51 protein-coding genes and 2 pseudogenes (2 of these 53 cut by a window edge) are annotated in these 57,671 nt (G+C 69.4%); 20 read left to right on the forward strand and 33 right to left on the reverse strand.

Annotation, left to right across the window (positions count from 1 at the left end; all coding sequences use genetic code 11):
* On the forward strand, positions 1-1,086 hold the 3' portion of the coding sequence (locus CKW28_RS01270; RefSeq protein WP_003924440.1) for an acetyl-CoA C-acetyltransferase. 216 nt of this gene lie to the left of the window's left edge; only the last 1,086 of its 1,302 coding nucleotides appear in the window; its start codon lies beyond the left edge, outside the window; the stop codon is at positions 1,084-1,086.
* A 386-nt stretch (positions 1,087-1,472) separates the two neighbouring features.
* On the opposite strand, the gene CKW28_RS01275 is transcribed toward CKW28_RS01270, so the two are convergent.
* Positions 1,473-2,729: a YkvI family membrane protein gene (locus CKW28_RS01275; RefSeq protein WP_003924439.1), complete on the reverse strand. Its 1,257-nt coding sequence runs from the start codon at positions 2,727-2,729 to the stop codon at positions 1,473-1,475.
* Positions 2,730-2,792: 63 nt separating this feature from the next.
* Between CKW28_RS01275 and CKW28_RS01280 the strand changes: the two genes are divergently transcribed.
* Positions 2,793-3,734 (forward strand): TIGR03564 family F420-dependent LLM class oxidoreductase, encoded by a 942-nt coding sequence (locus CKW28_RS01280; RefSeq protein WP_003924438.1) that lies wholly within the window; start codon positions 2,793-2,795, stop codon positions 3,732-3,734.
* Positions 3,735-3,856: 122 nt separating this feature from the next.
* Here CKW28_RS01280 and CKW28_RS01285 read toward each other — a convergent pair whose 3' ends face one another.
* The 6 genes from CKW28_RS01285 to CKW28_RS01310 all read right to left on the reverse strand — a co-directional run bounded on the left by CKW28_RS01285 (position 3,857) and on the right by CKW28_RS01310 (position 10,626).
* On the reverse strand, positions 3,857-5,692 hold the full coding sequence (locus CKW28_RS01285; RefSeq protein ID WP_003924437.1) for an acyl-CoA dehydrogenase: 1,836 nt from the start codon (positions 5,690-5,692) through the stop codon (positions 3,857-3,859).
* 534 nt (positions 5,693-6,226) lie between these two features.
* Entirely contained in the window at positions 6,227-6,388 is a 162-nt protein-coding gene (locus tag CKW28_RS23840) for a hypothetical protein (RefSeq protein ID WP_003924436.1), read from the reverse strand.
* A gap of 303 nt (positions 6,389-6,691) precedes the next feature.
* Positions 6,692-7,444, reverse strand: coding sequence for a succinate dehydrogenase/fumarate reductase iron-sulfur subunit (locus CKW28_RS01295; RefSeq protein WP_003924435.1), 753 nt, complete (start codon positions 7,442-7,444; stop codon positions 6,692-6,694).
* Positions 7,444-9,360: a fumarate reductase/succinate dehydrogenase flavoprotein subunit gene (locus tag CKW28_RS01300; protein WP_003924434.1), complete on the reverse strand. Its 1,917-nt coding sequence runs from the start codon at positions 9,358-9,360 to the stop codon at positions 7,444-7,446. Before CKW28_RS01300 ends, CKW28_RS01295 begins: the two co-directional genes overlap by 1 nt.
* Before the next feature lie 70 nt (positions 9,361-9,430).
* Entirely contained in the window at positions 9,431-10,252 is an 822-nt protein-coding gene (sdhC, locus tag CKW28_RS01305; RefSeq protein ID WP_040546229.1) for a succinate dehydrogenase subunit SdhC, read from the reverse strand.
* Between the two features lie 83 nt (positions 10,253-10,335).
* A complete protein-coding gene (locus tag CKW28_RS01310) occupies positions 10,336-10,626 on the reverse strand; it encodes an Rv0250c family protein (RefSeq protein WP_040546228.1) in 291 nt (96 codons plus the stop codon).
* Between the two features lie 111 nt (positions 10,627-10,737).
* On the opposite strand from CKW28_RS01310, the gene CKW28_RS01315 reads away from it, so the two are divergent.
* A complete protein-coding gene (locus CKW28_RS01315; RefSeq protein WP_003924431.1) occupies positions 10,738-11,499 on the forward strand; it encodes an isocitrate lyase/PEP mutase family protein in 762 nt (253 codons plus the stop codon).
* A gap of 60 nt (positions 11,500-11,559) precedes the next feature.
* Here the strand turns inward: CKW28_RS01315 and CKW28_RS01320 are convergent, their stop codons facing one another.
* On the reverse strand, positions 11,560-12,027 hold the full coding sequence (locus CKW28_RS01320; protein WP_003924430.1) for an Hsp20/alpha crystallin family protein: 468 nt from the start codon (positions 12,025-12,027) through the stop codon (positions 11,560-11,562).
* Positions 12,028-12,216: 189 nt separating this feature from the next.
* On the reverse strand, positions 12,217-13,602 hold the full coding sequence (locus CKW28_RS01325) for a WS/DGAT/MGAT family O-acyltransferase (protein ID WP_003924429.1): 1,386 nt from the start codon (positions 13,600-13,602) through the stop codon (positions 12,217-12,219).
* A 176-nt stretch (positions 13,603-13,778) separates the two neighbouring features.
* Here CKW28_RS01325 and fdxA point away from each other — a divergent pair, with 176 nt between their 5' ends.
* Positions 13,779-14,126 (forward strand): ferredoxin, encoded by a 348-nt coding sequence (fdxA, locus tag CKW28_RS01330; RefSeq protein ID WP_003924428.1) that lies wholly within the window; start codon positions 13,779-13,781, stop codon positions 14,124-14,126.
* Between the two features lie 35 nt (positions 14,127-14,161).
* Here the strand turns inward: fdxA and CKW28_RS01335 are convergent, their stop codons facing one another.
* The 4 genes from CKW28_RS01335 to CKW28_RS01350 form a co-directional block, all read right to left on the reverse strand.
* Entirely contained in the window at positions 14,162-14,746 is a 585-nt protein-coding gene (locus CKW28_RS01335; RefSeq protein ID WP_064774587.1) for a GNAT family N-acetyltransferase, read from the reverse strand.
* 10 nt (positions 14,747-14,756) lie between these two features.
* Positions 14,757-15,683: a 5-oxoprolinase/urea amidolyase family protein gene (locus CKW28_RS01340; RefSeq protein WP_003924426.1), complete on the reverse strand. Its 927-nt coding sequence runs from the start codon at positions 15,681-15,683 to the stop codon at positions 14,757-14,759.
* Complete coding sequence (locus tag CKW28_RS01345) at positions 15,680-16,348, reverse strand: 5-oxoprolinase subunit B family protein (protein ID WP_040546227.1); 669 nt, start codon at positions 16,346-16,348, stop codon at positions 15,680-15,682. Before CKW28_RS01345 ends, CKW28_RS01340 begins: the two co-directional genes overlap by 4 nt.
* 74 nt (positions 16,349-16,422) lie before the next feature.
* Positions 16,423-17,142, reverse strand: coding sequence for a queuosine precursor transporter (locus CKW28_RS01350; RefSeq protein ID WP_003924424.1), 720 nt, complete (start codon positions 17,140-17,142; stop codon positions 16,423-16,425).
* Positions 17,143-17,262: 120 nt separating this feature from the next.
* On the opposite strand from CKW28_RS01350, the gene CKW28_RS01355 reads away from it, so the two are divergent.
* Positions 17,263-18,768, forward strand: coding sequence for an MFS transporter (locus CKW28_RS01355; RefSeq protein ID WP_003924423.1), 1,506 nt, complete (start codon positions 17,263-17,265; stop codon positions 18,766-18,768).
* 13 nt (positions 18,769-18,781) lie between these two features.
* Positions 18,782-19,360 carry a TetR/AcrR family transcriptional regulator gene (locus tag CKW28_RS01360; RefSeq protein WP_003924422.1) on the forward strand — a complete coding sequence of 193 codons (579 nt, stop codon included), beginning with the start codon at positions 18,782-18,784 and terminating at the stop codon, positions 19,358-19,360.
* A gap of 50 nt (positions 19,361-19,410) precedes the next feature.
* Here CKW28_RS01360 and CKW28_RS01365 read toward each other — a convergent pair.
* Both CKW28_RS01365 and CKW28_RS01370 read right to left on the reverse strand, forming a co-directional pair.
* Positions 19,411-20,264, reverse strand: a pseudogene (locus CKW28_RS01365) (YeiH family protein).
* Positions 20,265-20,283: 19 nt separating this feature from the next.
* The gene (locus CKW28_RS01370; protein ID WP_003924421.1) at positions 20,284-21,495 is read right to left on the reverse strand and encodes an alkane 1-monooxygenase; all 1,212 of its coding nucleotides are present in this window, start codon (positions 21,493-21,495) and stop codon (positions 20,284-20,286) included.
* A 232-nt stretch (positions 21,496-21,727) separates the two neighbouring features.
* On the opposite strand from CKW28_RS01370, the gene CKW28_RS01375 reads away from it, so the two are divergent.
* The gene (locus tag CKW28_RS01375) at positions 21,728-23,434 is read left to right on the forward strand and encodes a GMC oxidoreductase (protein ID WP_235653878.1); all 1,707 of its coding nucleotides are present in this window, start codon (positions 21,728-21,730) and stop codon (positions 23,432-23,434) included.
* A 3-nt stretch (positions 23,435-23,437) separates the two neighbouring features.
* On the opposite strand, the gene CKW28_RS01380 is transcribed toward CKW28_RS01375, so the two are convergent.
* Positions 23,438-24,235 carry an SDR family oxidoreductase gene (locus CKW28_RS01380; protein ID WP_003924419.1) on the reverse strand — a complete coding sequence of 266 codons (798 nt, stop codon included), beginning with the start codon at positions 24,233-24,235 and terminating at the stop codon, positions 23,438-23,440.
* 73 nt (positions 24,236-24,308) lie between these two features.
* On the opposite strand from CKW28_RS01380, the gene CKW28_RS01385 reads away from it, so the two are divergent.
* Positions 24,309-24,812 carry a hypothetical protein gene (locus CKW28_RS01385; protein ID WP_003924418.1) on the forward strand — a complete coding sequence of 168 codons (504 nt, stop codon included), beginning with the start codon at positions 24,309-24,311 and terminating at the stop codon, positions 24,810-24,812.
* Positions 24,813-24,821: 9 nt separating this feature from the next.
* On the opposite strand, the gene CKW28_RS01390 is transcribed toward CKW28_RS01385, so the two are convergent.
* Positions 24,822-25,550 carry a DUF899 family protein gene (locus CKW28_RS01390; RefSeq protein ID WP_003924417.1) on the reverse strand — a complete coding sequence of 243 codons (729 nt, stop codon included), beginning with the start codon at positions 25,548-25,550 and terminating at the stop codon, positions 24,822-24,824.
* A gap of 92 nt (positions 25,551-25,642) precedes the next feature.
* Between CKW28_RS01390 and CKW28_RS01395 the strand changes: the two genes are divergently transcribed.
* A complete protein-coding gene (locus tag CKW28_RS01395) occupies positions 25,643-26,446 on the forward strand; it encodes an SDR family NAD(P)-dependent oxidoreductase (protein ID WP_003924416.1) in 804 nt (267 codons plus the stop codon).
* Positions 26,447-26,531: 85 nt separating this feature from the next.
* Positions 26,532-27,389 carry an SDR family oxidoreductase gene (locus tag CKW28_RS01400; RefSeq protein ID WP_003924415.1) on the forward strand — a complete coding sequence of 286 codons (858 nt, stop codon included), beginning with the start codon at positions 26,532-26,534 and terminating at the stop codon, positions 27,387-27,389.
* Here the strand turns inward: CKW28_RS01400 and ftsH are convergent.
* Complete coding sequence (gene ftsH, locus CKW28_RS01405) at positions 27,340-29,364, reverse strand: ATP-dependent zinc metalloprotease FtsH (protein WP_003924414.1); 2,025 nt, start codon at positions 29,362-29,364, stop codon at positions 27,340-27,342. The genes CKW28_RS01400 and ftsH overlap by 50 nt on opposite strands.
* Before the next feature lie 205 nt (positions 29,365-29,569).
* Here ftsH and CKW28_RS01410 point away from each other — a divergent pair, with 205 nt between their 5' ends.
* Positions 29,570-30,502: a helix-turn-helix transcriptional regulator gene (locus tag CKW28_RS01410; protein ID WP_234785055.1), complete on the forward strand. Its 933-nt coding sequence runs from the start codon at positions 29,570-29,572 to the stop codon at positions 30,500-30,502.
* 23 nt (positions 30,503-30,525) lie between these two features.
* On the opposite strand, the gene CKW28_RS01415 is transcribed toward CKW28_RS01410, so the two are convergent.
* The 3 genes from CKW28_RS01415 to CKW28_RS01425 all read right to left on the reverse strand — a co-directional run bounded on the left by CKW28_RS01415 (position 30,526) and on the right by CKW28_RS01425 (position 33,561).
* A complete protein-coding gene (locus CKW28_RS01415; protein WP_003924412.1) occupies positions 30,526-30,966 on the reverse strand; it encodes an STAS domain-containing protein in 441 nt (146 codons plus the stop codon).
* Positions 30,967-31,174: 208 nt separating this feature from the next.
* Complete coding sequence (locus CKW28_RS01420) at positions 31,175-32,116, reverse strand: carbon-nitrogen hydrolase family protein (protein WP_003924411.1); 942 nt, start codon at positions 32,114-32,116, stop codon at positions 31,175-31,177.
* Positions 32,117-32,148: 32 nt separating this feature from the next.
* Entirely contained in the window at positions 32,149-33,561 is a 1,413-nt protein-coding gene (locus tag CKW28_RS01425) for an NCS2 family permease (RefSeq protein WP_003924410.1), read from the reverse strand.
* A gap of 144 nt (positions 33,562-33,705) precedes the next feature.
* Between CKW28_RS01425 and CKW28_RS01430 the strand changes: the two genes are divergently transcribed.
* Complete coding sequence (locus CKW28_RS01430; RefSeq protein WP_003924409.1) at positions 33,706-34,620, forward strand: mycobacterial-type methylenetetrahydrofolate reductase; 915 nt, start codon at positions 33,706-33,708, stop codon at positions 34,618-34,620.
* A gap of 245 nt (positions 34,621-34,865) precedes the next feature.
* Here the strand turns inward: CKW28_RS01430 and CKW28_RS01435 are convergent, their stop codons facing one another.
* The 6 genes from CKW28_RS01435 to CKW28_RS01460 all read right to left on the reverse strand — a co-directional run bounded on the left by CKW28_RS01435 (position 34,866) and on the right by CKW28_RS01460 (position 41,195).
* Positions 34,866-35,933: a zinc-binding dehydrogenase gene (locus tag CKW28_RS01435; RefSeq protein ID WP_003924408.1), complete on the reverse strand. Its 1,068-nt coding sequence runs from the start codon at positions 35,931-35,933 to the stop codon at positions 34,866-34,868.
* Positions 35,909-37,486 (reverse strand): phosphonate ABC transporter, permease protein PhnE, encoded by a 1,578-nt coding sequence (gene phnE, locus CKW28_RS01440; protein WP_003924407.1) that lies wholly within the window; start codon positions 37,484-37,486, stop codon positions 35,909-35,911. Before phnE ends, CKW28_RS01435 begins: the two co-directional genes overlap by 25 nt.
* On the reverse strand, positions 37,483-38,292 hold the full coding sequence (phnC, locus tag CKW28_RS01445) for a phosphonate ABC transporter ATP-binding protein (protein ID WP_003924406.1): 810 nt from the start codon (positions 38,290-38,292) through the stop codon (positions 37,483-37,485). Before phnC ends, phnE begins: the two co-directional genes overlap by 4 nt.
* Complete coding sequence (locus tag CKW28_RS01450) at positions 38,289-39,272, reverse strand: phosphate/phosphite/phosphonate ABC transporter substrate-binding protein (RefSeq protein ID WP_003924405.1); 984 nt, start codon at positions 39,270-39,272, stop codon at positions 38,289-38,291. Before CKW28_RS01450 ends, phnC begins: the two co-directional genes overlap by 4 nt.
* Before the next feature lie 38 nt (positions 39,273-39,310).
* Positions 39,311-39,976 (reverse strand): phosphonatase-like hydrolase, encoded by a 666-nt coding sequence (locus tag CKW28_RS01455; protein WP_040546225.1) that lies wholly within the window; start codon positions 39,974-39,976, stop codon positions 39,311-39,313.
* A gap of 103 nt (positions 39,977-40,079) precedes the next feature.
* Positions 40,080-41,195, reverse strand: a complete 1,116-nt coding sequence (locus tag CKW28_RS01460) for a TIGR03364 family FAD-dependent oxidoreductase (RefSeq protein WP_110844382.1) — start codon at positions 41,193-41,195, stop codon at positions 40,080-40,082.
* Positions 41,196-41,330: 135 nt separating this feature from the next.
* Here CKW28_RS01460 and CKW28_RS01465 point away from each other — a divergent pair, with 135 nt between their 5' ends.
* Positions 41,331-41,765 (forward strand): HD family phosphohydrolase, encoded by a 435-nt coding sequence (locus CKW28_RS01465; protein ID WP_308210473.1) that lies wholly within the window; start codon positions 41,331-41,333, stop codon positions 41,763-41,765.
* Positions 41,766-41,776: 11 nt separating this feature from the next.
* Here the strand turns inward: CKW28_RS01465 and CKW28_RS01470 are convergent, their stop codons facing one another.
* Positions 41,777-43,009, reverse strand: a complete 1,233-nt coding sequence (locus CKW28_RS01470) for a DNA polymerase domain-containing protein (protein WP_003924401.1) — start codon at positions 43,007-43,009, stop codon at positions 41,777-41,779.
* A gap of 64 nt (positions 43,010-43,073) precedes the next feature.
* On the opposite strand from CKW28_RS01470, the gene fadD2 reads away from it, so the two are divergent.
* Positions 43,074-44,768 carry a long-chain-fatty-acid--CoA ligase FadD2 gene (gene fadD2, locus CKW28_RS01475; RefSeq protein WP_003924400.1) on the forward strand — a complete coding sequence of 565 codons (1,695 nt, stop codon included), beginning with the start codon at positions 43,074-43,076 and terminating at the stop codon, positions 44,766-44,768.
* A 25-nt stretch (positions 44,769-44,793) separates the two neighbouring features.
* On the opposite strand, the gene CKW28_RS01480 is transcribed toward fadD2, so the two are convergent.
* The 4 genes from CKW28_RS01480 to CKW28_RS01495 form a co-directional block, all read right to left on the reverse strand.
* Complete coding sequence (locus tag CKW28_RS01480; protein ID WP_003924399.1) at positions 44,794-45,105, reverse strand: hypothetical protein; 312 nt, start codon at positions 45,103-45,105, stop codon at positions 44,794-44,796.
* Between the two features lie 71 nt (positions 45,106-45,176).
* Complete coding sequence (locus CKW28_RS01485) at positions 45,177-47,381, reverse strand: acyl-CoA dehydrogenase family protein (protein WP_003924398.1); 2,205 nt, start codon at positions 47,379-47,381, stop codon at positions 45,177-45,179.
* A 102-nt stretch (positions 47,382-47,483) separates the two neighbouring features.
* Positions 47,484-48,485 carry a 2-hydroxyacid dehydrogenase gene (locus tag CKW28_RS01490; protein ID WP_276006888.1) on the reverse strand — a complete coding sequence of 334 codons (1,002 nt, stop codon included), beginning with the start codon at positions 48,483-48,485 and terminating at the stop codon, positions 47,484-47,486.
* Between the two features lie 29 nt (positions 48,486-48,514).
* Positions 48,515-49,657, reverse strand: coding sequence for an alpha/beta hydrolase (locus tag CKW28_RS01495; protein WP_003924396.1), 1,143 nt, complete (start codon positions 49,655-49,657; stop codon positions 48,515-48,517).
* A 217-nt stretch (positions 49,658-49,874) separates the two neighbouring features.
* Between CKW28_RS01495 and CKW28_RS01500 the strand changes: the two genes are divergently transcribed.
* Positions 49,875-50,450: a VOC family protein gene (locus CKW28_RS01500; RefSeq protein WP_003924395.1), complete on the forward strand. Its 576-nt coding sequence runs from the start codon at positions 49,875-49,877 to the stop codon at positions 50,448-50,450.
* Positions 50,451-50,454: 4 nt separating this feature from the next.
* On the opposite strand, the gene CKW28_RS01505 is transcribed toward CKW28_RS01500, so the two are convergent.
* Positions 50,455-51,093: a TetR/AcrR family transcriptional regulator gene (locus CKW28_RS01505; RefSeq protein ID WP_234785054.1), complete on the reverse strand. Its 639-nt coding sequence runs from the start codon at positions 51,091-51,093 to the stop codon at positions 50,455-50,457.
* Between the two features lie 81 nt (positions 51,094-51,174).
* Here CKW28_RS01505 and CKW28_RS01510 point away from each other — a divergent pair, with 81 nt between their 5' ends.
* The 5 genes and pseudogenes from CKW28_RS01510 to eccCa form a co-directional block, all read left to right on the forward strand.
* Positions 51,175-52,083, forward strand: a complete 909-nt coding sequence (locus CKW28_RS01510) for an oxygenase MpaB family protein (protein WP_003924393.1) — start codon at positions 51,175-51,177, stop codon at positions 52,081-52,083.
* Positions 52,084-52,257: 174 nt separating this feature from the next.
* A pseudogene (locus tag CKW28_RS24470) lies at positions 52,258-52,402 on the forward strand (SAM-dependent methyltransferase); the annotation flags it as partial.
* 352 nt (positions 52,403-52,754) lie between these two features.
* Entirely contained in the window at positions 52,755-54,590 is a 1,836-nt protein-coding gene (gene eccA, locus CKW28_RS01520; protein ID WP_003924391.1) for a type VII secretion AAA-ATPase EccA, read from the forward strand.
* Entirely contained in the window at positions 54,587-56,155 is a 1,569-nt protein-coding gene (gene eccB, locus CKW28_RS01525) for a type VII secretion protein EccB (RefSeq protein ID WP_003924390.1), read from the forward strand. Before eccA ends, eccB begins: the two co-directional genes overlap by 4 nt.
* Positions 56,152-57,671, forward strand: partial view of a type VII secretion protein EccCa gene (gene eccCa / locus CKW28_RS01530; RefSeq protein ID WP_003924389.1) — the start only. Its footprint extends 2,488 nt past the window's final position; the window shows 1,520 of its 4,008 coding nt (coding positions 1-1,520); the start codon lies at positions 56,152-56,154; its stop codon lies off the right edge, out of view. Before eccB ends, eccCa begins: the two co-directional genes overlap by 4 nt.

Raw genomic sequence — 57,671 nt, forward strand, 5'->3', positions numbered from 1 at the left:
CGCGAATGCGTGCTGGGCAGCGCGCTGTCCTCCTACACCCCGGCCTTCGATCTGCAGCAGGCGTGCGGCACGGGTCTGCAGGCCACCATCGCCGCCGCCGACGGGATCGCCGCGGGCCGGTTCGAGGTGGCCGCCGCCGGCGGTGTGGACACCGCCTCCGACGCGCCGATCGCGTTCGGCGACGATCTGCGCCGGGTGCTGTTGGGGTTGCGCCGGTCGAAGTCCAACGTGGAGCGGCTCAAGCTGGTCGGCAAGCTGCCGGCCTCACTGGGAGTGCAGATCCCGGTCAACAGCGAGCCGCGCACCGGCCTGTCGATGGGGGAGCACGCCGCCATCACCGCCAAGGAGATGGGCATCAAACGCGTCGATCAGGACGAGCTGGCCGCGGCCAGCCACCGCAATCTGCAGGCCGCCTATGAGCGGGGCTTCTTCGACGATCTGATGACCCCGTTCCTCGGGCTGTACCGCGACAACAACCTGCGTCCGGACACCTCGACCGAGAAGCTGGCCAAGCTCAAGCCGGTGTTCGGCGTCAAGGCCGGGGACGCGACCATGACCGCCGGCAACTCGACTCCGCTCACCGACGGCGCCTCGGTGGCGCTGCTGGCGTCCGAGGACTGGGCGGAGAAGCGCGGGCTGGAACCGCTGGCCTACTTCGTCGACGCCGAGACCGCGGCGGTGGACTACGTCACCGGCCGGGACGGCCTGCTGATGGCGCCCACCTATGCGGTGCCGCGCCTGCTCGCCCGCAACAACCTCAGCCTGCAGGACTTCGACTTCTACGAGATCCACGAGGCGTTCGCGTCGGTGGTGCTGGCCCAGTTGCAGGCCTGGGAGTCCGAGGACTACTGCAAGGAGCGGCTCGGCCTGGATCAGCCGCTGGGCAGCATCGACCGGTCCAAGCTCAACGTCAACGGCTCCTCGATCGCGACCGGGCATCCGTTCGCGGCCACCGGCGGCCGGATCGTGGCCCAGCTGGCCAAGCAGCTGGCGGAGAAGAAGAAGGAGACCGGCAAGACGGTGCGCGGGCTGATCTCCATCTGCGCGGCCGGCGGCCAGGGCGTGGTGGCCATCCTCGAGGCCTGACGGACCCCGGCCTGACGGACCCCGTCGGACCCTGACGGATCCCGACGGAGTCCGACGGAGAAATTTTCCCGCCCCGGTGTAACGCCGCGCCGGGGTGCGGCGATACACCGGTTAGCTCCGTGCTGTCGTCTGACCCCCCGACCCGACGGCAGCACGGAGCATTCCTTTCGTGCCGATGCGCTCGCCGGAATTTCTGGGCGCACACCTCTGGTCTGAGGGGAGTCAGAGGCGTACGCTCAGAAGCACGACGGGTTCGGGAGTGACCTATCCGAACAGCCGGTGAACAGGGTGAAAGCCGGCGACGTGAAACACGTTGAAACGTCCCTGAATGTCCTCCCGAACCCGCCCTTTATTCGTGCCCCGAACCTCCCGTGCCCTGAAAAGGGTCACTGGTCCAGTGCGGTGGGCTGCGGCGACGCCTCCGGGTTGACCGGGCTCGCCGGGGTGTTAGTCGGCCGGTGGCCGCGGGGGTCGGTCGGTTCGGTGAACGCATGACCACGGCGCCGCACGATCAGATAGGTGCCGCGCACCAGCAGCGGCACCGCGAACACCACGATCATCGCGTACGCCATCGCGGTGTAGCCCTTGGCGACCAGGTCGATGATGCCCACCTGGGCCAGCAGCAACGCCAGCAGCAGGGTGGCCACCGCGATGATTCCGCTGGTCCGCCGCGTCATCGGCGGCCGGTCGGCGTCGATGAGGTTCTGGCTGATCCGGGCCAGCAGCGCGTAGATCATGCCGGTCGCCGTCTCGATGAGCGTCCAGCCGACCACGATGCCGAAGATCACGATCACCCACGCGGCTTCCGCCCCGAGCATCTCCAGCCACGGCACATCGGCGCCGAACACCGACTCGTCGGGGTAGAAGCCCATCAGCGCGAAGTAGGTGAGGAACCACGGCACCGTCATCAGCAGACCGGCGACCAGTCCGGCGACCGCGGTGTCGCGCAGCCGGGTCTGCCGGTGCGCGGTGAACAGCGCCGCCGGATACACCGCGAGGTTGTAGCCGACATAGAGCACGCCGGTCCACAACACCCACCAGATCGACGCCGTCGGTTCCAGCGCGTGGCTGCCCGAGCGCAGTGTCTCCCCGACACTGTCCCAGTGGCGGTGCAGCACCAGCGCCGCGAACAGCGCGTAGCCGGAGAACAGCGCCACCGTGCCGGCAGTCTTGAACCGTTCGATGACGCCCTCGCCGTAGAAGTTCAACAAGCCGACGATGACGACGATCAGCGCGATGCCCACGATCTGCGGTGTGCCCAGCGTCGCCTGCAGGATCGAACCGGTGGCGGCGGCCATGATCGCGATGATCAGGATCGCCAGCATGATGTAGACGATGTCGAACAACCAGTACAGCGGTCCGATCAGGATCCGCAGCAGGTTGCGGTAGTCGAAAACCTGGAACCGGCGCGCCATCTCGAACATCAGGAACGCCATCAGCCCGAAACCGGCGAAGATCGCCAACCCGGCGATCCACCCGAGCGCGCCGAACTTCGCGCCGAACTCGACGATCTCGCGGCCGGTCGCGTACCCGCCGCCGATCAGCACCGACTGCAGGATCACACCGGGCAGCAGCCAGCGACCGTACCGGCCCTCGAAGAACCCACCCCGCCGGTGCGCTGTCGATTGTTCGGTGGTTTGCATGGTGTGGCAGATTAGCCGGTGAACCGGCCGACCACCCACCGGATGGGTGTTTTGATGGCAGGCATGCGGATCAGCCTCAGCATCGTCGGCCTCACCCCCGACGGCCCCGACCCGATCGACTCCCTGGTGCGCGACCTCACCGCCCTGCGCGACGCCGGTTTCGGCAGAGTCTGGTTGGCCCAGTTGCCTTTCGACATCGACCTGCCGACCGTGCTGGGCATCGCGCTGCGTGCGGTCGACGGGATCGAGGTGGGCTCCGGGGTCATCCCGATCCAGCCGCAGCATCCGATGCAACTGGCACAGCGGGCGCTGACCCTGTCACTGATCAGCGGGGGCCGCTTCCTGCTCGGCATCGGGATGAGCCACCGGATGGTCGCCGAGGGTATGTGGGGCGTGAGCTGGGACCGGCCGGTGCGCCAGATGCGTGAGTATCTCGACGGTCTGCAGCCGCTGCTGGCCGGGCGGCCCGCCGACGTCACCGGGGAGTTCTGGAGCACCCGCGGGGCGCTGAGGCTGGCCGGGGGCGGGACTTCGCCGCCGGAACCGCCGGTGTATCTCGCCGCGCTGGGGCCGCAGATGCTGCGGCTGGCCGGGCGGCGCACCGCCGGCACGTTGACCTGGATGACCGGGCCGAAGACTCTGGCCGGCCACATCGTGCCGACGTTGCGGCAGGCCGCCGCCGACGCCGGCCGGTCCGGGTCCGACGTCCGCGTCGTGGCGTCACTGCCGGTCAGCGTCACCGACGACGTCGAGGGCGCGCGGGCGCAGGCGGTGGAGCAGTTCGCGGTGTACGGCACCCTGCCGTCGTACCGGGCCATGCTGGACCGGGAGGGCTACGTGAACCCCGAGGACGCGGCGATCATCGGCGACGAGCAGACGGTGTCGCAGCGCCTCGATGAACTGGCCGCTGCCGGCGTCGACGAGTTCACCGCCGCGGTGTTCGACGCCGACCCCGAGATCAGGGCCCGCACCCGGGCGTTGCTGGTCTCACGGCAGACCGGTTAGCCAGACCGGTTGGCCAGAACCCCGAGAGACAGCGGATCCCGGGAAGACGAGAGCACGGCCGCCGCAACCGGGTTGCGACGACCGTGCCCTTTTTCGCGTTGTCCGCGGACCTGATCAGCGGATCAGAACGCCGCCTCGTCGAGTTCCATGATCTCGTTGTCGATGTTCTCGATGACGTGACGCATGCTGGTCAGCAGCGGCAGGAAGTTCTTGGCGAAGAACGACGCCGCCGCGACCTTGCCCTCGTAGAAGGCGCGCTCGTCACCCTCGGCGCCGGCGTCCAGCTTCTCCAGGGCCACCGCGGCCTGCTCCTGCAGCAGCCAGCCGATCACCAGGTCGCCGACGCTCATCAGGTAGCGCACCGATCCGAGACCCACCTTGTAGATGTTCTTCGGATCCTCCTGCGCCGACATCAGGTAGCCGGTCATGGCGGCCGTCATCGCCTGTACGTCGTTGAGCGCGGTCTGCAGCAGTTCGCGCTCCTTCTTGAGCCGGCCGTTACCGGACTCGTTCTTGACGAACTTCTCGATCTGGCCGGACAGGTACGTCAGCGCCTGACCCTTGTCGCGGACGATCTTGCGGAAGAAGAAGTCCTGCGCCTGGATGGCGGTGGTGCCCTCGTACAGCGAGTCGATCTTCGAGTCGCGGATGTACTGCTCGATCGGGTAGTCCTGCAGGAAGCCCGAACCACCCAGCGTCTGCAGGGACTCGGTCAGCTTGGCGTACGCCTGCTCCGAGCCGACACCCTTGACGATCGGCAGCAGCAGGTCGTTGACCCGCATCGCCAGATCGGCGTCGACACCGTGCACGGCCTCGGCCACCGCGGCGTCCTGATAGGTCGCGGTGTAGAGGTACATCGCCCGCATGCCCTCTGCGTAGGCCTTCTGCGTCATCAGCGACCGGCGCACGTCGGGGTGGTGGGTGATGGTCACCCGCGGTGCGGTCTTGTCGGTCATCTGGGTCATGTCGGCGCCCTGCACACGCTCCTTGGCGTACTCGAGCGCGTTGAGATAGCCGGTGGACAGCGTGGCGATCGCCTTGGTGCCCACCATCATCCGGGCCTGCTCGATGACATCGAACATCTGCCGGATGCCCTCGTGCACGTCGCCGACGAGCCAACCCTTGGCCGGCACGCCGTGCTGGCCGAACGCCAGCTCACAGGTCGCCGAGACCTTCAGGCCCATCTTGTGCTCGACGTTGGTGACGAAGACGCCGTTGCGTTCGCCGGGTTCACCGGTCTCCGGATCGAAGAGGAACTTCGGTACGAAGAACAGCGACAGACCCTTGGTGCCCGGTCCCGCGCCCTCCGGACGCGCCAGCACCAGGTGGAAGATGTTCTCGAACAGGTCGTCGGAGTCGGCCGAGGTGATGAACCGCTTCACACCCTCGATGTGCCAGGAGCCGTCCGGCTGCTCGATCGCCTTGGTGCGGCCGGCGCCGACGTCCGAACCGGCATCCGGTTCGGTGAGCACCATGGTGGAACCCCACTGGCGCTCGACGGCGATCTTGGCCCACTTCTTCTGCTGCTCGTTGCCCAGCTTGTAGAGGATGCTGGCGAAGCCGGCGCCGCCGCCGTACATCCACACCGCGGGGTTGGCGCCGAGCAGGTGCTCGTGCAGCGCCCACACCAGGGCACGGGGCATCGGCATCCCGCCGAGCTCCTCTTCGATGCCGACCTTGTCCCAGCCGGCGTCAAGAACCGCGCGCACCGACTTCTTGAAGTTCTCCGGCAGCGACACCGAGTGGGTCTCCGGGTCGAAAGTCGGCGGGTTACGGTCGCCCTCGACGAACGAGGCGGCTACGGGCCCTTCCGCCAGGCGGCTGATCTCGGCGAGCATCTCCCGTGCCGTGTCGACATCGAGGTCGCTGTACTCGCCCTGGCCCAGCGCCTTGTCGACGCCGAACACCTCGAACAGGTTGAATTCCTGGTCACGGACATTGCTCTTGTAGTGGCTCACTATTCCTCCTCGACGAGACGGCCACCGACGGTTGGGTACTTGCGATGTAAGTTACCCACCGGTAACTCTTGGAACTATACCGCTCGGTAACTTCAACGCAAAGCCGCCACGGGCAATTTCCGCCATCTAACCAACCAATTGGTTGGCCGGGGTCCGGCGGGGGTATCCACCCCGGTTGTGCCGGGGTCTGCGCGGCTGGTTCGACACCACCGCCCAGCGGTTGAGAAGCGCCCGGATCCACCCCCTGAGCAGGTGTGATCCGTCCAGGTCGACGATGCGCGCCGGCATCGGGCAGCGGCCCGCGAGTCGGCGCGGGGCCGCGGCGCCCAGCAGACGGGGTCTGCCCGTCGGGGATGTGGGAAACACCACATCCCCGACGGGGCAACATCGGGTGGTATCGGGAGGTGGTATCGGGAGGTGTCGGAAGGTTATCGGTAACCGAAAGGATTCAGCCGGAGGCTTCAGCCGAAGCCGGTCGGGCTGATCGAGTCCGATCGATCCGACCGAAGGGAAAGAAAGGGGCAGGCCGCTCCACTACGGGCGGGCGGCCAGTTCCTCTCGGTAGCGCTGGATCCGATCTTCGATCTCCGCGGCGTCGGCCAGCCGGTTCTCCTTGCGGGCCAATTGAGCGCGGAGGGTCAGCTCGCGGATCGCCTTGCGAATCTCGTTGATGCTGTAAACGCGTCCGACGGTCATGACTGCCTTTCTCGACTGATCGACGTTGATCGGTCTCGGCCGCTCGAGTGCGGTCTCGGCCTCCGGCACCGGTCGCCGGCGGATCCAGCCGTCACGGATCCGGCCGGCCGGCGCCCCCGCAGCATCGGGCTCGCCGCAGGTGGTGTTGTGACCGAGGTTACCCAAATCCGCGACGGACGGCAGGCGATGTGGCAGGACCCCGCCGGCCGGTGGCCGGCGGGGTCCGCAGGGAGAGAGATCACGTGCGCCACACGTGCGCCACGACGGGACTGCCGAGGCGTGGACCGGGCGCTGACGGAGTGGCTACTGCCGTCGGAACAGCTTGTTGCCCAGCCAGACCACCGGGTCGTACTTGCGGTCGGCGACCCGCTCCTTCATCGGAATGAGCGCGTTGTCGGTGATCTTGATGTGCTCCGGGCACACCTCGGTGCAGCACTTGGTGATGTTGCAGTAGCCCAGGCCGTGCTCGTCCTGGACCTCCTCGGCCCGGTTGGGGTGGGTGTCCAGCGGATGCATGTCCAGCTCGGCCATCCGCATCAGGAAACGCGGCCCGGCGAAGGCCTTCTTGTTGTCCTCGTGGTCGCGAATCACATGGCACACGTTCTGGCACAGGAAGCACTCGATGCACTTGCGGAACTCCTGTGACCGGTTCACGTCCTCCTGCTGCATCCGGTACTCACCGGGCTGCAGATCCTTCGGCGGCCGGAACGACGGGATCTCGCGCGCCTTCTCGAAGTTGAACGACACATCGTTGACCAGGTCGCGGATCACCGGGAACGTGCGCATCGGCGTCACGGTGATGACCTCGTTCTCGGCGAACGTGGACATCCGCGTCATACACATCAACCGCGGCCGGCCGTTGATCTCCGCCGAACACGATCCGCACTTGCCGGCCTTGCAGTTCCAGCGCACCGCCAGATCCGGCGTCTGGGTCTGCTGCAGACGGTGGATGATGTCGAGCACCACCTCACCCTCGTTGACCTCGACGGAGTAGTCCTGCAGCGCGCCGCCGTCGTCGTCACCGCGCCACACACGCAGCTTTGCCTGGTAGCCCATCAGACCCTCCGTCCCGGATGCTCGGCGAGTTCCTCGTCGGTGTAGTACTTCTCCAGCTCGTCGATCTCGAACAGCGCCAACAGATCCGGCCGCATCGGCGGTTGCTGTTCCGGTGTGACCTCGATGCTGGGCAGGACGTCGTCGTCACCGGTGGCGCGGCATACCAGCAAGGTGCTGCGCCACTTGGCGTCCATGGCCGGATAGTCGTCGCGGGTGTGCCCGCCGCGGCTCTCGGTGCGATCCAGCGCCGCCTTGGCCACACATTCGCTGACCAGCAGCATGTTGCGCAGGTCGATGGCCAGATGCCAGCCCGGGTTGTAGTGCCGGCCCCCGTCGACCTTGAGATTGCGGAACCGCTCCCGCAACTCGCCGAGCTTGTTGAGCGCCTGCGTCATCTCCGCCTCGGTGCGGATGATGCCGACCAGCTCGTTCATCGTGTCCTGCAGATCGAGTTGCAGCGTGTAGGGATTCTCCGGGGTGGCGCCGTTGCTCGGCCCCTCGAACGGGGCCAGCGCCAGCCGGATGGCGTGGTCGACGGCCTCCTGCGACACCTGCGGACGATCCTTGAGCGCGTTGACGTAGTCGGCGGCGCCCAGGCCGGCACGCCGGCCGAACACCAACAGGTCCGACAGCGAGTTCCCGCCCAGCCGGTTCGAACCGTGCATCCCGCCGGCGCACTCGCCGGCCGCGAACAGGCCGGGCGTCCGCGCCGCGGCGGTGTCCGGATCCACCTCGATCCCGCCCATGATGTAGTGGCAGGTCGGTCCGACCTCCATCGGCTCCTTGGTGATGTCGACCTCGGCCAGCTCCTTGAACTGGTGATACATCGACGGGAGGCGTTTGAGGATCTCGCCCTCCGGGAGCCGGGACGCGATGTCGAGATACACCCCGCCGTGCGGTGAGCCGCGGCCGGCCTTCACCTCGGCATTGATCGCCCGGGCCACCTCATCGCGGGGCAGCAGATCCGGTGTGCGGCGGGCGGAGTCGTTGTCCTTGAGCCACTGATCGGCTTCCTCTTCGGTCTCGGCGTACTGGCCCTTGAACACCGCGGGGATGTAGTCGAACATGAACCGCTTGCCCTCGGAGTTCTTCAGCACCCCACCGTCACCGCGGACACCCTCGGTGACGAGGATGCCCTTCACGCTGGGCGGCCAGACCATCCCGGTCGGGTGGAACTGGATGAACTCCATGTTGATCAGCGTCGAGCCGGCCCGCAGCGCCAGCGCATGGCCGTCGCCGGTGTACTCCCAGGAGTTCGACGTCACCTTGTAGGTCTTGCCGATCCCGCCGGTCGCGAGCACCACGGCCGGCGCCTCGAACAGGATGAACCGCCCGGTCTCGCGCCAGTATCCGAAGGCCCCGGCGATGCGGTCGCCGTCCTTGATCAACTCGGTGATCGAGCACTCGTGGAACACCCGGATCCGGGCCTCGTAGTCACCGAATTCGGCCTTGTCCTCCTGCTGCAGCGAGACGATCTTCTGCTGCATGGTGCGGATGAGTTCCAGCCCGGTGCGGTCACCGACGTGGGCCAGCCGCGGGTAGGTGTGGCCGCCGAAGTTGCGCTGGCTGATGCGGCCGTCCTCGAGCCGGTCGAACAGGGCGCCGTAGGTTTCCAGCTCCCACACCCGGTCCGGGGATTCCTTGGCGTGCAGTTCGGCCATCCGCCAGTTGTTGAGGAACTTCCCGCCGCGCATGGTGTCGCAGAAGTGGGTCTGCCAGTTGTCTTTCGGGTTGGTGTTACCCATCGAGGCCGCGCACCCGCCCTCGGCCATCACGGTGTGGGCCTTACCGAACAGTGACTTGGTCACCACGGCGACCCGCAGACCGCGCTCGCGGGCTTCGATCACCGCGCGCAAACCCGAGCCGCCGGCACCGATCACCACGACGTCGTACTGGTGCCGCTCGACTTCAGTCATAACTCCCCATTCGTTGGATATTCATTTCGATCAGTCGTTACCAAACCGGATGTCGAACCGACAAGCGTTGTCAGCCAATGAATCTCAGGTCAGTGATCCAGCCTGCCGACACCGCCATGATGTAGAAGTCGGTGAACATCAGGGTGCCCAGGGTGATCCAGGCGAACTGCATGTGCCGGCCGTTCAGCCAACTGACTCTGGTCCAGGTCCAGTACCGCACCGGATGTTTCGAGAAGTGCTTGAGCCGGCCGCCGACGATGTGCCGGCAGGAATGGCAACCGCCGGTGTAGGCCCACAGCAGTGCGACGTTGATCAGCAGGATGACGTTGCCCAGGCCGAAGCCGAACCCACTCGGGGAGCGGAACGCCATGATGGCGTCATAGGTGTTGAGCAGCGTGATGGCCAGCGCGACGTAGAAGAAGTAGCGGTGGGAGTTCTGCAGGATCAGCGGGAACCGCGTCTCACCGCTGTAGCTCGAATGCGGTTCGGCCACAGCGCATGCGGGCGGTGACTGCCAGACCGAGCGGTAGTAGGCGCGGCGGTAGTAGTAGCACGTCACCCGGAACAGCAGCAGGAAGGGCAGCGAGATGATCGCGTACGGCAAAAACCACGGGAATTCGCCGAACCAGACGCCGAGGTGACTGGAGCCTTCCACGCAGGACGCGGACACGCACGGGGAGTAGAACGGCGTCAGATAGTGGTAGTCGGCGACGTAGTAGTAGTCGTGCATCAACGCTCGGACGGTCGCGTAGATGACGAACGCGGCCAGCCCGAGGTTGACCCACATCGGAGGCATCCACCACCGATCGGTGCGCAGGGTGCGCTGCGGTATCTCAGCGCGATTCGGCGAATGGACGCCGGTCGCAGAACGGTCGGCGGTGGGTGCGCTCACGGTTCCCTTTCGTTGTCGATCGGTCTTACGGGGGGACGGGACTCAGCGGGGAAGACGCCGGTCGAGCGTCGCGGACGCTCGACTCAGCGCAGCCCCTCGTCGTCGATTCCGTGCCAGAAGTTGGTGTCGTACTCGGTGTCGGGCACCGGGATCTTCTCGGCGGCGGGCACATGCCGGTGCAGTCCGCGCGACATCTCGAACTCCTCGGCGTCGATGTGCAGCCGGTCGATGTCGTTCTGGATGCGTTCTGCGCTGTTGACGATGCGCTTCATGCCCGGGCTGTCGCCATAGCGTGCTGCCAGCGATGCCACGCAACGCCGAAGGCCGTGCATGAGTTCGTGCAGTTGGGCGAGTTCAGCAGCGGTGGCGGACATTGGGGTGACCTCCTTGGGCTGAAGGGTGTCGAGAATCACATTACGACACCCGATGCTAGCCATATCACTGGGTTGATAGTGAGAGAGATCACGTCGACGCGCGGAGGTGCGGTGGGAAACAGACAGGTTTTGCAGAAGCGGGCGAGTGACTTCCTGGCACTGCACCGGCCCGGCGACCCGGTGGTGCTGCCGACGGTGTGGGATGCCTGGTCGGCCCGGCTGGCGGTGGACGCGGGATTCCCGGCGCTGACCGTCGGGAGTCATCCGGTCGCCGATTCGCTGGGCAAGGCCGACAACGAGGGGATGACGTTCGACGACGTCCTCACCCGGGTCGGTCAGATCACGGCGGCGGTCGAGGTGCCGGTGTCGGTGGACATCGAATCGGGCTACGCCGAGTCGCCGGAGCGGCTGATCACCGGCCTGCTCGACGCCGGCGCCGTCGGGCTCAACATCGAGGACACCGTGCACAGTGAGGGTCGGCGGCTGCGGTCGGTGGCCGAACACGCCGAGCTGGTCGGGGCGCTGCGGGCGGCGGCGGATGCCGCGGGTGTGCATGTGGTGGTCAACGCCCGCACCGACCTGTTCCTACGGCAGGACGGTGACGAGTCCGACCGGGTGGACCGGGCGATCGCGCGGCTGACCGAATGCGCGCGCGCCGGCGCCGATGTGTTGTATCCGGTGGGCCGGCACGACCCGGACATTCTGCGCCGGCTGGCCACCGAACTGCCGTTGCCGGTCAACGCGATCGCCGCGCCGGATCAGGCCGATCCGGCGAGCTTCGGGCCGCTGGGTGTGGCGCGGATCAGCTTCGGCCCGTTCTTCCAGGCGGCACTGGCCGTCCGGGCCGGGGAGATCCTGGCCCGTTGGCGCTGATCGAAAAAAATCTGGCGTGGAAACGATCGCTCACCGAACGTTTCCACGCCGAAATCGCACTTACTTGGCCTCGATCGCGATCCGCTCGCGCTCCGTGCCGGCGTGAGCACCGGCCACGCGAACGGTCAACACCCCGGCTTCATAGGTCGCCGAGATGTCGTCCTTGGTGACGTTGGCCGGGAGCGCGAACGACCGTCGGAACGAGCCATAGCGGAGCTCCCGCAGGTACCGGCCGTCCCGGTTCTCCTCGTGTTCGTCCCGACGCTCACCGTGGATGACCAGCCGGCCGTCCTCGAGCTCGACGTTGACATCCCTCTTGATGTCCACGCCCGGAAGCTCGAGCCGGATCACCGCGTCGTCACCGTCCCGTACCACCTCGGCGGCGGGGGTGAACTCGGCGGTCCACCAGTCACCGGTCACCTGGTCGCGCATCGGACCGAACAGATCACGCAACCACCCGTTGAACCATCTGTCGATGTCCAACGCCATGTCCAGGACCGGACGGTTTCTCAGCATCAGGTTGCTCATGCCTCATCCCTCCTCTCGTGCTCATCTCGTCGCTGCTTCATCGCTGAAGCCTGTGGGGACGGGCCCCTTTCGTCCCGTCTCCACTTTCTGCAACAACACTCACGTCCGTTTCATTCCCCGACTGTCTTTGCCGGAGTGGTGTTGTCACCCGGAAAAACACTGTGAGTGCCCACTGTCATCCGGCAAGAATCAGTTGCTGGCCACCAGGGTCAGCCCGTTCCGGGGCCGGGTTCGGGACCGTCGGCTGCACTTCACCAGCCGCCGGACCGCGGTCTCGATTCCGCGGGCGAAGTCGTCGATGTCGGGGACGGTGTCGAAGTCGGCGAGGATGCCGAACGACAGTTGATCGGCGTAGCTGAGGATCGCCACGCCGATGCGCAACTGGATGGCGATCGGCGGCACCGGCAGCACCGCGAGCACCGGACGGCCGAGCACCTGCAGCGGACGCTTGGGTCCGGGAACGTTGGTCGCGACGCTCACCACACCGCGTTGCGGCAGCCGGACCAGGAACCGCACCGCCTGGGCGGTCAACGCGAACGGGATCAGATCGGCGATCGAGGTCACCGCGTGGCCGGCCTCATGCTGTCCCGACGATTTGCTGCGGGACATCCGGTCGTGCACCGCCAGCAGGCGCTGCACCGGATCACCCACGTCGACGGGCAGGCACGGCAGCATCAACGACACCCGGTTGTCCGCCGCGCCGGAGGCATCCGGCGGGCGCACCGACACCGGTACCAGCGTGCGCAGCGCATCCGAGAGCGGCTGTACACCGCGCTGCAGCAACAGGGTCCGGTAGCTCTCGGTGAGCGCGGCCAGTGCGACGTCGTTGATGGTCACGTCGAACGCCCGGCACACCCGCCGGACGTCGTCGAGCCGCACCCGGGCGGCACTGTACCGGCGCAGATCCGACACCGGTCCGTTCAGCGGCGACGGAGCGCTGCGCAGCAGCCCGGCCGCCAGGTCACGCACACCGCGTCCGACGCGGAGGCCGGCCCGCACCACCGACAGCGGGGTCAGCGGGAGCCGCAACGCCGGTCGGTCCGGATTCGCCTGTTCGGTCCGGCGTGCGGTCCCGGTGCGCAACTGGTCGGCGAACGTCTCCCCGGGCCCGCCGTCGGACAGCCCGGCCAGCATGTGCACGGTCGCGATGCCGTCGGCGACGCAGTGATGCACCTTCATCAGCACGGCCCACCGGTTGTCCGAGAGCCCCTCGATGGCCCAGATCTCCCACAGCGGGTGGTTGCGGTCCAGCCGCCAGGACATGATGTCGGCGATCACCTCGTACAGGTCGCGCTCGGTCCCGGGCCGGGGCAGGGCGATCCGCCGCACATGTCTCGTGAGGTCGAAGTCGGGATCGTCGACCCACTCGGGGGCGGCCACGTCCAGCGGATACCGGCGCAGCCGCTGGCGGAACCGCGGGCAGACCGTCATGCGCTGCTCCAACGTGGACAGCAGCGTGTCCGGATCGGGCATCGGGCCGGCGAGGATGGCGACGCCGCCGATCGCGAGGCTCACATGCGGATCGGAGTCCTCCACCTCGAGGAAACCCGCGTCCAGGGGCGTCAACCGGGTCATGGACGCCACCTCCCGAAATAGCTGTGACGGTTGGTATCAGTATTGGCGTCGAAGGCCCCTTCGAGCAGGGCCGGAAGTCCCTTGTCGATCATCCGCGGACGGCTGGCTGGGCGCCACCGGCACATGAGGACTTTCGGCCCCTGCTTCGCTCACCCGAACCTTCCTACGCTGCGGATATGACCTACGTGATCGGAAGTGCATGCGTCGATGTCACCGACAAGTCGTGTGTGCAGGAGTGCCCTGCGGACTGCATCTACGAGGGTGACCGGTCGCTGTACATCAACCCGAACGAGTGCGTGGACTGCGGCGCCTGCAAGCTGGTCTGCAAAGTCGACGCCATCTACTTCGAGTACGACCTCCCCGACGAGGAGTACCGGCACCTCGCCGACAACGCCGCGTTCTTCACCGAGATCCTGCCGGGCCGCGACGCGCCGCTGGGTGACCCGGGCGGTGCGTCGAAGATCGGCCGCATCGGCGTGGACACCCCGCTGGTGGCCGGCATGCCGAAGCGTTCGGCCCACTGAGCGGTCAACGGCCGGGCGGGCCGCTCACCACCCGCTCACCACACGTCGCCGTCGCGCCAGTCGCAGGTGATCTCGGCGGTGGTGTCCAGCTCCACACTGATCGGCAACACGTAGAGCGACCGGTCGTCCTCGGGGGTGCGGACGATACCGGTGGGGCTGAGCACCGACGTCTTGCCGAGCCAGGGCAGCCAGCCGCGCGACGTGTACATGTGGCGGCCCGCCTCGGTGACGCTCAGCGCACCGAGCTGATAGGCGCCGCGCAGCACCTGCTCGATGCCGTCCATCAAGGCGTGGGCGAGCCCCTGTCCGCGCCAGTCCTTACGCACCGCGACCGCCTCCACGTAGCCGCAGCGCAGCGCGGTGCTGCGGTACAGCAACCGGCGTTGCACCACCGCGGCGTGGGCGATCAGCGTGCCCCGGTGCTGGATCAACGCGTGCATACCGCCGAGTGCGTTGTCCCAGTCGGTGTCGGTCATCTCGCCTTCGAACGCCTCGATCACCATCTCCCGGGCGCTCTCGAACGCCTCCTTGTCCAGGTCGGAGGTGTGCACGAGGCGGGCGGTCGGCACCCCGCGGATCCGGGGCGCACTGAAGTCTCGGGGAACGGCCTGCGTACGCACACCCCCACTTCTACCAGGGTTGCGGCAGCGGGGCCGCCATAACCGGGTCGGCCTGGTGATCGAACGGCCGGCGCGGCCGCGCCCAGTGCAACCGGACCGTCTGGCCGGGCCGGACCTGGGCGATCTTGTCGACGTCCTCGTCGACCACCACCCCGATCACCGGATAACCACCGGTGACCGGGTGATCCGGTCCGAGGATGACCGGAAATCCGTTCGGCGGCACCTGAACAGCCCCGCGGGTGGCGCCTTCGCTGGGCAGCTGCCGGTCCGGTTCCCGGTACTCCAGCGGCATGCCGACCAGACGCATCCCGACCCGGTCGCTGCGGTTGGTGGCCAGCCAGTTGGTGCGGACCAGGACGTCGGGGTCGACGAACCAGTCGTCCCGCGGGCCGGGCATCACCGCCACCTCGACCAGGTCCTCGTCGATGGCCGCGACCGGGGCCTGATCGAGTTCGGGGAACTCGTCGCTCTGGGTGCCGACCGGCAGCACATCGCCGGCCTTCAGCGGGCGCGGGCCGATTCCGGCCAGCACGTCGTGGCTGCGTGATCCCAGCGTCGGTTCGACGTCGATGCCGCCGCGGACGGCCAGATAGCTGCGCAACCCGGTGCGGGGCGAGCCGAGCGAGATCACCTCGCCGTCGTGCACGTACTGGATGCTGTTGGTGCCGAAGGGGATTCCGTTCACCGCCGGATTGGCGTCGGCGCCGGTGACTGCGATCGCGACATCGCCGCCGCGCACCCGGGCGGAGAACCCGCCGAACATCACCTCGATGGTGGCCCGGTCGGTGGGGTTGGCGACCAGCCGGTTGGCGAGCATATGGGACCTGCGGTCGGCGGCGCCGGACGGCGAGACGCCCAGATGCGCCAGACCCGGCCGACCGAGATCCTCGATCAGCGCCAGCGGTCCGGTCCGCAGAACCTCGAGCGTGACGGTCATCGTGCCTCCCGGAACTGGACCCACATGCCCGGTGTGAGCAGTGCGGGGGTGGAGCGGTCGAGGTCCCACAGCCGCGCCTCGGTGCGGCCGATCAACTGCCAGCCGCCGGGCGACTCCCGCGGATAGATGCCGCTGAACTCACCGGCCAGCCCGATCGACCCGGCCGGCACCCTGACCCGGGGTTCGGCGCGGCGCGGCACCTGCAGCCGCTCGTCGCCGCCGCCGAGGTAGGCGAACCCGGGGGCGAAACCACTGAACCCGACCCGCCACGGTCGGCCGGTGTGCGCGGCGATCACCTGTTCGGGTGTGAGGCCGGTCAGCCGGGCCACCTCGGGCAGGTCGGCGCCGTCGTAGATCACGTCGATCACCACGTCGGCACCGCGTTCGGGCGGCTCGAACGAGCGGTCGAACTGGTCCCGGGCCAGGTGCAACCGCCGCAACCGCTGGCGGGTCGGCGCCTGGTATTGCGGTCCGGCCAGTCTGACCAGGATGGTGCGTGCGGCCGGGACGATGTCGACGACCCCCAGCAGCTCCGCCGCCCGGAGGGCATCGGTCCAGGCCACCACCTCGGCGGTGCTGTCGAACTGCAGCAGCAGCGCCTGATCTCCGTAATTGTGGACGGCGTCGATGACCGCCGCTCCGATCGATTCTGCCACCACACTCATAACCGAAACCTACCCGCGAGTAGCTACGGGTGCCCGTAGCTTTATCACCTCGCCAGAGGAGTTTTACCAATGGCTCAGACGGCGGGCCGGTACGTGGGTTCCCGGCGCTTGACGAAGCCGATGACCCGGTAGGTCACCGGCAGCACCAGCACCTCGACCACGGTCTTGTAGATCCAGCCCAGCGCCAGGTAGGTGAGGAAGTCGTCGAGGGTGCTGATGCCGATCGCGGCGGCGGCGATGCTGCAGAACACCAGGGTGTCGGCGAATTCGCCGAGGACCGTCGACCCGATCAGCCGCGCCCACAGATGCCGCTCCTTGGTGATGGCCTTGATCCGCACCACGATCCAGGCGTTGACGGTCTGTCCGACGATGAAGCCGGCCAGCCCGGCGATCACGAGTTGGAAGAACGGTTTGACGACGGCCTCGAACGCGGCCTGGTTCGGGTAGAAGTCGGCGGGCGGCAGCTCGGCGGCGATCCACATCGCCAGCGACGCGACCGCCTGCATGGCGAATGCGACGAAGATCGCCTTGCGGGCGGCCCGGAAGCCGTACACCTCGCTGAGCACGTCGCCGATCACGTAGGTGAGCGGGAAGACGATGAACGCGCCGTCGGTGATGATCGACCAGTCGCCGATGACCGGCCCGAACGCGACCCCCTTGGTGGCGGTGACGTTGGAGATCAGCACCAGGCCGGTGAACACCGCGACGAGCACGGGGTAGTACGCCGAGCCGGTGGTGGCGAAGCCCCGGCCGGCGTCGGGGGCGGTGTCGTTCGGGGTCTGCGGGCCGGTCACCCGCCCATCTTGACAGGCCGGTTCACCGGGCCGGCCACCCGCCGGAGTGCGCCGGCACCAGGTATTTGAACGATAATTCAAGTTGAATTATCGTTCAAGTATCTGGTGGGAGGGTGAGCGATGACGCAGTGTGCGGTTCGGGCCGGCGCGCGGGAATGGGCCGGCCTCGGTGTGTTGGCGGTCCCGACGGTGCTGCTCGGTCTGGACGTGACGGTGCTGTATCTGGTGCTGCCGGCCGTCGCGGCGGATCTGGCGCCCTCGCCGGTGCAGACGCTGTGGATCATGGACGCCTACGGCTTCTTCATCGCGGGCTTTCTGATCACGATGGGCACCCTCGGCGATCGGATCGGCCGCCGCCGGCTGCTCACGATCGGGGTGACGGCGTTCGCCGGGGCGTCGGTGCTCGCGGCGTTGGCCCCGAGTGCGGAACTGCTGATCGTGGCGCGGGCACTGCTGGGTGTCGCGGGTGCGACGCTGATGCCCTCGACGCTGTCGCTGATCTCGAACATGTTCGTCGACGCCGCCCAGCGTGCGCTGGCGATCGGGGTGTGGGCCACGATGTTCGCCGTCGGGATGGCGGCCGGGCCGGTGGTCGGCGGCGCTCTCGTCGATCGGTTCTGGTGGGGCGCAGCGTTTCTGCTCGCCGTGCCGGTGGCCGCGGCGGTGCTGCTCGGAGCCCGTCTGCTGCCCGAGTACGCCGACCCGCAGGCCGGCCGGCTCGATCTGCGCAGCGTCGCGCTGTCCCTGCTCGCCATCCTCGCGGCGATCTACGCCGTCAAACACGTCGCGGTGCACGGCGTCGACGGCGTGGCGGTGGCCGCCTGCGCGCTCGCGGCGGCGGCCGCAACGGTCTTCGTGCACCGGCAACGCCGGCTGGACGCCCCCCTGCTGGATGTCACGTTGTTCGCCGACCGCGCGTTCACCGCGGCACTGACCGTGCTGCTCATCGGTCTGATCGGGGTGGGCGGCACGATGTATCTGGTCACCCAGTTCCTGCAGTTGGTCGAGGGTCTGACCCCGGTGCGGGCGGGATGGTGGATGGGCCCGCCGGCGTTGGCGATGTTCGTCGCGGCCATCGGCGCTCCGCTGATCGCCCGGCGGGTCCGGCCGGGCGTGGTGATGGCGGCGACCCTGGGGGTGTCCGTGCTCGGCTACGCGGTGCTGGCCTCCGCGGGCCGCGGCGACGGTCCGGCCGTGGTGGTCGCGTTCGCGTTCGTGTACCTCGGACTCGGGGCGATCGCGGCGTTGGGCACCGACATCGTGGTGGGCGCCGCCCCGGCCGCCAAATCCGGTTCGGCAGCCGCGATGTCCGAAACCGTCCAGGAACTCGGCATCGCCGTCGGGGTCGCCCTGCTCGGCAGCGTCACCGCCGCCGTCTACCGGAGTCGAATGACCGGGCCCGAGGGTGTTGCCGAGGGTGTTGGGGGGCCGGACGCGGAGCGTCTCGCCGAGAGCCTGCCCGCCGCGGTGTCGGTGGCCGACCGGGTTCCCGGCGAGGCGGTCCGGCTGGCCCAGGACGCGTTCGCCGCCGGGGTGAACATCGCGGCGCTGATCGGCGGCGCCGCCGTCGTGGTGGTCGCGGTGGTGTGCGCGACGGCGCTGCGGCACCTGCGTCCACTGGACTAGCCTGAGCGACACCATGGTTGACGCCGGTGAGACGACCGACGGACGCAGGGCCCGGGGGCAGCGGCGCCGCGCCGAGATCATCGACGCCACCCTCGCCGTGGTCGAGCGTGACGGCGCCGCGGGCGTCACCCATCGGGCGGTCGCCGCGGAGGCCGGCATTCCGGCCAGCCTGACCGCCTACTATTTCGCCACCCTCGACGACCTGCTGGTCGCGGCGCTGTCCAGCGTCGCCGATGGATACACCGAGCGGATCCGGGAGATCATCGAACGGCCCGGCGACCGGCTGCGGGGCCTCGCCGAGCTGATCGTCGAGTCGGCCGGTCCGGGCCGGGAGCGGGCGCTGGCCGAACGGGAACTGTCCACGCTGGCCGCCCGGCGCCCCGCGCTGCAACCGGTGGCGCGACGGTGGCGGGACAACGTCGCCGAACTGGCGTCCACCCTGACCGACGATCCCCAGGCGATCGCCGCACTGGTCGCGGCGTCCGACGGGCTGTGCACCGCGATCCTGATCGACAACGCCCCGGCCGACGTCGATTTCGCCCACGGCGTGCTGCGCCGGGCGCTCGGCGTGCCCGCCGAACACCAGCCGTGACCGAATTCGTGACCGAACCGTGACTGCACCCGCGGGGCGAACCCGTGCCGTCAACCGACGTCGACGCCGCCGAACAGCACGACCGCCAGTCCCAGCGCGACGACGATGTTGACCACGGTCGCCGAACCGAACACGGCGACCGGACGCCGGCCCGCCTCGCGCAGACCCTTGACCGAGAACTCCAGGCCGATCGCCACGAACGCGAAGATCAGGAACCAGGTGCGCAGATCGTTGATGGTGGCGATGTCGGCCTTGTCGCCGCCCCAGGCCAGATACAGCGTGCCGATGACCGACGCCGCGACGAAGCCCACCACGAACTTCGGGAACCGCTGCCAGAACTGCCCGATGGTGGGCCGGGCGGCCGTGTCGCGTTCCACCCGCAGCGCGAAGTAGGCGGTCAGCGCGATCGCCACGAACCCGATCAACGCGTTCTGGTGGTCTTGACGGCGGCGGCGATCGCCGCGCTGACCCCGCAGATCGACACCGCCGAGGCGAGCAGCGCGCGCAGCTTGGCGTCCAGCCCGACCCGGCCGCCCAGCCACCAGGTGAACCCGAAGACGATGCTGATCAGCAGCAGCGCCTGCACGATCGCCGGTCCGGCGGCGGTCACCAGCACCTTGAGGTTGACCGACGCGCCGAGCAGCATTAACCCGGTCTTGATGAAGAACTCGGTGCGGAACCCGCCGGCCAGCGCTTCCCGCACCGCCAGTCGGGTGAGCACCACATTGCCGAGCAGCCCCAGCGCGATTGCGTAGACCGGAAATTCGATCGAGTCGGCGATCCGGCTGAACGGTGTGCCGTCGGCCCAGTCCGGCACCCGGGCCTCCAGGTACCGGGTCGCCGCGCCCACCTCCCGGGGACGGCGCCCAGCAGCACCAGGGCGATTCAGGGCCAGGCCGACGATCGTGCCCACCAGTCTTCGGTCACCCGCAAGCTATCGGGTGCGTGCCGGCAACACCAGGGTTCTGTTCGGCGTGAACAGAACCGGGTCTCCGGTGCGTCCGCGGGTCCAGCGCCACCAGGCTGAGGTCCCCACCGTAGTGGGCCACCACCCTCGGGTCCATGATCTTCCGCCACAACGGCGGGATGAGGGCGTACAGCAGCATCTCGGCGTAGCCCGCCGGCAGTTGGGGAGCGTCCTCGGCGTGCCGCAGGGTCTGGTATCGCCGCATCGGGTTCGCATGGTGGTCGGAATGGCGTTGCAGCTGGAACAGGAACACGTTGGTGACCATCGCGTCGCTGTTCCAGCTGTGTTCCGGCCGGACCGGTTCATAACGCCCGCCGGGCAACCGTTGTCGGCGCAGTCCGTAGTGCTCGATGTAGTTGACCGCCTCCAGCAGGCAGCATCCCAGAACCGCCTGCACCACCAGCCATCCCAGCACGCCGATGCCGAACCACAGACACAGCCCGCCGAACAGCGCGACGCTGAGCAGCCAGGCGTTGAGGATGTCGTTGCGCAGTGTCCACGGCGATCGCTCCCGGCGTTCGAAGCGGTCGCACTCCAGCCGCCAGGCCGAACGGAATCCGCCCACCACCGACCGCGGGATGAAGCGGTACAGGCTCTCTCCGAAGCGCGCGCTCGCCGGGTCCTCCGGTGTGGCGACCCGGGCGTGATGGCCGCGGTTGTGTTCGACGAAGAAGTGGCCGTAGCAGGTCTGCGCCAGCGCGACCTTGCTCAGTCGGCGCTCGACGGCGGGCCGTTTGTGCCCGAGCTCATGGGCGGCGTTGATGCCCAGACCGCCGCTCAGGCCGACGGTCAGCGCCAGTCCCAGCTTGTCGACGAAGGTCATCGGCGCCGCACCACCGCCGCTCCACAGCCAGCAGGCCACGATCAGCGCCAGATACTGATTGACGACGAACAAATAAGTGGCCCAACGGAATATGCGCTGCGCCTCCAGCGGTGGGACGAGGTTCTCGGGTGGATTCGTCGTCGAGGTTCCGACCAGGCGGTCGATGAGGGGGATGACCATGAAGGTCACCACCACCCCGCTCCACCAGAAGGCCGGCCAACCCGTCTGCTCCACACCGTGCCACGACCCGTAGACGAGCGCCGGCGGCAGGGCTCCCAGAAACCACACATACCGCCCGTCCGCCCAGCGGCGCGGCACGCGCACGGCTGTCCAGTCCGATTTCACGCCAACCCTCAGTCCTTGTTCTCACGGCCGAACCACATCCGTCGCTGGTTCGAATGTCGCAAATTCATACCCAGGTATGCGATATGTCCGCATCGCCTTCGCTGAAGTCACCGCCGGCACGATCCGGTTACCGTGCAGCACGTCAATTGACCTGTTTTTCAAGGCGATACGAAGCATGTCGCACCGCGTCGGCAATGTACCGGGTATTTGTCACAACTGGATAACCACCAGCGTGCCGCGGCGGCGAAGCAAATCAAGATCGGCCAATATCGCGTTGCTGTGCGGGCCGCCGGTGGCGTGCGGCCCGGGAAAGGTGATCGTGGTCCGGTTGTCGCGTAGAGGGTTCCTCGGTGTGGCCGCCGCCGTCACCGCGGCCGCCGCCGGCGGGGGTGCGGTCTGGCTGGGATCCTCGTCCGGCCGGCCGAACCGGAGCCATTACCCGGCGATCGTGGTCGGCAGTGGATACGGGGGCGGAGTCACCGCGCTGCGGCTCGGCGAAGCCGGTGTGCAGACCCTGATCCTGGAGAAGGGTCGGCTCTGGGACACCCCCGACGACGACGGCAGACGGTTCACCAGAATGCTGCCGGCCGACACCCGCGCGGGCTGGTTCACCGATGTGCCCCCGAGCCTGGTGTCGTCCTTCGACGGCGTGTCGGTCGAGGAGGTGGCGCGCCACGTCCCCTCTGCCCAGCCGGTGCAGGCGGGCATCTGCGAGAAGGTTGTGCAGGGGGCGCACAACGTTTTTCGCGGAGTGGCCGTCGGCGGTGGGTCGATGGTCAATGCCGCCATCGCGGCGGTCCCGACACCGGCCCAGTTGCGCGAGGCGTTTCCCGACATCGATGCGCAGGAGTTCCGGGACACCTATATCCGCCGGGCCCGCCGGCAGCTGCGGATCAGCTACCGCGACATGGACTGGTTCGAGCACACCCCGTACTTCCAGTACGCCAGGGTCGGGCGGCGCTATGCCGAGGCTGCCGGCTACCGCGTCGATTACAACGGCAGCGCGTACTCGTTCGACTATCTGCGGCAGGAGGAGGCGGGTACCGTTCCCCGGTCCGCGCTGGACTTCGAGCAGCAGTTCGGCAACAACCACGGCCGGTTCGGCAGCGTCGACCAGACCTACATCCACGCCGCCCTGGCCACCGGCAACGTCACCCTGCGCCCGCTCACCGAGGTGACGGCGATCCGGCGGGAACCGTCCGGCGAATACGTGGTGTCGATCGGGGAGATCGACCGCTGGGGCAACGAGGTCGATGTCGACGAAATCGGCTGTGACCGACTGTTTCTCAACGCCGGCGTACTGGGAACCGTCAAACTGTTGCTGCAGGCCCGGGACACCGGGGCGCTGCCGGACCTCAATGACGAGGTCGGCCGCGGATACGGCAACAACGGCGACGTCATGGTGGCGCACCACCTGTCCCCGGCCGACCCGGCCGGTACCCAGCAGTCGCTGATGGGAATGATCAACGTCGACGGACGCGACGACCCGGACAATCCGGTGTACGCCAGCATCTTCTCGCTGCCGCTGCCGGTCGAGACGTTCGCGCTGGGGTACTACGTGATGGTCAGGACCGACGACCGCGCCGACATCCGCTACGACCGGGCGACGGACTCCATCAGCATCGACTGGCCCGAGGAGTTCAACGACAACGTCAACGCCCGCGCGCGGCAGGTGTTCGACCGGATCACCGCGGCCAACGGCGTCGACTACCGCGACGACCTGTTCGGCGGCGAGGTCTTCGCCCCGAACACCGTCCACCCGATGGGCGGCTGCGTCCGGAACCGGGCCACCGACGGATTCGGCCGGGTGCTCGGTTACGACGGACTGTACGTCAACGATGCGTCGTTGCTGCCCGGCTACCTGGGTTGCAACCCGTTCCTGACCATCACCGCGCTCGCCGAGCGCAACATCGAGGCGATCCTGGCGGGGCGGCGGTGACGATCAGCTCCCCGCCAGCCGCTTGTTGAGGGCACGGGTCAACCAGGCGGGCGAGAAGCGCGATCCCAGCGCGAACGCCTTGGTCTGCGCTCCGACCGGATAGTGCACCTGGCGGACCGTCCTGCGCAGCCGGGAGGGTTCGACCGCGGACACGATCACATCCGCCACGTCCTGCGCGGTCAACCGCACCCCCAGCGAGCGGGTGGTGCCGGTGTCGACGCCGGTGAGCATGGGGGTCTGCACGTACAGCGGCCAGATCGCCACCACCCGGATGCCGTACCGGCCCCATTCCAGGTCGAGCGCCTCGGTCAGCCCGCGGACGAAGAACTTGGTGGCGCTGTAGTTGGCCAGTTCGGGCTGGCCGTAGATGGCCGAGGCGGACGCCAGGTTGACGACCACCGAGTCCGGGGTGGCACGCAGGTGCGGGAAGGCGGCGTGCAACCCGTTGACGACACCCTTGGTGTTGACGTCGATCTCGGCGAAGTGCGCGCGCACGTCGATGTCCTCGAACCGGCCGGCCTTGAGGATGCCGGCGTTGTTGACCATGACATCCAGCCGGTTGCCGGCCTGGGTGGCGAATTCACTGACCCGGGTGGCCATCTCGTCGGTGTCGGTGACGTCGAGATGCCCGGTGTGCACCGTCGCACCGAGCCGGCCGATCTCCTCGGCCAACGTCCCCAGCCCGGCCTCGTCGATGTCGTAGGCGCCCACGGTGTAGCCCTTGCGGGCGAAGGTGAGCGCGGTGGCCCGGCCGATACCGGCCGCGGCGCCCGTGATGAAGATGGCCTTGTCGTTGCGCATACGCCATGATCACCCGAACGCGGGCTTCTCAAACACCGATTGCGCGACGGGTTCGCGCCGCACAATCGATCCCATGACCCAGACCGCGCCGGACTTCGACCTCGACACGGCCGCCAGCCGGGGCTCGGCCTTCGTCTACGGCAACATCCTGGTGCTCGCCGCGCTGATCGCGCTCACCCCGGAGCAGGTCGCCGACCCGACCGCGGTGGCGATCGTGCTGGGCACCGGGCTGTCCACCTTCGTGGCCCATCTGGTGGGTGAGGTGGTCGGCGACCAGATCCGCGAGGGCAAGGAGCCGTCGCGGGCCCGGCTGCGCAGACATGTGCGCAATTCGGCGCCGATCGCCTCGTCGGCGTCGATCCCGGCCGTGTTGCTCGCCGCCGGCTGGCTGGGCTGGCTGCCGGCGGTGTGGGCGCTGGCGGCGGCGCAGACCGTCACGATCGGGCGGGTCGGATTCCTCGGCGCGGTGATCGGCCACTACCACGGTGAACGGTCCGTGCGCGCGATCGTCTCCGGGGTGGTGCTGGCGCTGTTGTGCGCGGTGGCGGCCGCCCTGAAATGGCTGCTGACGCACTGAGCCGGCCCGCTACCGCGGGGCGGGCCCGTACCAGCGGGCGATGTCGGGGGAGTCCGGCCAGCCCGAATACGTCGGCCACCGCGGCCAGCCGTCCGGCGAGTCCTGCCACTCCTCCTGACGGCCCCACGGCAGGATGTCGAGCAGCGCGAAGACGTGGCTGAGCTGCTCGGTGCCGCGGCCGTCGGTGTGCCAGGTGCGGAACACCGCGTCGGTGCCGTCGGCGGCGGTGGCGCGCAGGAAGACGTTCACCGCGAACCCGCCGCCGGGCGGGGCGTCCACATCGGCGCCGAACGGGCTGTCCGCCGAGGAGTACCACGCCATCCGGTTGCCGACCTTCTCGCGGTAGGCCAACGCCTCGTCGATCGGGCCGTTGGTGACGACGACGAACCGGGCGTCGTAGTTGTCCAGGAACTCCAACCGGGTGAACTGGGAGGTGAACCAGGTGCACCCGCCGCACTGCCATTCCGCGCCGTCGGCCCACATGTGGTGGTAGGCGATCAACTGGGACCGGCCGGCGAACACCTCGGCGAGCCGGACCGGGCCCTCGGCGCCGACCAGGGTGTAGTCGGGCATCCGCACCATCGGCAGCCGGCGACGCTGCGCGGCGATCGCATCCAGCTCCCGGGTCACGGCCTTCTCCCGGCGGCGCAGATCGGCCAGCGCCGCCCGCCAGGTCCGGTCGTCCACCTCCGGCGGCAGGGCGGTGGGGGTGGCGGGGATGTCGGCGTCGGTGGTCATGTCGCGTCCTCTCGACGGTTCCGGGTCGATCTCGTCGATACCGACCCGGTGCGGTCGCGAAACTCATCGCCGACGCGCCGTACCCTCATCGCGTGACTTCCGAAGCTCCCGTCGCCGTCGTCACCGGTGCCAGCCGCGGCGCCGGGCGCGGTATCGCCCGGGCGCTGCTGAGCCGCGGATGGCGGGTGTACGGCACCGGCCGGACGGTGACCGACGCCGACGGTGTGATCCCCGCGCCGCTCGACCATGCCGACGACTCCGCGGTGGCGGCCCTGTTCGACCGGGTGGCGGCCGAATGCGGACGGCTCGACCTGCTGGTCAACAACGCCGCCGCGGTGCATCCCGCGTTGACCGATCCGCGACCGTTCTGGCAGAAGAGCGTCGAGCTCGCCGACATCCTCGACATCGGGCTGCGGTCGGCCTATGTCGCGGCGTATCACGCGGCGCCGTTGCTGCTGGCCGCGGACCGCGCGCTGATCGCGTTCACCTCCTCACCCGGATCGGTGTGCTACATGCACGGACCGGCCTACGGCGCGCAGAAGGCCGGGATCGACAAGATGGCGGCCGACATGGCGGTCGACTTCCGCGGCACCCCGGTGTGCACGGTGTCGATCTGGATGGGGATCCTGCTCACCGAGCAGATGCGGCGCGCCTTCACCGGTCGGCCCGACGCACTGGCCGCGATGGCCGAGCACGCCGAGACCCCGGAGTTCACCGGTCACATTCTCGATGCGCTGTACCGGGACCCGCAGCTGGAGCAGCTCAGCGGGCACACGCTGATCGGCGCGGAGTTGGCCGAGCGGTACAACATCACCGACGAGGGGGGACGCCGGCCGCCGTCGCACCGGGCGATGCTGGGCGATCCGCGCCCGCCCAGCGATGTGGTGGTGCGCTGACGGTAGTCTCGTTGACTTCGCACCGAGTCGGGTGCACACGCGCCGGCGGCGCTGACGCACAGTGAACGCGAGAAGCGGAGGACAAGTGGGAACGTACGCGGTCACCGGGTCGGCTTCCGGGATGGGGCGGGCAGCGGCGGAGAAGTTGCGGGCCGCCGGGCACCGGGTCATCGGGGTGGACCTGAAGGACGCCGAGGTGGTGGCGGATCTGTCCACGCCGGCCGGTCGGGCCGCGGCCGCGGATCAGGTGCTGGCCGCCGCCGAGAGCCGACTCGACGGGGCGGTGCTGGCCGCCGGGCTCGGCCCTCGCCCGGGCCGGGACAGTGCCCGGATGATCGTGCAGGTCAACTACTTCGGGGTGGTCGAGCTGCTGCAGAGCTGGCGTCCCGCGCTGGCCGCCGCCGGCAACGCGAAGGTGGTGGTGATCGGTTCGAACTCCACCACGACGATCCCGATGGTGCCGCGGCGGGCGGTGTCGCGGCTGCTGGCCGACGACCCGGAGCAGGCGGTGCGGGTGTTGCGGCGGTACGGTCCGGCCGCACCGTCGATGGCGTACGGCGCGTCGAAGATCGCGGTGAGCCGGTGGGTGCGGCGCAACGCGGTCACCCGGGCGTGGGCGCAGGCCGGCATCCGGCTCAACGCGCTGGCACCCGGCGCGGTCATGACCCCGCTGCTGCAGCAGCAGCTCGCCACCCCCCAGGAGGCGCGGGCGATCAAGGCGTTCCCGGTGCCGGTCGGCGGGTTCGGCGACCCGGACCAGATGGCCGACTGGATGCTGTTCATGCTGTCGGATGCGGCCGACTTCCTCTGCGGCAGCGTCGTCTTCGTGGACGGCGGGTCGGACGCCTACTTCCGCGCCGACGACTGGCCGCGGCCGGTCCCGGCCCGCGGGCTCATCGGTTACCTGTGGCGGATGCGGCGGTTCCGAGCCCGGCGGCGGTGACCGGCGCGAGTCCGGCTGCGGCGTACACCTGGTGCTCGTCGAGCGTTTCGTGCTCGAGCAGTTCGGCGACGATGTTGTCGAGGCGGTCGCGGTTCTCCCGCAACAGTTTCCGCGCCTCGGCGTAACACTCGTCGATCAGCCGGCGCACCTCCTCGTCGACGGCGGAGAGCATGTCGTCGGAGACGCCGGCCATCCGGGGGTCGCCCTCTTTCGGCAGCACCGACACCGGGCCGACCCGCTCCGACATGCCCCAGCGGCCGATCATGTTGCGGGCGATGCCGGTCGCGGTCTCCAGGTCGCTCTCCGACCCGGTGGTCACCACGCCGAAGACCTCCTCCTCGGCGGCCATCCCGCCCAGGGCGCCGATGATGCGGCCGCGCAGATACTCCGCGGTGTAGCCGTAGCGGTCCTCCTCCGGGGTGGACAGGGTGACCCCGAGCGCGTGACCGCGCGGAATGATCGACACCTTGCGCACCGGATCCGCTCCGGGCTGCAGCATGCCGAGCAGCGCGTGGCCGGCTTCGTGGTAGGCGGTGCGGCGCCGATCCTCTTCCGGCAGCACCAGATTGCGGGCGGTTCCCAGCTGGATCTTCTCCAGCGCCTCGCTGAAGATGCGGTTGGTCACCTGCGGCTGCCCGGTGCGCGCCGCGGTGAGCGCGGCCTCGTTGACCAGGTTCGCCAGGTCCGCGCCCGTCATCCCGGGGGTCATCGCGGCGATCTGGTCCAGGTCCACCTCGTCGGCCAACGGCACCTTGCGGGTGTGCACCCGCAGAATGTCGGCGCGGCCCTTGCGGTCCGGGGGGTTGACGGCGATGGTGCGGTCGAACCGGCCGGCCCGGGTGAGCGCCGGGTCGAGGATGTCCGGACGGTTGGTGGCGGCCAGCACCACCACCCCCTCGGAGCCGCTGAACCCGTCCATCTCGGTGAGCACCTGGTTGAGGGTCTGTTCCCGTTCGTCGTGCCCGCCGATGGTGGCGCCGGCGCTGCGGGCGCGGCCGATGGTGTCGATCTCGTCGATGAAGATGATCGACGGCGCGACCTTGCGGGCCTCCTGGAACAGTTCCCGGACCCGGTTGGCGCCGACACCGACGATCATCTCGATGAACTCCGACCCGCTGGCGGAGAAGAACGGCACGTTGGCTTCGCCGGCGGTGGCCCGGGCCAGCAGCGTCTTGCCGGTGCCCGGCGGACCGGTGAGCAGCACCCCCTTGGGGGCGCGGGCGCCGAGCTTGCGGTACTTCTCCGGGTTGCGCAGATAGTCGACGATCTCGCTGATCTCGGCCTTCACCTCGTCGATACCGGCGACGTCGGCGAACGTGGTGCGCACCGACTCCGGGTCGACGGGTTTCTTCTTCTCGCCGCCGAGCCCGAACAGTCCGCCGCCCATTCCGGTCATGGCCCGCTGGCTGCGTTTGAACAGCCAGTACCAGAAGCCGAACAGCAGCAGGATCGGCAGCATCGAGATCAGCAGGTTCACCCAGATGCCGCGTTCCTCGGTCAGCGGTTCGGCCGAGACGGTGGCGCCGCCGGCCTCCAGCGCGGCCAGCAGGTCGTCCTGGGCGAACGTCGGGCGTTCGGTGGTGAACTTCTGATAGGTCTGTGGACCGTCTTCCGAGGACTCCTGCCCGGGAATCGGGCGGGCTTCGCGCAGCGTGCCCTGGATGGTCTCGCCGCGGGAGAACACCTCGGACACGTTGCGCTCCGCGACCTGGGTGGTGAACTCGGTGTAGGGGATCTGGGTCGGGCCGCCGAGGTTGTCCTGGAACGACAACATCGCGAACACGATCAGATACCCGAGTCCGAGGTAGATCAGGATGCGCCACCACGGCGGGCGGGGTGGTCGTCCGTCCGCGGCGTCGTCGGAGGCGGGCAACCCCTCGGTGCGCCACGGCTTCGGCTCCGGTTTCGCCCCCGGTCTCGGTGACGCCTGGTCGAGGGTGTCAGCGGACCGGGCGGAGTCCCTGCTCTTGGCCATACGCCATGATCACCCGTCGCGGCGGTGTTGCAAACACCCGGCACCGCCCGCGTATGTCGCTTCCCCTGTCAGACCGGTCGCCGCCCGGTAGGGTGAGCGCTGTTCCGGGGGAGGGCGAGCCGGCCGGCCTCTGGTCAGCGTGAGCGACGACACGATGGTGGCTACGGCGGAGCGACAGGGACCGATCACCCGGTCCCGTACCGAGTTGACCGACCCGAGTGAGGTCGGCGACTTCCTCGAGGCTGTCTACGGGGTCCGGGTCTCCCGGGTCCGGCCGCCGCGCTCCCACGACGGGCCGCTGCTGACCCATGTGCGCGCCGACGCCGGATCGTTCATCGTGGACCGGCTGCACATCGCCGGCGAGCTGCACACCACCGCCGATCCGATCCACAAGGTGGTGACGTTGTGGCCGACGAGCGGGCGGGTGGTGGGCCGGTGCGCGGGTCTGGAGGGCCGCGCCGGAGCCGGTGAGATCATCCTGTCCGGCCAACCGGATCTGGTCAGGCAGACGCACTGCGACGATCTGGCCGCGACGGTCATCCTGCTCGACCCGGCGTTGGTGGCCCACGTCGCCTCCGGTTCCGCCGGCGACGACGCGGCCGCGGCCATCCGGTTCGCCAGTCTGCGGCCGGCCGTCGGCGCCACCCGGTTGTGGCAGGACACCGTGCGCTATGTGCGAGACCATGTGCTCGTCGACGACACCCGGGCCACACCGCTGGTGGTGGGGCAGGCCGCCCGGCTGCTCGCCGCGGTCACCGCGTCGGCGTTTCCCAACAGCGCCGCCGAGCCGGCCGGTCAGACGGTCAACGGTCAGCGCCCGCCCCTGCTGCGGCGGGCGCTGGACTACATCGACGCGAATGCGGCGGCCGATATCTCGCTGGCCGACATCGCCGCCGCGGTGCACGTCACCCCGCGGGCGCTGCAGTACATGTTCCGCCGCCATCTGCAGACCACACCCCTGCAGTACCTGCGGCGGATCCGGCTGCACCGGGCCCATCATGATCTGCTCGCCCAGACCCCGGCCAGCGACACCGTGGGGGCGATCGCCGCGCGGTGGGGCTTCGCGCACGCCGGACGGTTCGCGATGCAGTACCGGCAGACCTACGGTCGCAGCCCGCATCAGACCCTGCGCGGCTGACCGGATCTCGCTGCTCCGGGGGCTCAGCAGGGCATCACGGGCTCGAGGTGGCGCAGCGCCTCGACACCCGATCCGGCCAGCGGCAACGGGATCTCGGGCATCGCCCGCAGAAACGGCCGCATCGCCGCGCCGTACACGATCGCCCACGGGGCTCTGCCGGTCTGCCGTTCCGCGTCGAGCGTCAACAGCGCCCGGAAACCGGCGACGCTCAGGAAGCTCAACTCACTGATGTCCAGCACCACCGGATGGGCGGGTGGGGTGAGGGCGCCGACCCGGCCGGAACCGGCGACCGGCTGGGAGATACAGTGCGCCGCCACCAGCGGGCGCAGCGTGTCGACCACCAGTTCGGCGTTGGCCGCGTCGATCTCGCCGCGCAGGGTGAGGACGGTGGCCACGTCGCCGTGATGCACCGCGACCCATGCGCCCCCGCATGCGAGGAACGGCGAATAGAACCGACCCTGCACCGCAATCACCCCGGAAGACGTCGCCGGTATCCCGTGCAGACCCCTCACCTGCGGATTCGGTGGACGACGTCGCATTGATTCTAGGCGCTGCGGCGCCGGTCGGGTCGTGGTGAGCGGAGTCGATGTTCGCGATCGGGACGACGGTGCGGCCCGGATTTCGTTTTCCGGATCACCGCCCGCAGCGCCGGGCCCGACGGCTCGGGCCGGTTCAGGATGGACCGGATGCGCCCCGGGCCGAGCGCATGTGGCGGCGATACCAGCGCCGACCGTGCCAGCGCTGATAGTGCCAGACCGCGGCGGGCAGCGGCCCGCGCGGATGCAGCCAGTACCGGCGCGGCGGGTCCAGCAGCGGGGGACGGCGGCCGAGGTCGATCTCGCCGAGGACCACACCCTGCCCCTCCTCGGGGCGACGCTCGGCGATGACGGTGCCGTCGGCGTCGGTGATCAGCGTCGAACCCTCGAACCGGCCCCGGTAGGTGATCGGCGCCCACGGCATCCTGCAGGTCAGTTCCCCGGCGTGCGCGGCGTGCACCACGGGGGCGCCGACGTACTTCGCGAACGTCGCCGCCGCGGCGCGGGCGGTGGCCCGGTTGCGCTCCTCCCAGCGTTCGAACAGCGCGCGCGGCGGCCACGGCGGAATCGACCACCATCCCGAACCGGTCAGCACCAGATCCACCCGGGAGCGCAACCGGTGCACCGTGGGGGTGCGCATCAACTCCCAGCACACCGCCGCGCCGACGTGGTGGTCGCCGTACCGGAACACCCCGTCGTCCGCGCCGCCGATGTAGAACGCGTTCTCCCACATGGTCGGCCGGTCCTTGTCATGGCGGCCGATCACCCCGCCGGGATCGGCGGCCAGGTAGGCGTTGCGCACCTCGCCGTCGGCGTCGCGGCACAGAAACGACCCGCCCACCAATGCGCCGTAGCGCTTGGCCAGCGACGTGAGCAGCGCGGTGGCCTTGCCGTCGGGCGGCAGCACCGCGTGTCCGAGCGACTCGTCGAACCCGATGCCGGTGGTGAAGAACTCCGGTAGCGCAATGATTTTCGCGCCCGCCCGGCCCGCCTCGTCGGCGAGTCGCTCACAGGTGGCCAGGTTGGCGGCCACATCGCCGAGCACCGCTTCCAGTTGGATCGCCGCTGCCAGCACCATGGCCCGACGCTACCCAACCGGATCCGCGACCGTCACACCCCGGCGAGCGCCTCGATCCAGCCGCGGGCGAAGTACAGCAGGAAACCGGCGGCCACCACCCACAGCAGCGGGCTCACCTCACGGGCCCTGCCGACGGCGCTGCGCATCACCACCCAGGAGATGAACCCGATCCCGATGCCGTTGGCGATCGAGTAGGAGAACGGCATGCTGACCACGGTCAGCACCACCGGCAGCGCCACCGAGAACTCGGTGATGTCGACATGGCGCAGATGCGAGACCATCATCGCGCCGACCACCACCAGGGCCGCCGCGGCGACCTCGGTGGGCACCACCGACGCCAGCGGTGAGACGAACATCGCCGCCAGGAACAGCGCCCCGGTGACCAGGTTGGCCAACCCGGTGCGGGCCCCCTCGCCGATACCGGCCCCGGATTCGACGAACACGGTGTTCGACGACGCCGACGCCGCCCCGCCGGCCACCGCCCCGACACCCTCGACCACCAGCGCCGACCGCAGCCGCGGGAAGGTGCCGTCGGGTCCGGCCAGCCCGGCCTCCCGCGACAACCCGGTGAAAGTGCCCATGGCGTCGAAGAAGTTCGCGAACACCAGCGTGAACACGAAGACCGTCGCCGCCAGCACCCCGATCCGGCTGAACCCGGCGAAGCTGAACTCGCCGATCAACGACAGGTCGGGCAGCGCGAACGGCGACCCGTCGAGCGCGGGCACCGACAGACCCCAGCCGCCCGGGCGTTCCGCCGCGGGGCCGAGATGCCAGACGGCCTCGATCACCGCCGCCACCACGGTGCCGCCGATCAACCCGATCAGGATCGCGCCGCGCACCCGGCGGGCGATGAGGATGCCGGTCACCAGCAGCGTCGCCACGAACAGCACCGTCGGCACGGTGGTGATGGAGCCGCCGCCGTCGACGCCCAGCCCGGTGGGCGGCGACGGCAGGCCGGTGGAGCCGATGAACCCGGCGTTGACCAGGCCGATGAACAGGATGAACAACCCGATCCCCGCGGTGATCGACAGTTTCAGCTGCATCGGCACCGCGTCGAAGATCATCCGGCGCAGCCCGGTCGACGACAGCAGCACGATGATCAGCCCGTTGATCACCACCAGTCCCATCGCCTCGGCCCAGCTGACCGACCCCACCACGCTGGTCGCCAGGAACGAGTTGATGCCCAGACCTGCGGCGAACGCGAACGGCAACCGCGCCACGACACCGAACAGGATGGTCATCACACCCGCGGTGAGCGCGGTGGCGGCCGACACCTGTGCGAACCCCAGCCGGTTGCCGTCGACATCGGCCGATCCGGAGAGGATGATCGGGTTCAACACGATGATGTAGGCCATCGCGATGAAGGTGACAAGGCCGCCGCGCACCTCGGTGCTGACTGTCGACCCGCGCGCGGAGATCTCGAAGAAGCGGTCGAGACGATTCACCCCTCGACCCTAAGACGGGCGCGAGGTCTGCGCGGCGCGGGCGCCACGGAGGAGCGAACGCTGCGAAACGGCCTCGGTATGGTGCTTTCGACGGACGCTCACCGCCCGTCCCCCGGACCTTCGACACCAGATGTGGAGCCGTCAGTGACCCTCAACACCGTTGCGTTGGAGCTCGTGCCGCCGAATGTGGAGCGTGGTGCTGAGCAGGCCCTCGAAGAGGCGCACAAGGTGCTGCGGCTGTCGGCGCAGTCCGGTCTGGACGGCCGGATCAAGCACGTGATGATCCCCGGCATGATCGAGGAGGACGACGACCGTCCGGTGCCGATGAAGCCGAAGCTCGATGTGCTCGACTTCTGGAAGATCATCAGCCCCGAACTGCCGACGATGCGGGGGTTGTGCACCCAGGTCACCGCGTTCATGGACGCCCCCGCGCTGCGCCGGCGGCTGACCGAGCTGGACGCCGCCGGATTCGACGGTGTGGTGTTCGTCGGGGTGCCCCGCACCATGAAGGACGGTGAGGGCTCGGGGGTGCCGCCCACCGACGCCCTGTCGATGTTCAGCGATGTGGTGGCCAACCGCGGCGCCATCCTCATCCCCACCCGGGACGGGGAGGCGGGCCGGTTCCGGTTCAAATGCGAGCGCGGGGCGATGTTCGCGATGACGCAGCTGCTGTACTCCGACGCCATCGTCGGGTTCCTGCGGGAGTTCGCCCGCACCACCGACCACCGCCCGGAGATCCTGCTGTCGTTCGGGTTCGTGCCGGCGGTGGAGAGCCGGATGGGCCTGATCAACTGGCTGATCCAGGACCCGGGCAACCCGGTGGTCGCCGAGGAGCAGGCGTTCGTCAAGAAGCTGGCCGCGGCCGAACCGGACCGCCGCCGGCAGCTGATGATGGATCTGTACAAGCGGGTGATCGACGGTGTGGTCGATCTCGGCTTCCCACTGAGCATCCATCTCGAGGCGACCTACGGAATGTCCGCAGGCGCCTTCGAGACGTTCGCGGAGATGCTGGCCTACTGGTCTCCCGAGACCGCGGTCAGCGAGAACAAGAAGGGCTGATCAACCGCTGGGCCCCAGCCCTCGAACCCGGGGACGGGGGCTCAGCCGACCGCGCCGACGGCACGGTGACGGCGTGCCGTGTGGTGCCGGCGCGGCATGAGGAATGTCAGCCAGCGAATGTCGAGCAACATTGTTTTTCAGCTCCTGTCGGCTGGGCGCGGCGCTCCGGTGGCCGCGCTCATCACTGGTGTCTCTCAAGTTAGCGGCCGAATTTAAGGCCGACGGGAGTGGCGGATAAAGCAGCCCTAAGAATCGGGCGGCCGGGAGCCGGGCGAATTCCGGGCCGCAGTCCGGGGCGGGAGTCCGGGCGACACGGCCTTCCGGAGCCGGCCGGTGGGTGCGGGCATCAGGGCGGCGGCGATGTCGTCGAGGCCGACCGGATCGTCGACGAGCGCGGGCCAGTCGAACCGGTCACGGCTGTGCCGCAGGAATGCCACGGCATCGCGCAGATGCTGCGGTTCGTAGTTGTGCACACCGGTCAGGGTGAGCCAGCGCCGCACGATCAGCTCCGGGTCCACCGGCAGGGCCGGTGCCGGCGACACCGATCCGGCCAGTACCAGCACCCCGCCGACGTCGAGCCGGTCCAGCGCCTCCCCGAGCGCCTCGGTGGAACCGGAGAAGTCGATCGCGACGTCCACCGGACCGGACAGCCCGGAGCTGCCGAACCGGCGGGCCAGCCGCACGCGGTGCGGGTCGAGGTCGACGGTGTGCACCGTGGCCCCCGACATGACACAGGCCGCGGTCGCGGTGACACCCAGCATCCCGGCGCCGTAGATCAGCACCCGCCGTCCGGTCAGCGGCCCGGCGGCATCGAGGGCGGCCAGCGCGGTGGCGGTGGCGCAGGCGGCCGGCGCGGCGACCCGGTCGGGCACCTCGGCGGGCACCGGGACGATCGTGGTGCCGGCGGGCAGCACGAGGTGTTCGGCGTACGCCCCGGACAGCGGCCAGTCGCCGTCGAAGTGTTCGTGGCCGACCTTGCGCACCGAGACGCACTTGGCCCGGCGGCCGGCGCGGCACCGTACGCACTGCCCGCAGGACACCGTCACCGACCACACCACCCGTTCGCCGGCCGCGAGGCCGGTCCGCGCCCCGGGGACCACGACCTCGCCGACCGCCTCGTGGCCCAGCACGGACGGGCACGGGCCGGAGCGCCGTCCGGTGACGGTGTGCAGATCGCTGCCGCAGACGGTGGCCAGCCGCACCCGCACCAGGGTGTCGTCGGGCCGCAGCGCGGGCACGGCGACCTGTTCGACGGTGAGGCCGTCGCCGGTCCAGATCGCGGCCCGGGTCAGACGAGGCGTGCGCGGATCCACCCCGAAACTCCTTCGATGGCGTAGACGATGGCGAACACGACGATCACGATGGCCCCGGCCACGTCGAAGTTCAGTGTGCGGATCGACTCGAACAGCAGGTAGCCGATGCCGCCGGCGCCGACGATGCCCAGGATCGTCGAGGTCCGGATGTTGACGTCGAGCAGGTACAGCGTCGACCCCGTCATCGCCGGGACCGCTTGCGGAATGACCGCGGCGAACAGAGTCTTCCACCATCCGCCGCCGACTGCGCGGACCGCCTCCACCGGCCCCGGATCGATCTCCTCGACGGCGTCGGCGACCAGCTTCGCCAACAAGCCGATCGAACCGATCGCCAGCGCACAGGTGCCCGCGACCGGTCCCAGGCCCAGAGCCGCGACGAAGATCACCGCCAGGATCAGTTCCGGGACGGCCCGCACCGCCAGGATCCAGCCGCGCGCGGCCCAGTACACCGCCGGATGCGGAGTCACGTTGTGGGCGGCCAGAATTCCGACCGGAATCGACAGCGCTGCACCGATCGAGGTGGCCACCACCCCGATGGCGACGGTCTGCACTGCGGCGGCGACGAGGTCGGCGCCCAGCGCCCCGAAATCCGGCGGCACCATCCGGGTGAACACCTCGACGGCAGGACCGATCCAGGTGACCAGCGACAGCGGGGGGATCCGCAGGGTGATCATCGCCCAGGCGATCGCCGCGAGCAGCATCGCCGAGAACACGAACCGGGCGATCCGGTCCCGGTGCGGTCCGGAATCCGATGGGGTGAGCAGCATCCGGCGTATCGCGATGGTGAGCAGTTCCATCGCGGCGATGATCGCGAAGATGATGCAGACGATGCCGAGCGCGCGCGGGTAGATCAGGCCGCGCAGGGCGTCCTGCAGTGCGAAGCCGATCCCGCCGGCCCCCACGAAGCCGAGCACCACCGACATCCGCAGGTTGATGTCGATGCGGTAGACGAAGGTGGCGATCCACGACGGCAGCACCTGCGGCACCACCGCGTTGATCATCTCGCGCAGATATCCGGCTCCGGCGGCGCGCACCGCCTCGCGGGGTCCCGGATCGCTGTGCTCGATCGCGTCGGCGAACAGCTTGCCCAGCATGCCGATGGAATGCAGCCCGAGCGCGAGGATGCCGGGCAGCACCCCGATGCCGAGCGCCCGCACGAACAGTACCGCGAACAGCAGATCGGGCATGGCGCGGCAGAACGTGATGACGGCGCGGGCGGCCGCGTGCAGCACCGGGTGTGGTGTGGTGTTGCGGGCCGCGAGGAACGCCAGCGGCACCGATGCGACCGCTGCGAGCACGGTGCCCAGCACCGCCATCAGCAGCGTCTCGACCGCGAGCACACCGATGCGGCCCGGATCGTCCACCCGGGGCGGCAGCATGCGTTCGACCAGCGCCACCACGTTCTCGAATCCGGAGATGAGGGTGGCCGGCGCGAAATCGAGGTACCACGCCGACACCACCGTCAGCACCACCGCGACAGCGGTCACCGCCGCCAGCGGGTCGCGCGGCCGGGTGGTCAGCCGGGTGGCCGGCCGGTTCAGGAGGGTGCTCACCGACCCGCCGGGGAGCCGATCACCGCCGGGTCGACGCGGCGGTAGATGTCCAGCACGTCGTCGTGGGAGGCGCCGACCGCCGGCCGGTCGAGCACCTTGCGGCCGGCGCGCAGCCCGACGAGCCGGTGTGCCCAGCCCAGCGCCAGATCGATCTGATGCAGTGTGCACACCACGGTGAGCTTCTGTTCCATGCACACCTGGAACAGCAGATCCATCACCACACCGGCGTTCTCGGGGTCCAGGGAGGCCACCGGCTCGTCGGCGAGGAGCAGGCTGGGACGCTGCATCAGCGTGCGGGCGATCGCCACCCGCTGTTGCTGTCCGCCGGAGAGGGTGTCGGCCCGCTGCTCGGCCAGACCCGCCAGCCCGACCCGGTCCAGATGTTCCAGCGCCTCGGTGCGCATCCGCCTCGGGTAGGTCAGCGCACCGTACCGGGGCAGCGTGAGCCGGCCCAGCCCGCCGATCAGGACGTTCTCCAGGCAGCTGAGCCGGCCGACCAGGTTGAACTGCTGGAAGACGAAACCGACCCGTCGGCGCAGTCTGCGCAGCTCCCGCCGCGATGCGGTGTTCACCCGCACGCCACCGACCTCGACGGTTCCCGAGGTCACCCGGTGTAACCCGTTGAGGCAGCGCAGCAATGTCGATTTCCCCGAGCCGGACAGCCCGAGCAGCACCACGAACTCGCTGCGGTGCACATCCAGCGACACCCCGTCGAGGGCGACGGTGCCGCCGAACCGTTTGGTGGCGTCACGCACGGCGATGACCAGGTCGTCGCCGGCGACCGGTTCGACGGGCGGGGCGGTCAACTCTTGCACTTCTCGGATCCGGTGACCTCACACACCTTGCGCACCCCGTCGTAGGCGGAGTCGTCGGTGGCGACCACACCCCAGACCCGCTCGTCGGTGATCCGGCACTCCTCGCCGGCGCAGTAACCGGCCCGCTCGAGCGCCGGCATGTTCACCTTCCCGGTGAACACCTCGGTCAGCTTGTCGATCGCCTCGGTGCCGAGCGACCTGTTGGCGACGAACACCGAACCGGCGATGGTCTCGGACTTCCACACGGTCTTGAGCTCACCCGGTTCCAGGTCGCCCTTCTCGATCATGGTGCGCTCGACCATGGAGTCGAACGCGAACCCGGCCTCACAGTCGCCGTTGGCGATCGCCAGCGCCGAGGCGTCGTGGCCGCCGGCGAAGACGGGCGTCATCGCGGCGGAGATGTCGGCCTCCGAACCGGATTCGATCACCCCGGCCTCGATCAGCCCGGCCGACGGGTAGAGGAACCCCGACGTCGAACCGGGGTCGACGAAGCACACCGTCCTGCCGGCGAAGTCGGCCAGCGAGTTGATCTCGTCGTTGTCCGCGCGGGTCAGACCGTAGGACTGATACCCCGGATCCTCGCCCTCCTCGCCGACCACCGCACCGAGCGGGGCGACGTCGGCGCCGTTCAGTCCGGCGACCACGTACGCGAACGGGCCGAAGAACGCCAGATCGACGTTGTCGGCGATGATCCCCTCGATCACCCCGGCGTAATCGGAGGCCTGGATGAACTCGACCTCGGCGCCGGTCTCGTCCTCGAGCAGCTTGATCAACGGTTCGTAGCTGGCCTTGAGGTCGGTGGAGTTCTCCGCCGGAACCGACGCCAGGGTCAGGGTGTCGGGGAAGATCTGCCCGCTACCCGAGGCCCCGCTACTCGAGGTCCCGTCGGCGGTCCCGTTCGAGCCGGAACCGCCGCATCCGGCCAGCACCAGTGCGACGGCGGCGGCCGTTGTCGCCAATCGGATATGCATGTGTGTCAGTCCTCTTCAGGTGTCGTTACCGGTCGGGGTCAGCGCAGGACGAGACGGGGCAGATCGGCGACCGACTCGAGCACATGGGTGGCCCCCGCCGCCCGCAGGGTCTGCTCGTCGTGGGCTCCGGTGAGCACACCGGTTGCGATCGAGGCGCCGGCGCGCAATCCGGTCTCGATGTCGCTGGCGGTGTCGCCCGCCACCGCCACGTGCCGGACGTCGTCGATCCCGACGCGCAGCACGGCGGTGAGCACCAGATCGGGATACGGCCGGCCCCGGACACCGGTGTCGGGGGCCAGGGTCAGGTCGGCGATGTCGGTCCAGCCCAGCGCGTCGAGGATGCGCGCCTGGGTGGCCGGGCTGAAGCCGGTGGTCAGGGCCACCTTCACACCGGCCGAGCGCAGTTCGCCGATCGCCTCGGCGGCACCGGGTACCGGTGCGACACCTTCGGCGATGAACCGGTCGTAGGCGCTTTCGAATGCCGCGTTGGCCCGTTGGGCGCGGTCCTCGTCGGCGAGCAGGGCGCGGAACACCTCGATCTTCGACCGGCCCATGGTGTCGACGACGTAGCGGCGCGCGGCCTCGCGCTCCGCACCGGATTCCGCCATGCCGACGGCGGTGGCCGCGGCGTCGAACGCGCGCAACACCAGCCCGTCGTCGGTCACCGTGGTGCCGGCCATATCGAGTACTGCCAGAGCGATCATCGGTTCAGCCACCCGTACACCGTGCGCTGCGACCGCGGCCCCGCGGTGACCGGCAGGTGACCGAAATCTGAACAGGGGTCGGCGGTTCGGTCATGTCGTGGCATCACAGCCCGATCTGGTCGGCGGTCTGCTCGGCCAGCGCCGGCCCCATCGTCATGCCACGGCCACCGGGTCCGGTCACCACCCAGACGCCGTCCGCCGGAGAGGTGCGGCACACCAGCTGATCCGCGTCGACGCATTGGCTGTACACCCCCGCCCACCGCCGGATGATCGGGGGCAGTGGCCGGCCGAGGAACGTGTGCATCACCTCGGCGAGGTAGGTGTAGGGCTCCTCGTGCACGTCGAAGGCGAACGGCTCGGTGTACTCGTGGGTGTCGCCGATGGTCAACCCGCCGTCGAGACGTTGCACGCACAACAGCTGCATGTGGTGCCGCTCGGCGACGGGATCCTGGGGAATATCGCGCCGCAACGTATCCAGCGCAGCACCGGCATAACCCGGGTAGTAGCGCAGACTGTCGCCGTCGGCGATCGCGGTGGGCAACGCCTCCCCCAACGGTGCGGTCTGCATCATCTGCAGCCGCACCCGCCGGACCGGCAGGTCGCCGGCGAGTTCGCGGACCAGACCCCCGTGCGCGGCGCCGGCGCACACGATCACCACATCCCCGTCGTGGCGTCCGCCCCGGTCGTCACGCACGGACGGGCCGCTGACCGAGCGCGCCTCGGTGCCGGGCCGGAACGTGTAGCGGCCGGTGCCGGCGAGGTGGGCGCGGATCGCGGGCATCGCCCGGCGGGACTCCACCGCCGCGTCGCGGGAGCAGTGCAGCGCGGCCAGGAAATCGCCGCGCAGCGCCGGATTCAGCCGGCGCGCCTGCTCGGCATCCACCACGGTGAAACCCCGCCGGCCGGCGTCGGCACGGGCCGCGGCCTGTTCGGCCACCGCGACCTCGTCGAGGGTCTTCAACAGTGTCAGCGAACCCGCGGGCCGGAAACCGATCCCGGGGATCGCCGCACCCAGTCGCTCCCACAGTTCACGGGCCCGCAGTGCGGTGTCCAACTCCGCCGGTGCGCGGCCGGACACCCACACCAGGCCGAAGTTGCGGACCGTGGCGCCACGCGCCTCGCCCTCGCGTTCCAACTGGACAACCTGATGGCCACGGCGGACCGCCTCCACGGCGTGAGCGGTCCCGAGGATCCCGCCGCCGATGATGATCACTCGCACCGGGGCGACGCTGCCAACGATGGGTCACCGGTTGCCGACCGGGCGGCATCCCGTTCGTCAACCGTCGGTGAACACTAGGTGTCCGCCACCCGGTCGGCGGGCGTGACCGCCCGCCCGGCGCTACCGTGTCGTCCCGTGTTGGTGGTGGAAGAGACGGCAGCACTGCTGGATTCGTTGCGCGGTGTCTGGGACGAGGTCGAGGTGGACGAGCTGACCCACGCGTTACAGGCGGCGGCGCGGGCGGTTGACGACGGCGCCGACGACGAGCTGGTGCTCGCCGCGGCGTTGCACGATCTCGGGCACAGCCCCTTGTGTTCCGGGCGTCCGGACGGTCCGGGGCACGATCGGCTGGCGCAGCGCTGGCTGACGCCGCGGTACGGGCCGCGGGTGGGCTGGCTGGCCGGCGCCCACGTGGCGGCCAAACGGTATCTGGTGGCCACCGATCCGCACTACCTGGCCGGGCTGTCGGAGGTGTCCCGGGCGTCGTTGCGCGCCCAGGGCGGCGCCGGGGTCGACCGGGCGTGGGTGACTCACCCGTGGTGGCCGGACGCGCTGCGGTGGGCGCTCTGACTCTCGCGGGCTCAGCTGCGGCGCTGCTGGTGCCCGGAGTAGTTCTGCCACGGGTCGTAGTCGGCCAGCAGCGGTTCCTGCGGTGGCCGCTCGGCTTCCGGGACGTGCTCCAGGTTGATCCGGATGCGGTACCAGATCGAGCTCGGACCGCGCATCCCGTCGACGAGGATGTCGGCGGGCTGGAGCTTTTCGGCCACCGCCGGATACCGGTCCCGCCAGGTGTCGAGCGCCGCCATCGCCTCGTCCCTGGTCCTGGTGCGCGCGATCTCGATCAGCGGCTTGCTGGACTGCCGCCGGCCGGTGCCCCGGCTCACGCCCCGCGGCGCCCGCTCGGGCGGGCCGAGGTCCTCGGCGAGCGTCAGCAGCGCGTCGAGGCTGCCCGCGTGATCGTCCATCGGCTCCCACGGGTCGCCGATGTCGGCGACCCGGCCCGGTACCGTCGCGATGGTGAATTCGGCTGGATCGCAACGGCTCACCTCATCCCAGCGCAACGGGGTGGACACCCGCGCGTCGGGAGTGGCGCGCACCGAGTAGGCCGACGCGACCGTGCGGTCGTAGGCGTTCTGGTTGAAGTCGACGAACACGCCGTGGCGTTCCTCTTTCCACCAGCGGGCGGTCGCCGACTCCGGGGCACGGCGCTCGACCTCGCGGGCGACGGCCTGGGCGGCCAACCGCACCTGCTTGAACGGCCACCGGCGTTCGATGCGGGCATAGATGTGGAAGCCACGCGAACCGGAGGTCTTCGGCCAGGCGGTCAGGCCGTGATCCTCGAGCACCTCCCGGGCCACCCACGCCACGTCGATGATCTGCCGCCACCCCACTCCGGGCATCGGGTCCAGATCCACCCGGAGTTCATCGGGGTGGGCGAGGTCGTCGGCGCGCACCGGATGGGGGTTGAGGTCCACGCATCCGAGGTTGACCGCCCACACCAGCCCGGCGGCGTCGTGGATGACGGCCTCGGCCGCCGAGGTCCCCGAGGCGTACCTCAGCTCGGCGGTGTCGACGAAGTCCGGCCGCTTCGCCGGCGCGCGTTTCTGGAAAACGGCCTCCTCGGTGATGCCCTTGACGAACCGTTTGAGGATCATCGGCCGATTCCGCACTCCACGCAGCGCCGGTTCGGCGACCGACAGGTAGTAGTCGACGAGATCGGATTTGGTGAGCCCGAGCTGGGGAAACACCACCTTGTTCGGGTTGCTGACGACAACCCGGCGGCCGTCCACCTCCACTGTCCGGGATTCGGCCATACCGCCATGGTAGGAAGTCGGTCGTCTGGGATTCCGGTTCGACGCGGTCACATATCCTGGCGCTATGGCAAAGCTGACCGATCTTCCCCGGCTCGCGGCGGACAAGCTGCCGCTCTCCAGACTTCAGCTTTACGCCGAACGTGGAGCGGCGGAGCTGCACTATCTCCGCAAGATGCTGGAAGCCGGTGCGCTGAAGATCGAGTCGCCGACCAGGATCGCCGCGCTGCTGGCCGACATCCGGCGGTGGGGCGAGATCGGGATGATCCCGGCCCTCAACGCGCGCCGGTGGCCCGACCGGGTCGCGGTCATCGACGACGAGGGCGAGATGACGTTCGCAGAACTCAACGACGCCGCGCACGCGGTGGCCAACGCGCTGCTGGCGAAGGGCGTCAGGGGCGGGGACGGGGTGGCCATCCTGGCCCGCAACCACCGCTGGTTCCTGGTCTCGATGTACGGCGCCGCCCGCGTCGGCGCCCGGATCATCCTGCTCAACACCGAGTTCTCCGGGCCGCAGATCTGCGAGGTGTCCGATCGGGAGGGCGCCAAGCTGATCATCTACGACGACGAGTACACCGCCGCGGTGTCGGGGGTCGAGCCGGAGCTGGGCAAGCTGCGCGCCCTGGGCCACAACCCGGACTCCGACGAGCCGTCCGGCAGCACCGACGAGACGCTGGCCGACATCATCGAACGGGTCGGGGCGAAACCCGCCCCGAAGGCCACCAGACACTCGTCGATCATCATCCTGACCAGCGGGACCACCGGCACCCCCAAGGGCGCCACCCGCAAGGCGCCGCCGTCGCTGGCGCCGATCGGCGGGGTGCTCTCCCACGTGCCGTTCAAGTCCGGTGAGGTCACCTCGCTGCCGGCGCCGATGTTCCACGCGCTGGGCTACCTGCACGCGACGATCGCGATGATGCTGGGCAACACGCTGTTGCTGCGGCGCCGGTTCAAGCCCGCGACGGTGCTGACCGACATCGAGAAGCACAACGTCAGCGCGGTCATCGTGGTGCCGGTGATGCTGTCGCGGATGCTCGACGAGTGGGAGAAGATGCGGCCCAAACCGGACCTGTCGAGCCTACGCATCGTGTTCGTCTCCGGCTCCCAGTTGGGCGCCGAACTGGCCTCCCGCGCGATGCGCGACCTGGGCCCGGTGATCTACAACCTGTACGGGTCGACCGAGATCGCCTTCGCCACCATCGCCCGGCCGCAGGATCTGTCGATCAACCCGGCCACGGTCGGGCCGGTCGTCAAGGGTGTGACGGTCAAACTGTTCGACGAGAACGGCAAGGAGGTGCCGCGCGGCGAGGTGGGCCGCATCTTCGTGCGCAACACGTTCCCGTTCGAGGGCTACACCGGCGGCGGGCACAAGCAGATCATCGACGGCCTGATGTCCTCCGGCGACGTCGGCTATTTCGACGAGCACGGTCTGCTCTACGTCAGCGGTCGCGACGACGAGATGATCGTCTCCGGTGGGGAGAACGTGTTCCCGGCCGAGATCGAGGATCTGCTCAGCGGGCATCCCGAGATCGTCGAGGCCACCGCGATCGGCGTGGAGGACAAGGAGTGGGGGCAGCGGCTGCGGGCCTTCGTGGTCAAGGCCGAGGGCTCCGACCTCGACGAGGACGAGGTGAAGCGCTACGTGCGCGAGCACCTGGCCCGCTACAAGGTGCCCCGCGACGTGATTTTCCTCGACGAGTTGCCCCGCAACCCCACCGGCAAGATCCTCAAACGCGAACTGCGCGAACTCGAGGTTTCCTAGACCTCCGGTCGGGGGCTGCCGCCTTTCAGCCGGCCGAGCCGGGGACGGCCAGGCACACCAGCATGAACGCCATCAAAAACCAGCCGGCGCCCTGCCACATCACCCAGGTGCCGCGGGCCTTCCACACCTGGTAGGTCTTGATGAAGGCGCCGATACCGCCGACGAGCAGAATCGTCGGCACGGTCGAGGCGGCGATGATGTTCCGGTCGCCGATCCACACATAGACCGCCAGCGCGAGCATCGCGATCGCGACCACCGTCAGGACGTAACGGGTGGCGGCGCGAAACGTCTCCGGGTCGTGCCAGCGTTTCTCGACATCGTTGACGTTATCGGTCACGGCTATCGGGTTCCCATACCTGACCGGACGAAACGGTGGCTCATACCGGTGACGGTAGCCGGTGCGCGGGTCTACGGATCACGCGGCAGGCCCAGCAGCCGCTCGGCGATGATGTTGAGCTGCACCTCGCTGGTGCCGCCGTAGATGGTGGTCGCCCGGCTGCCCAGCAGGTACTGCACCCACCGGCCGGGTTCGGTGTCCGGATCGCCGATCGCCGCATCGGTGCCGAACGACGCGACCGCGAACTCGGCGTAGCCCTGACCGGTCTTCATCGACAGCAGCTTGGAGATCGCCGCCGCGGGCATCGCATCGCCACCGGCCAGCGTCAACAACGTCGAGCGCATGTTGAGCACCTTGGCGGCATACCCCTCGGCGATCAGCCGGCCGGCGTGGTTCTGGTCGATCTGATCGAAGTGCCCGTCCCGCAGGAACGCCACGAAGTCGTCCAGGCTGGCCAGGAACGGCGGTTCACTGCTGCCGATCGACACCCGCTCGTTGGTGAGCGTGTTGCGGCTGACCTCCCAGCCGCGGTTCACCTCGCCGAGCACCATGTCGTCCGGGACGAACACGTCGTCGAGGAACACCGTGTTGAACATCGCGTTGCCGGTCAGCTCCCGCAGCGGCTTGACCTCGACGCCGGGGCTGGACATGTCCAGCAGGAAGTAGGTGATCCCGTTGTGTTTCGGTGCGTCCGGGTCGGTGCGGGCCAACAGTGCACCCCACTGCGAGTACTGCGCGCCGGTGGTCCAGATCTTCTGACCGGTGATCCGCCAGCCGCCGTCGACCTTGGTGGCCTTGGTGGTCAGGCTGGCCAGGTCGGATCCGGCGCCCGGCTCGGAGAACAGCTGGCACCAGATCATCTCGCCGCGGAACGTCGGCGGCAGGAAGCGCTGCTTCTGCTCCTCGGTGCCGAAGGCCACGATCGACGGGATGATCCACGCGGCGATGCCCATCTGCGGCCGCTTCACCCGGCCCGCGCTGAACTCCTGGGCGATGATGATCTGCTCGACCGGGCTCGCGTCGCGGCCCCACGGCTTGGGCAGATGCGGTTGCACCCAGCCGCCCTCGGCGATCGCGACCGTGCGCTCCTCACGCGGAAGTGCTTTGAGGGCGGCGACTTCCGCGCGGATCTCGTCGCGCAGCCGCTCGGTGTCGGGATCCAGGTCGATGGTGAGCTCGCGCAGTCCGGAACCGGTGGCGGTGTCGACCACCTGCTGCGGGTAGTCGGCGAGCCTGCCGAACCCGGCCACCAACGCCAACGCCCGGCGGTAGTACACGTTGGTGTCGTGCTCCCAGGTGAACCCGATACCGCCGTGCACCTGGATGCAGTCCTGGGTGCAGCGCTGCACCGCAGTCGGTGCCAGGGTGGCGGCGACTGCCGCGGCGAACTCGAAAGACGAACCCTCCGCGCCCTTTTCGCGGACCTCATCGATCGCGCGGGCGGCGTCCCACACCGCGGCGGTGGCCCGCTCGGTGTCGGCGGTCATCTCGGCGCACTTGTGCTTGACGGCCTGGAACTGCCCGATCGGGCGGCCGAACTGTTCGCGGATCTTGGCGTACTCCGACGCGGTGTCGGTGGCCCACCGCGCCACCCCGATCGCCTCGGCGGACAGCAGCGTGGTGATCAGCGCGCGGGCCAGCGGCCGGCTCAGGTTGCCGAGCACCCGGTCGTCGCTCACCTCGATGGCGTTGGCCCGCACATGGGCGATCGGCCGCAGCGGGTCGACGCCGGGCACCGGTTCGATCTCGAGCTGGTCGGCGTCGAACACCACCCACTCTTCGCCGCTGCTCTCCGCGTCGAGGCCGGCGACCGGCAGCACCAGCACCGAGGCCTGGGCGGCGGCCGGCACCGCCCGCACCTCACCGCGGACCACCAGCTCGTCGCCCTGGCGGGTGGCGGTCAACCCGGAACCGATCGCGTAGCAGGCGATGGTCTCGCCGGAGGCGAGGCCGGTCAGCATCTTGGCGTCCGGATCGTGCGCGGCGATCAGCGCGCTGGCGATCGCCGAGGGCACGAACGGGCCGGGCACCGCGCCGTACCCGAACTCGGCCAGCACGATCGCCAGCTCGAGGATGCCGAAGCCCTGCCCGCCCACCGACTCGGACAGGTGCACACCGGTCAGCCCCTGCTCGGCGGCGGCCTTCCAGTACGGCGGGGGATTGGGGATGGGGGTCTCCAGCGCTTCGTGGAGCACCTCTGACGGCGCGATCCGCGCCACCAGGGACCGCACCGAATCGGCGAGATCGTTGTGCTCGGGTGTGATCGCGATGGGCATCTGCCATTACCTCCCTGGAGGGCATTCGGCCGAACTAACCGGTGGGTTGGGTCGAGATTACCCCGACCGGCCCGCGATGGCGGCGGGCGGCGCACCGTCGATTCACCCCGGCCGCCGACCGGTGATCCCGTTCACGACGTCGGCGAGTTGTTCGCCGTCGCGCAGCCGCCGGCAGTTGTCCACCGCGTGGGTCAGATAACGCCGCATGGTGTCGACGGTGTACCAGCTGACGTGCGGCGTCAGCACCACGTTGTCGAGGGTCAGCAGCGGATTGTTGGGGCGCACCGGTTCGGTGGCGAACACGTCCAGCCCGGCCGCGGCCAACCGCCGGGCGTGCAGCGCCTCGGTCAGCGCGATCTCGTCGACGATCGCTCCCCGCGCGGTGTTCACCAGCACCGCAGCGGGTTTCATCCGGGACAGCGCCGTGGCATCGAGCAGGCCCAGGGTCTTTTCGGTCAGCGGGACGTGGATCGACACGATGTCGCTCCGGGCCAGCAGGTCGTTGAGCGGACGCCAGTTGGGATGCCCGTCGTCGGCGGTGCTGGTGTGCAGCACCTCGGCGCCCATGGCGGCCACGATCTGCTCGACCCGCCGGGCGACGTTGCCGTACCCGATCAGCCCGACGGTGCTGCCGCCGATGTCCCGCACCGTCTCCCCCAGGCTGGGATCCGTCGGCCAGCCCGTGCCGGCGCGGGTGGCGCGGTCCAGTTCCACCAGCCGGCGCAGCGCGGCCAGCATCAACATCACGGTGCCCTCGGCGACCGACGCGGCGTTGGCGCCGGGCATGTTGGCCACCGCGATACCCCGTTCGGTCGCGGTGTCGACGTCGATGGTGTTGACCCCGGTGCCGAGCTTGTGCACCAGCCGGCACCGTGTCGCCCTGGTCAGGTCCTCGCCCGACAGCGGGCGCAGCACATGCCAGATCACCTCGGCGTGGGGGAGTTCGCGGTGGAAGGTCTCGTCGTCGTCCTCGTCGCAGAACCGGACGTCGAGCCAACCGCTCTCGGGCTCAAGAAATTCCAGGACTTTCGGACCGGGACGGAAATGGGCCAGGACCCGCAATGCACTCCTCGAGTTCACTCCGGACATGTCACCACGCAACATACCCGGGCAGTGCCGGCGCCGGTTCGCGCTCAGCGCCACCGCCGGGCGATCCACCGTGCGATGACGTCGGCCTGTTCGCTGCGGGCGCCGGGGGTGGTGAAGTAGTGGTCGGTGTCGATGTCGACCCGGGTCTTGTCCGTGCCGCCCAGGGCGTCGTAGATGCGCTGGGCGTCGGACGGGAACACCCCGGTGTCCTGTTCGGCGTTGATCACCAGGGCCGGGCAGGTGATCCGGGCCAGATGCGGTTCGGCGCGGGTCTGGGAGTGCCGCAGGCTCCACATGCTCAGCCAGTTGCACAGCGTGGTCGCCGCGGCGATCCCCCGGGCCGAGCGGTTGGCCCGCGCCGGCTCGCCGACGTAACACTTGTTGGGCGGCCGTCGGCTGGGCTCGAGGGTGGGGTCGACCATGCGGGGATCGGCCCAGGTGCGCATCACGGTGAACGGCCGGTCGGAGAACCCGGCGGCGCGCACCCGTTTGAGCTCGCGTTCCACCCAGTCGGTGATCGCGTGGTTGCGGGCGGTCTGGGCGGCCCGGTAGCGCGCGACGAACTCCGGCGGGTACGGCGGTCCGTTGTCGGGGTTGAACAGGTCCAGCTCCGGATCGGTGGCGACGGGGTCGTTCTCGTCGACCACGGCGGCGTCCATCCAGGCGGTCAGCACCTCGGGACGGCCCGGGTGCGCGGCGGAGGCGATGTAGCCGTCGGCGGGCGGAAGCTCGTTGAGCCCGGCGGCCGGTCGCATACCGTCCAGCGGTGTGACGTTCGGTTCCACGGCCTGGGACTGATATGCCGCCATCAGCGATCCGCCGCCCGAGTTACCCAGCAGGATCACGGTTTCGATGCCCTCGTCCTCGCGCAGCCAGCGCACCCCGACGCCGATGTCGACCAGGGCGTGGTCCAGCAGGAAACTGCTCTCGTAGCCGCGGAACCGGGTGTTCCAGCCCAGGAAACCGATGCCCCGGGTGGCCAGGTAGTCGGCGATGTAGTGTTCGGAGAAGTCGATCTGGTAGTGGGTGGCGATCACCGCGACCTTCGGTTTGCGGCCCATCCCGCGGTAGTACAGACCCTGGCAGGGATGCCCGCCCGACCCGGCGCGACGTGCGGTGGGGGAGTCCACGCCGATGAACTGGCGGGTGACTCCCGGCGCCCCGGATGCGCTGGTGTCTCTGGTCATGGCGGCCCGCCTTCCTGCGAAGCGCTGGTGCGAGGGAGAACGCCGGCCAGGGCCCGCCGTCCGCGGGCGGCGGGTGGATGTTCACGAGGCGCGATGGTCAGCGTCGGCTCCTCGGATTCCATTGAGTGGATCTGAATCTGATGTTAGATTCAGATCCAGGGTTTCACCAGGCTTTTCGCTTGGTTCATGACCTTCTGGTCGACACGGGGAGCCGGACATGATCAAGCCGCGCAATCGCAATCCCGAATTCGAGCTCGGCGGTATCAACCATGTCGCGCTGGTCTGTTCGGACATGGCGAAAACCGTTGACTTCTATGGCAATGTGCTGGGCATGCCGCTGGTGAAATCGCTGGACCTGCCGGGTGGGATGGGGCAGCACTTCTTCTTCGACTGCGGCAACGGCGATTGCATCGCGTTCTTCTGGTTCCGCGACGCACCGGATGGTGTTCCCGGGATCTCCGCACCCCGCCACATTCCCGGCACCGGCGACATCGTCAGCGCGGTGAGTTCGATGAACCACTTGGCTTTCCACGTCCCGGCCGAGAAGTTCGACGAGTACCGCCGGCGGCTCAAGGAGAAGGGGGTGCGGGTCGGCCCGGTGCTCAATCACGACGACAGCGAGACGCAGGTGTCGCCCACCGTGCATCCGGGTGTCTACGTGCGGTCCTTCTACTTCCACGACCCGGACGGCATCACCCTCGAATTCGCCTGCTGGACCAAGGAATTCACTGACACGGATGCGCAGGTGTCACCGCGCACCGCAGCCGACCGGAGGCCGTCGGTGACCGCCTAGCGGGTCAGTCCGCGCGGAACAACTCCGGTTTGGCCAGTTGGTCGATGACCGACGCGAGTTGATCGATCAGCGCCTCGGGCGACAGCCTCACCTCGCCGGCCAGCCATGCGCCGATGGTCTGGCCGACGCCACCGACCACGAAATGCGAAGTGGCCTTGATGCGTTCGTTCTCCGGCAACTGCATCGTGGATCCGACGTGCTGACCGGACAGCATCGCGAACAGCGCACCGGATTCGGCCCGCTTGCGCACCACCGTCGCGGTGGACAGATGCCGGCTGAACAGCAGTCGGCCCACCCGCGGATCCTCGGAGACCGTGCGCACGATGTTGGCCATCCCGGCCCGGGTCTGATCCCGGCGCGGCGCCGCGGCCACAGCGGCCTGGGTGGTGGCGGCGATGTCGGAGACCACCCAGTCGAACACCGCGCTGACGAAGTCGTCCTTGTCGGTGAAGCTCTCGTAGAAGTAGCGCATGGTCAGTCCGGCCTCGCGGCAGATCGCCCGGACCGTCAACTCGGCCGGATCCCGCTGCTCGCCCCCGAGCAACTCCAGGCCGGCCTCCAGCAGCCGCCGCCGTCGCTGGGCCCGCCGCTCGGCTGGGTCCACCCCGCGGTAGGGCCGGACCTGGCGATTCGGGCTGGCCATGGATCCCATATTGACACCGATCCGCCGGGAGCGGCAATATCAGGAAACAGGCGTTATCAGATTTGCGACGAAGGGGGCCCGATGACTGCGATCGAGCCGATCAGCCATGTCGAGCGGCCGGTCAGCGACCCGCCGCGGCCGACGCCGCAGCGGCGGGGAATCCTCGGCCGTCGCGCGAGCTTCGACGACGGGTTGATGGGGGTGGCCCTGCTCGCCGGACCGGCCAATGTGATCATGCAGCTGGCCCGGCCCGAAGTCGGCTACGGCGTGGTCGAGAGCCGGGTGGAGAGCGGGCGCACCGATCTGCACCCGGTCAAGCGGGCCCGCACCACCTTCACCTACCTGGCGGTGGCGAGCCGGGGGACCGACGAGCAGAAGGCCGCCTACCGGCGCGCCGTCAACAAGGCGCACGCCCAGGTGTTCTCGACCGACGAGAGCCCGGTGAGCTACAACGCCTTCGACAAGGACCTCCAGCTGTGGGTGGCCGCCTGCCTGTACAAGGGCGGGGTCGACGTGTTCCGGATGTTCGTCGGCGAGATGGACGACGACACCGCCGATCAGCACTACCGGGACAGCATGAGCATGGCCACCACCCTGCAGGTGCCGCCGGAGATGTGGCCGGCCGACCGGGCCGCGTTCGATAAGTACTGGCAGGAGCAGCTCGAGACCAAGATCCACATCGACGACACGGTCCGCGGCTACCTGTATCCGATCGCCGCCGGGCGGCCCAAGAGCTCACCGCTGCCCAAGGCGGTCCAGCGCCGGCTCGACAGTGTCGGATTGCTGATCACCACCGGCTTTCTGCCGCAGCGGTTCCGCGACGAGATGCGGCTGCCCTGGGACGCCGGGCGGCAACGCCGGTTCGACCGGCTGATCGCGGCCCTGCGGGCCGGTAACGATCTGGCGCCCAGCGTGGTGCGGCAGTTCCCGTTCAACGTGCTGCTGAGGGATCTCGACTGGCGCCGCCGCACCGGCCGTCCGCTGGTGTGACACCGGCCTTGCCTGTTCAGCAAAAAAGTTTGCACAGTGTCGTCGGGTCGGGTGACCCTGGGGTACGTGCGAACCGACGATGCGGATCTGCGTAACGCTGTGGCGGGATTTCGGCGCCCAGACCGCCACTGCGTCACGCAACGTGGGCGCCACCGGGGCGGAGCGTGGCAGTCCGTGCGAACCGACGACGATTCTGGGACACCACCACCAGCGTCGGCGCGACGGCGTTGTTCGTCGCCGCCGCGCGGGCGCGAAGCCGCCAAACCCGATCCGGTGGCCGTCGATCGGTATGCCGAGGTGTCCTGCCGCGCCGCCGGCTCCCGGATGGGCGTCGAGGAGGTCGTACCGGATCCGCCGGAGGTGATCGAGGCGCTGCGCGCCGAAGAGATCGCGGCGGGCAAGCAGGGCACCCGCCGTGGTCGCTCCGCTGGGGGAATCCTCGACCGGCTGGGCCGGCCGCTGCCGGGCCCGGAGTCACAAGCGAGCCCCATGATCGAGGCATCGCGCCTGGTGACTGCCGTCAAGGCGACGGTGCACATCAGCGAGGTCGCCGTGCGTCTCGACAGTTAGCTTATGCAATGCTAACTTTCTCGCACATTAGGTAAGGCTAAGGACAGTGGTCCGCCGTGCGCGGGCCATTTCGGGGGACAACCGAGGGAAAAAGCCGAGGAATGGCCAGTTCGACCACCGATTCGCGGCCCGGTTCGGGTGCCGCCGCACCGCGGGTGGACCGCGATATCGTCACCCGGTTCGCGACATGCTGCCGCGCCCTGGGCCTGGACGTGCACGGTCGCCGCCGCCCGGCCGACCTCGCCGCCGCGCGCTCCGGGTTCGCGGCGCTGACCCGGATCGCGCATGAACAGTGCGACGCCTGGACCGGACTCGCCGCCTCCGGAGACACCTCGGCCGCCGTGCTCGAAGCGGTGTGGCGCACCGTCGACACCGCCGGCGTGCTGCAGGACGAGGTCGAACTCGCTCCCGGCGCACTGGGTTTCCACTACGACACCGGTCTGTATCTGCAGTTCCGCGCCACCGACCGGGACGATTTCCAGCTCGCCTACGCCACCACCCTGGCCGACGCCGGCCGGTACGTCGACGCCGACCGGCTGGTGGCTGAGCTGGCCGACCGCCGCCCGGACTGGCGGCAGGCCCGCTGGGTGCGGGTGGCCCTGCACCACCGCGCCGAACGGTGGTCGGATGTGGTGCGGTTGCTGACGCCGGTGGTCAACGATCCGGGACTCGACGAGCTGTACAGCCACGCGGCCCGCGTCACGCTGGGGATCGCGCTGGCCAGGCTGGGCATGTTCGCCCCGGCGCTGTCGTACCTGGAGGAACCCGACGGCCCCGTCGCCGTCGCGGCGCTGGACGGAACCTTCGCCAAGGCGCTGACCCTGCGCGCCCAGGGCGAGGAGGACGAAGCCGCCGAGGTCCTGCAGGACCTCTACGCCGCCCACCCGGAGAACGCCGAGATCGAAGAGGCGCTGCTGGACACCACCTACGGGCTGCCCACCACCACCGCTGCCCGGATCGAGGCGCGCAGCAACCCGTGGGACCCGGACAGCGAGCCCACCGAGGAGGAGTTCGTCGATCCGGGCGCCAAGGAACGCAAGGCGCACCTGCTGGTCGAGGCCGAGGCCGAGCTGGCCGAGTTCATCGGCCTGGAGGAGGTCAAGTATCAGGTCGCCCGGCTGAAGAGCTCGGTCGCGATGGCCATCAAGCGCCAGGAACGCGGCCTGACCGTCGCCCAGCGCACCAACCACCTGGTGTTCGCCGGCCCGCCCGGCACCGGTAAGACGACCATCGCCCGGGTGGTCGCCAAGATCTACTGCGGCCTGGGCATTCTCAAGAAGGAGACGGTCCGCGAGGTGCACCGCGCCGACCTCGTCGGCCAGCACATCGGTGAGACCGAGGCCAAGACCAACGCGGTCATCGACAGCGCCCTGGACGGGGTGCTGTTCCTCGACGAGGCCTACGCTCTGGTGTCCACCGGGGCCAAGAACGACTTCGGCCTGGTCGCCATCGACACCCTGCTGGCGCGGATGGAGAACGACCGCGACCGGTTGGTGGTGATCATCGCCGGCTACCGCGCCGACCTCGACAAGTTCCTGGACACCAACGAGGGGCTGCGCTCCCGCTTCACCCGCAGCATCGACTTCCCGTCCTACAGCCCGCACGAACTCGTCGAGATGGCCAAGCTGATGGCCGCCAAGCGCGACAGCGTGTTCGAACCGGCGGCGCTGACCGAGATGGAGCGGCTGTTCGGGCACCTGGCCGAATCCTCGACCGCGGACGCCCAGGGCGTGCAACGCCGCAGCCTGGACGTGGCGGGCAACGGGCGGTTCGTCCGCAACCTCGTCGAGCGTTCCGAGGAGGAACGGGAGTACCGGCTCGACCATGCCGACATCGAGGACTTCACCGATGAGGAGCTCATGACCATCACCCTCGAGGACGTCAACAACTCCGCGGCACCGCTGCTGCGGGGGCTGGGCCTGACGGTGCCGGCGTGACCGCCCCAGAGGACGACCGGCGGTCGTTCAGCTCGCGGACCCCGGTCAACGAGAACCCCGATCGCGTCGTCTACCGCCGCGGCTTCGTCACCCGCCATCAGGTGTCGGGCTGGCGGTTCATGATGCGCCGCATCGCCTCCGGCGTCGCGCTCCACGACACCCGGATGCTGGTCGACCCGCTGCGCACCCAGACCCGGTCGGTGCTCGTCGGTGTGCTGATCCTGATCACCGGGCTGGCCGGATGTTTCGTGTTCTCGCTGATCCGGCCCGCCGGGGTGGCCGGCGAGGACGCGGTGCTGGCCGACCGCTCCACCGCCGCGCTGTACGTCAAGGTCGGCGAACAGCTGCACCCGGTGCTGAACCTGACCTCCGCGCGGCTGATCACCGGCCGCGCCGAGGATCCCAAGACGGTCAAGACCAGCGAGATCGACAAGTTCCCGCGCGGCAACCTGCTCGGCATCCCCGGTGCGCCGGAACGGATGACGCAGAACCCGGCCCGCGACGCCGACTGGATGGTGTGCGATGCGGTGTCCGGCCCGCACCCCGGGGTGACCGTGGCCGCCGGCGCCCCCGCCGAGGGCGGCGAACGGGCCGCACCCTTGCCCGACGGACAGGCCGTGCTGGTGGAGAACCACGACGGCACCAATGCCGGAACCTGGCTGCTGTGGGACAACCGGCGCAGCCGCATCGACCTGGCCGACCGCGCGGTGACCGAGGCGGTCGGCCTGGGCGCCGGCACCGCGCGGCCCCGCCCGATCGCGCCCGGACTGTTCAACGCCATCCCGGAGGCGCCGCCGATCGCGCCGCCGGCCATCCCCGGCGCGGGTGAGCCGCCGCGGTTCGCGCTGCCGGTCGACGCCCCGGTGGGCGCGGTGGTGACCGCCTACGAGGCCGACAACACCATCCGGTACTACGCGGTGCTGCCCGACGGGCTGCAACCGGTGCCGGTGGTGCTCGCCTCGATCATGCGCAACACCGACTCCTACGGGTTCGCCCAGCCGCCCCGCCTCGGGATGGACGAGATCGCCCGGTTGCCGGTGGCCGACACCCTCGACACCGACGCCTACCCGGCCCGTCCGGTCACCCTCGTCAACGCCGATGCCAAGCCGATGACCTGCGTGCACTGGTCGAAACCCGCTGATGCACCGGCGAACTCGCTGACCCTGCTGTCCGGCGCCGCGCTGCCGCTGCCGGACGGGCAGCACACCGTCGACCTGGTCAGCGCCGGCGCCGGCGGCACCGCCGACCGGGTGGCGCTGCCGGCGGGCACCGGATACCTCGTCGACAGCGTCGGCCTGCGCACCGGCGCCGACAGCGCCGAGGGCCCCGGTCTGTTCTGGATCAGCGATACCGGGGTGCGGTACGGCATCGACACCCACGGTGACGACGACACCGTCGCCGCGCTCGGCCTGACCGGCGCCCCGCTGCCCATGCCGTGGGCGGTGCTGGCCCAGTTCGCCGCCGGTCCCACCCTGTCCCGCACCGACGCGCTGCTGGCCCACGACAGCCTGCCGCCGAACCCGGCGCCCGCGCGCCTGGAGAACCACCGGATGGAAAACCCATGAGCCGCCTGATCTTCGAGACGCACCGCCGGCTGCCACCGCCACCGGTGCGCAAGGGCACCATCACGATCGAGCCGCCACCGGAACTGCCGCGGCTGGTGCCGCCGTCGCTGCTGCGCCGGGCCCTGCCGTTTCTGATCGTGATCCTGATCGTCGGCATGATCGTGGCCCTGGTGGCCACCGGGATGCGGTTGATCTCACCGCAGATCCTGTTCTTCCCGTTCGTGATGCTGCTGGCCGCGACCGCGCTGTACCGCGGCACCGACAACAAGCTGCGCACCGAGGAGGTCGACGCCGAGCGCGCCGACTACCTGCGCTACCTGTCGGTGGTCCGGGACAACGTGCGGGCGCACGCCGCCGAGCAGCGGGCGGCCCTGGAGTGGTCGCACCCCGATCCGGAACTGCTGGCGAACATCCCCGGCACCCGCCGGCAGTGGGAACGCGACCCGCACGATGCCGACTTCCTGGTGCTGCGCGCCGGCCTGCACGACGTCCCGCTGAACACCACGCTGCGGGTCAAGGACACCGCCGAGGAGATCGACCTGGAGCCGGTGTCGCACACCACCCTGCGCGGCCTGCTCGACGTGCAGCGCACCGTGCGCGCCGCGCCCACCGGGATCGACGTCGGCAAGATGGCCCGGATCACCGTCTGCGGTGACGCCGACGACGTCCGCGGTGTGGTGCGCGCCTGGCTGGCCCAGGCCGCCACCTGGCACGACCCGGCGGTGCTCGGCATCGCACTGGCCGCACCCGATGTCGAAGGCGACGACTGGTCGTGGTTGAAGTGGTTGCCGCACACCGATATCCCGGGCGAGATCGACGGTGTCGGCCCGGCCCGCTACCTGGCCACCAACACCGCCGAACTCGGCCGGCTGCTGGCGCCGGCGCTGGACGGCCGTCCCGCGTTCGGCGCCGACACCGCCCCGGTCCGACACCTGTTGGTCGTGCTCGATGATCCGGAGGCCGATCCGAGCCGGCTGGTCGGCAAGGCCGGGCTGGCCGGGGTGACGGTGGTGCACCGCAGCAGCGCCGAACCGCACCGTGAGCAGTACCCGGACCCCGAGCGGCCCATCCTGCGCGTCGTCGACGGCCGGCTGGAGCGCTGGCAGAGCGACGGCTGGCAGCCGTTCGTCGATGCGGCCGACCGGCTTTCCGCCGCCGAATGCCGGCATCTGGCCCGGCGGTTGGCGCGGTGGGACTCCAACCCGATGCACGCCCGCTCCACCACCACCGGCGGCGCCACCTTCACCACGCTGCTCGGCATCCCCGACGCCTCGGCGCTGGACGTGGCGAGCCTGTGGGCGCCGCGGCCCCGCGAGGAGGAGTTGCGGGTGCCGATCGGGGTGACCGCCACCGGTGAACCGCTGATCTTCGACCTCAAGGACGAAGCCGAGGGCGGGATGGGTCCGCACGGGTTGATGATCGGCATGACCGGCTCCGGGAAGTCCCAGACCTTGATGTCGATCCTGTTGTCGCTGTTGACAACTCACCCGGCGGACCGGTTGATCGTCATCTACGC

Origin of the sequence: Mycolicibacterium thermoresistibile (genome assembly GCF_900187065.1) — a bacterium.
In the GTDB taxonomy this organism is placed as follows: Bacteria; Actinomycetota; Actinomycetes; order Mycobacteriales; family Mycobacteriaceae; genus Mycobacterium; species Mycobacterium thermoresistibile.

What these genes read in the sequence shown, in the direction of transcription:
- CKW28_RS01345 (WP_040546227.1), bottom strand. Translation starts at nt 16,348, where the DNA reads ATGAGTGTGGTGGCAGAATCGATCGGAGCGGCGGTCATCGACGCCGTC.
- CKW28_RS01280 (WP_003924438.1), top strand. Translation starts at nt 2,793, where the DNA reads ATGCGGATCAGCCTCAGCATCGTCGGCCTCACCCCCGACGGCCCCGAC.
- CKW28_RS01320 (WP_003924430.1), bottom strand. Translation starts at nt 12,027, where the DNA reads ATGAGCAACCTGATGCTGAGAAACCGTCCGGTCCTGGACATGGCGTTG.
- ftsH (WP_003924414.1), bottom strand. Translation starts at nt 29,364, where the DNA reads ATGGCCAAGAGCAGGGACTCCGCCCGGTCCGCTGACACCCTCGACCAG.
- CKW28_RS01355 (WP_003924423.1), top strand. Translation starts at nt 17,263, where the DNA reads ATGACGCAGTGTGCGGTTCGGGCCGGCGCGCGGGAATGGGCCGGCCTC.
- CKW28_RS01500 (WP_003924395.1), top strand. Translation starts at nt 49,875, where the DNA reads ATGATCAAGCCGCGCAATCGCAATCCCGAATTCGAGCTCGGCGGTATC.
- CKW28_RS01510 (WP_003924393.1), top strand. Translation starts at nt 51,175, where the DNA reads ATGACTGCGATCGAGCCGATCAGCCATGTCGAGCGGCCGGTCAGCGAC.
- CKW28_RS01325 (WP_003924429.1), bottom strand. Translation starts at nt 13,602, where the DNA reads ATGACCCGGTTGACGCCCCTGGACGCGGGTTTCCTCGAGGTGGAGGAC.
- CKW28_RS01300 (WP_003924434.1), bottom strand. Translation starts at nt 9,360, where the DNA reads ATGACTGAAGTCGAGCGGCACCAGTACGACGTCGTGGTGATCGGTGCC.
- CKW28_RS01495 (WP_003924396.1), bottom strand. Translation starts at nt 49,657, where the DNA reads ATGACCAGAGACACCAGCGCATCCGGGGCGCCGGGAGTCACCCGCCAG.
- CKW28_RS01360 (WP_003924422.1), top strand. Translation starts at nt 18,782, where the DNA reads ATGGTTGACGCCGGTGAGACGACCGACGGACGCAGGGCCCGGGGGCAG.
- eccA (WP_003924391.1), top strand. Translation starts at nt 52,755, where the DNA reads ATGGCCAGTTCGACCACCGATTCGCGGCCCGGTTCGGGTGCCGCCGCA.
- fadD2 (WP_003924400.1), top strand. Translation starts at nt 43,074, where the DNA reads ATGGCAAAGCTGACCGATCTTCCCCGGCTCGCGGCGGACAAGCTGCCG.
- CKW28_RS01385 (WP_003924418.1), top strand. Translation starts at nt 24,309, where the DNA reads ATGACCCAGACCGCGCCGGACTTCGACCTCGACACGGCCGCCAGCCGG.
- CKW28_RS01505 (WP_234785054.1), bottom strand. Translation starts at nt 51,093, where the DNA reads ATGGCCAGCCCGAATCGCCAGGTCCGGCCCTACCGCGGGGTGGACCCA.
- CKW28_RS01470 (WP_003924401.1), bottom strand. Translation starts at nt 43,009, where the DNA reads ATGGCCGAATCCCGGACAGTGGAGGTGGACGGCCGCCGGGTTGTCGTC.
- CKW28_RS01310 (WP_040546228.1), bottom strand. Translation starts at nt 10,626, where the DNA reads ATGTCCGCCACCGCTGCTGAACTCGCCCAACTGCACGAACTCATGCAC.
- CKW28_RS01380 (WP_003924419.1), bottom strand. Translation starts at nt 24,235, where the DNA reads ATGCGCAACGACAAGGCCATCTTCATCACGGGCGCCGCGGCCGGTATC.
- CKW28_RS01450 (WP_003924405.1), bottom strand. Translation starts at nt 39,272, where the DNA reads ATGCATATCCGATTGGCGACAACGGCCGCCGCCGTCGCACTGGTGCTG.
- CKW28_RS23840 (WP_003924436.1), bottom strand. Translation starts at nt 6,388, where the DNA reads ATGACCGTCGGACGCGTTTACAGCATCAACGAGATTCGCAAGGCGATC.
- CKW28_RS01275 (WP_003924439.1), bottom strand. Translation starts at nt 2,729, where the DNA reads ATGCAAACCACCGAACAATCGACAGCGCACCGGCGGGGTGGGTTCTTC.
- CKW28_RS01420 (WP_003924411.1), bottom strand. Translation starts at nt 32,116, where the DNA reads ATGGTGCTGGCAGCGGCGATCCAACTGGAAGCGGTGCTCGGCGATGTG.
- CKW28_RS01295 (WP_003924435.1), bottom strand. Translation starts at nt 7,444, where the DNA reads ATGGGCTACCAGGCAAAGCTGCGTGTGTGGCGCGGTGACGACGACGGC.
- fdxA (WP_003924428.1), top strand. Translation starts at nt 13,779, where the DNA reads ATGACCTACGTGATCGGAAGTGCATGCGTCGATGTCACCGACAAGTCG.
- CKW28_RS01390 (WP_003924417.1), bottom strand. Translation starts at nt 25,550, where the DNA reads ATGACCACCGACGCCGACATCCCCGCCACCCCCACCGCCCTGCCGCCG.
- CKW28_RS01490 (WP_276006888.1), bottom strand. Translation starts at nt 48,485, where the DNA reads ATGTTGCGTGGTGACATGTCCGGAGTGAACTCGAGGAGTGCATTGCGG.
- CKW28_RS01485 (WP_003924398.1), bottom strand. Translation starts at nt 47,381, where the DNA reads ATGCCCATCGCGATCACACCCGAGCACAACGATCTCGCCGATTCGGTG.
- CKW28_RS01455 (WP_040546225.1), bottom strand. Translation starts at nt 39,976, where the DNA reads ATGATCGCTCTGGCAGTACTCGATATGGCCGGCACCACGGTGACCGAC.
- CKW28_RS01340 (WP_003924426.1), bottom strand. Translation starts at nt 15,683, where the DNA reads ATGACCGTCACGCTCGAGGTTCTGCGGACCGGACCGCTGGCGCTGATC.